A 56,348-nucleotide genomic window follows, 5' to 3' on the forward strand; every position below is an offset into this window, starting at 1 on the left:
GACAATCGCTGGACAATCGCTGGACAATCGGAAGTCGTGATTTTACGTGTCGTATCTTCAATAAAAACAGGAATATGCTCTTGTAGCATTTCATCCACATGCTCGGAATGTTCTTCCCAGACTAAACCGTATTTTTTATTTAACAGGGCATTTTCAATCTCATTGAGCGCAATAATCGAAGCATCATCAGAATGAGTTTGCTTGAGTGATTGCAAAAAAGAGAGCATTTCCCCCCTTTTTTTCTGTGAAATATTTGCCATTTATGCATCCTTAGGTAAAAAAATTAGTTTATAAGATATTTGGTATCATATCGTAAAATATATGGCTTTTCGACTATGCTTGATTAAAAACTTGGCTTAAGACAATACTCTTAACAAAACAGGCTGAAATTCCGTTTGTTGACCGAGTTTTCTGGTGTAACGTTTAACCATGACAAAGGAAAGTGCGGTCAAAATAAAGATTAAAATCGCACGAATGAGTTCATTTTCACTGATATAGTTGGAAAGCAATGTTGCAATCAATAGAGTGAAAAGCGGCACGATATACATTAATAATGCAGAAAATAACATGGATTTTTCTTCTAGGCCGATTTCCACCATTTGGCCTGTACGCAGTGGCGTAATGGTTTCGAGCGTGAATATATGCTCGCCTCGTTTTCCATTGAGTTCAGACAGGGAAGCTGTTCCACAGGCTTCTCTAGCCGAACAAGCTCCACAGGCGCTTTGTGACTGACATTTCACTTTAGCAAGACCGGTTTCTGCATCATAGCTCATCACAATGGCACTTTCTTTTAGCATCGTGCTTCTCCCATATAAATATCAAAGCGGTGATTTTTGGTTTCACGACTAACATGGGGCGCTTTTTGCGCTAAGAATTCCGCATAATCAGGACGTTTTACCACCACGCGTTTACGGGCTAATTGTAGCGCTGGTGTCAAGAGCTCATCGGCATCCAAATCTGCACCAACCAAATGTTGGAATACGCGCATTTCTTTTTTGACTAGGGCAGATTTTTGTTTGTGCGGATACATTGGATCTAAATACACCACATCGGCACTCTCGGTTTGTGGATTGAGTTCGGTAATATGATGAACGTCCAATAATTGCATATTTTGCTGCATCATTTCGCCTATTTCTGCATCCTGATAGGCACGATTGAGGCCATCCTGCAATAGTAAATATACCACTGGATGACGCTCCACTAAACGCACTTGGCAACCGATAGAAGCTAAAACAAACGCATCTCGACCAAGTCCTGCTGTGGCATCAATCACGCTCGGCAATTCTGCACCCTTAATACCTACAGCTTTGGCAATAGCTTCGCCACGTCCACCACCAAATTTACGACGATGCGCCATCGCACCAGCTACGAAATCTACAAACACATCGCCCAACTTGGGTTCATCCAGTTTGCGTAGGGCTAGGTGAGTTTCAGTTTGCACCAATGCAAGTGGGCTTTCAGTACAATGCTCGATACCAAGAGGGGCGCAAAGTGCGGTCAATTCTGACAATGTTCCCGCTTCGGCAAGCAGTTGAATTTTTATTTTCTCACCAGCCATACGCTGCTTTCCATATGATCTGTGTAAGGGAATTGATCAAACAGCGCCGCTTTTTCAATGCGGTGGGTTTGGCTTAGGGTTTGCAAATTCTCACAAAGGGTATGTGGATTGCAGGAAATATACAAAATACGATCGTAATTCTGTACCAGTTTTACCGTGTCAGGGTCAAGCCCTGCTCGTGGTGGGTCAACAAAAATCGTATTGCATTGATAGGCTTTTAAATCAATGCCTTTTAAGCGATTAAACTCACGTACACCATTCATTGCTTGGGTAAACTCTTCTGCCGACATACGGATAATTTGCAGATTATCTATGCCATTTTCCGCAATGTTAAATTGTGCAGCCGCAACGGATGGCTTGGCAATTTCAGTAGCAAGTACTTTGCGGAAGTTTTGTGCAAGGGCGATAGAAAAATTGCCGTTACCGCAGTACAGCTCTAATAAATCGCCTTGAGAACCTTGAGTGCAATCAATCGCCCATTCCAACATCTTGCAATTTATGACTGCATTTGGCTGAGTGAAGCTGTTTTCTACTTGGCGATAAATATAATTACGCCCTTTCACCGGTAACACTTCATCGACAAAATCCTGCTCTAAACAGATTTTTTGTTTACTCGCACGACCAATTAGCTGCACATCAAAGCCAAGTTGTTGTAATTCACATTTTAGGTTTGCTGCAGCGCTTTGCCATTCTTCCGTGAGTTGCTTGTGGTAAAGCAGGCTTACAATAATTTTATTGCTGAGCGTGCTCAAATAATCAATTTGAAACAGTTTTTTATGTAGCACTTCCTGCATTTTTAACAATGGCAGTAAAGCTTTCATCATGCGATTAATTAGTTCACTGGCAATTGGGAATTCATCCACTCGATAACGCTGCAAGGTGCTTTGATCAAACATGATGTGATAAAAATCGCCTTTATCATGCCAAATACGAAATTCTGCACGCATCCGATAATGGCTAGTCGGCGAATCAAACACGGCTATTTCTGGGGCGTTAAAAGGCTGCAAAAGTGCGGTCAGTTTTTCAGTCTTTTTTTGCAGGAGTTCGGTATATTGGGAAACGGGTAGTTGCATTGATGTTTACGTTTGAATGATAAATATCCCACAGCCCTTGGCAAGCGTGGGATTGAGTAAAAAGCAAAAGGCAAGCTTCTGCCTGCCTTTTAAAATGTATTATTCGCCAGAATAATCTTCGCCGCCAGAAGCCGCTTCGCTCACATCACCTGATAAGGTGTAAACACGTTTTGTTGTGTTAATGCGAGTACGATATTTATTCCAGGTTTTTTCGAAGAAAGTTTCCGGTGCACGTTCACCACGGCAAAAAGCAACAAATTCTTTTTCTTCTTTTGTCGCTGGCTTGCGTTCGCCTGAATCTAATGCTTTAAACGCTTGACCATATTGCTCTAATACTTGGGATTCTTTGATTGTATAATCACCGTGACGGGAAAATCCGCGTGGGTAGTTTTTGTCGTCAAAAAAACGACGAGTAACACTGAAACTAGCAGCCATAATCATCTCTCTTCTTTATATTTAAAAACGGCAAGCATTAAACCAATTTTTTTTTATTTTTGCAATAAACCTTTCACGGTTTCTACATAATCTTTGACGAAATCATCGTAATTTAAGCCTTCAGGGTTTACACGATATTTGCCATTCACATAGAAATCAGGTACGCCATGTACTTTAAACTGCTCAGCCGCATTCACTTGTTTATTCACTAAACCGTTTACAGCAAAGCTATTGATATTGTTATCAAATTGTTCAGCAGTCACGCCGTTATCAATGAAGATTTTACGGATATCGTCCATTGAGGTTAATTTATCTTGTTGTGCGGCTTCAAATAAAGGCGCTTTCACTTTGCTTTCTGCACCAAGCGCCATCGCTAATGCCCATGCACGAGTGAGGTTTTCAGATTGACGACCTAAGAAGTTAACGTGATATTGTTTAAATTCAGTGCCTTTTGGTAAGCTTTCTGCAACTTGTTTTGGAATATGGTATTCCATTTCAAAGGCATAGCAATGCGGGCAGTAGAAAGAGAAAAATTCAATCACTTCAGGCTGTGCAGAAGCGGTTTGGCTCACTTGAATGTATTGTTTGCCTTCTTCTAAATTAGCTGCGAATGCGTTAAATGAAAATAAAGCACCGAGTAAAAATAAAACTTTTTTCATTTGTTTTCCTTATTTAATAATTCCGCGCGCTTTTAACAATGCGGTTTTAAAATCTTCTTCATAATCTTTTTTGATACCTGGAATCGGCTCAAGTTTATCTGTACCGTGCATTTTTAAATGATAAATAATCACTTCATCAGATAATTCTGCTACGGGCTTATCGAAACCTGCTTCATCAGCAATTTTTTGCAAAATTTGTAGCAAGCTAAGATCTGGGTCTTTAGACCAGTAAGGTTGTAAAAGTTCCAAAACTTCATTTAAACGCTTACATTTCATTGCTATTTCCTTTTAAATGGAGAAAAATAAGACTAGATCATACTTCAAATAAGGCAATAAGAAAATATGGAATATACAATAAGTGCGGTTATTTTGGCTGGTGGAAAAGCACGGAGAATGAATGGAGCGGATAAAGGCTTACAGCTTTTAAAAAATAAACCGTTAATTAGCCATGTGATTGAGCGCTTACAACCTCAAGTGATTGATATTTCGATTAATGCTAATCGTCACCATGAGGAATATGCACAATGGGGTTTCCCTGTATTTTCAGATGAATTGCCTGATTTTCAGGGACCGTTGAGTGGTATGCTAACATCACTCGAACAAGCTAAAACAGATTTTGTACTTTTTGTGCCTTGTGATAGCCCATATTTTCCACAAAACTTATTAGAAAAACTAAAAAGTGCGGTTAAAAATGACCGCACTTTAATAGCTTATGCAAAAGATAAAGCGCGTGAACACCCGACATTTTGTTTGATGTCCGTTCAGCTTAAAGAGAAGTTACGCGCTTATTTAAACGAAGGCGAACGTCGTTTATTACAATTTATGAACAAAAATGGCGCGGTTGCTGTCCAATTTGACGAACAAGAAGGCCGATTTGTAAATTTTAATACCTTAGAAGATTTACAATAAATTATTTGTTTAACCTTGAATTTTGTAAAAAATTCTCCATTATTGCAGTGTTTACTTTCTATTTTATTGAGGAACTTTATTATGATGCGAATCCTTTTATTTTTAGCTACTAACTTTGCTGTGATGCTTGTGTTAGGGATTATTTTAAATGTGACCGGTATTGCAGGAAATAGCACAGGTGGCATTTTAATTATGGCGATGCTTTTCGGTTTTGCCGGATCATTGATTTCGTTATTTTTATCAAAAACCATGGCATTGCGTTCTGTGGGTGCGGAAGTAATTACCGAACCACGTAATCAGGCAGAACGCTGGTTGGTAGAAACGGTACGTCGTCAAGCACAACAAGCAGGCATCCCAATGCCAGATGTGGCGATTTACCATTCTAATGATGCGAATGCTTTTGCTACGGGGGCAACTAAAAACAATTCTTTAGTAGCGATTAGTACCGGTTTATTGAACTCCATGACGGAAGAAGAGGCTGAGGCGGTATTGGCTCATGAGGTCTCACACATCGCGAATGGCGATATGGTGACCATGACCTTATTACAAGGCGTATTGAATACCTTTGTGATTTTCTTATCTCGTGTAATTGCTAATGTGGTAGCAAGTTCTCGTAATGGTGATGAAGAAAGCCGTAGTTCAGGCATTTATTTCTTGGTTTCAATGGTGTTAGAAATTGTATTTGGTATTTTAGCGAGTATTATCGCAATGTGGTTCTCACGATATCGCGAATACCGCGCAGATGCCGGTTCTGCGCACCTTGTCGGTAAAGAAAAAATGATTGCGGCATTGCAACGTTTACAACAAATTCATGAGCCACAAGAGATGGAAGGTTCACTTAATGCCTTTATGATTAATGGCAAACGTAGCGAACTCTTTATGAGTCACCCTCCACTTGAAAAACGTATCGAAGCATTACGTAGTTTATAAAAGATAAAAAAAACAAAGGGCTAAATGTAATATTTAGCCCTTTTTATTCATAGATTATTTAATATCCGCTAAGACATTAGTGAGTAATTCCCAGTATGTTTGTACTGTTGAAATTTGGACTTTTTCATCTGGCGAATGCGCATTGCGAATAGTTGGCCCCACAGAAATCATATCAATATTTGGATAATGTTCTTTCAATAAGCCACATTCAAGCCCCGCGTGAATCACTTTAATCTCAGGCTCTTTGTCAAGCACTTCTGCATAATGTTTTTTCATTAATGTCAAAATTGCGGTGTCATTTACTGGTTTCCAACCTGGGTAAGAACCTGAAAATTCAACTGTCGCGCCCGTGAGTTTTGCGAGTGAAGTTAAGGTTTCTTCTACATACTCTTTACCGCTTTCAATCAATGAGCGAATAAGAATAGTACCTTCGATTTTATCTTCAAGGGTTTTTAACACACCAATACTTAACGAGCTTTCCACGACATTTTTAATCACATCGCTATTGCGGATGACACCGTTTGGTAACACATTCAGCAAATTAATCACTTTTTGGGTGCTTTCAAGCGTGAAGGTTTGTTGTGGATTTTCAACTTGCTCAGCGGTTAAGGTTAAGTTCGGCTCAGCGATAGCGAGCTCTTCTTCCAATAAAACTTCAAAATTTTTAACCGCACTTTTTACGCTTTCTACATCATGATTGAAGCAAATGGTTGCAGCCGCTTCACGTGGAATCGCATTACGAATTGAGCCACCACGAATTTCTGCAAGGGCAAAGTGCGGTTGATTTTGTGAGAGTTTTGCTAATAAGCGTGCTAATACTTTAATTGCATTCGCACGTGTGGTGTGAATATCACAACCAGAGTGACCGCCTCGTAAACCTTTTAAGTTAATTTGCAAACTATGGCTGAATGAATTGCTTTCACGGTGAACAGGTAGTTCAACATTAGCATTCACCCCACCAGCACAACCAATATAGATTTCACCGATTTCTTCGGTATCGGTATTAATTAAGATTTCCGATTTTAACCAGTTACGACTAAGGTGTACGGCACCATCCATGCCGGTTTCTTCAGTCATGGTGAGTAACACTTCAAGTGGTGGGTGTGCAATATCGGTACTTTCCAATACCGCTAAGGTAGAGGCTAAACCAATACCGTTATCCGCGCCAAGTGTCGTACCTTGCGCTTTTACCCAATCACCGTCGATATAAGGGCGAATTGGGTCTTGAGCGAAGTTATGTGGATTGCCTTCATTCGCTTGCGGCACCATATCTAAATGTGCTTGTAAGACAACAGGTTGGCTGTTTTCCATCCCGGCTGTAGCCGGTTTACGAATTAATACATTGCCGGCCTCATCACGTTCTGCAAAGAATTGTTTTTCTTTCGCCCAGTTGACAATAAAAGTGGCGAGTGCATCTTCATGATGTGAAGGATGCGGAATCGCACAAATTTGATCAAACCATTTCCAAAGTAATTGCGGTTGTAATGTGGTAATTTCTGACATAATGAACTCCTTTTTTCATTAAAATTTTTGCGGAAATCATAGCATAAAACGCCATTTCAGGTTAAAATTCCGCAATTTTTTTATTTAGCGACAAAGTTTAAGGGATTTGTTATGAGCGAAAAATATGTTGTGACTTGGGATATGTTCCAAATGCATGCCCGCAAATTAGCGGAACGTTTACTTCCTGCCACTCAGTGGAAGGGTATCATCGCAGTAAGCCGTGGTGGTTTATTCCCAGCAGCGGTACTTGCTCGCGAATTAAATATTCGTTTCGTGGAAACCGTGTGTATTGCCAGTTATGATCACGATGAACAAGGTGCATTAAAAGTATTACACCGTGCAAGTGGTGATGGTGAGGGAATGATCGTGGTAGACGATTTAGTGGATACCGGCAACACTGCTCGTGCAATTCGTGAAATGTATCCGAAAGCAAAATTTGTCACAGTATTCGCAAAACCAGCAGGTGCTGAGTTAGTGGATGATTACGTGATTGATATTCCACAAAATACTTGGATTGAACAACCTTGGGATTTAGGTTTAACTTTCGTGCCACCATTGGCAAGAAAATAATCATAAATGTAAGTTGGAAATGCGGGGTTTGGCCTCGCATTTTGTTTTATTGAGCCAATTGCAAAATCCCGTTAGAATTAACCGCACTTTTACTTAACAAGGAATTTGAATGTCAGCCAAACTACGTTTTGTGCATCTTCGTACGCACACTGATTTTTCTATGATTGATGGAATCGCGAAAGTGAAACCATTAGTCAAGGCGTGTGCAGCAGATAACATGGTCGCGTTGGCATTAACAGATTTTACGAATTTTTGCGGTGTGGTGCGTTTTTATGGTGAAACCCTTTCTTCAGGGATTAAACCGATTATTGGTGCAGATGTTCATGTTAAAAGCGATCTATGCGGTGAGGAATTATTTACCCTCACTTTACTTGCTAAGAACAATGAAGGCTATAAAAACATCACTTTACTGCTTTCAAAAGCCTATCAGCGCGGCTATGTGGATCTTCCTTATATTGACCGAGAATGGTTGATTGAACACCGTGAAGGTGTGATTATTTTATCGGGTGGCACACAAGGTGATATTGCTAAAAAACTCCTTAAAGAAAATAGCTCTGAAGCTGAAAGTGCGGTCAGTTTTTATCAAGAATTTTTCTCTGACCATTTTTACCTTTCGCTTTCCAGAACCGGCCGACCAGATGAAGAACGTTATATTCAAGCTGCATTAAAATTAGCTGAGGAACATGATTTACCGCTTGTCGCAACCAATGATGTTGTCTTTCTTGCGCCTGATGATTTTGAGGCACACGAAATTCGAGTTGCTATTCATGATGGCTATACTCTTGACGATCCAAAACGTCCAAAACGTTATACAGAGCAACAATATTTCCGTTCAGAAGAAGAAATGTGCGACTTATTTGCGGACATTCCTTCTGCACTTGAAAATACGGTATTAATTGCGCAACGCTGTAATGTGACTTTACGTTTGGGGCAATATTTCCTCCCTCAATTTCCAACTGGCGAGCTGAGCACGGAAGATTATTTGGTGATGAAAGCCAAAGAAGGCTTGGAAGAGCGTTTGGCGTTTTTATTCCCTGATGAAAAAGTGCGGGCAGAAAGACGACCAGAGTATGATGAGCGTCTTCAAGTCGAACTGGATGTGATCAACCAAATGGGTTTCCCGGGTTACTTCTTAATCGTCATGGAGTTTATCCAGTGGTCAAAAGACAATGATATTCCAGTAGGGCCGGGACGTGGTTCGGGTGCGGGTTCATTGGTGGCTTATGCACTAAAAATCACCGATTTGGATCCCCTTGAATTCGATCTTCTTTTTGAGCGTTTCCTCAACCCAGAACGTGTTTCCATGCCTGATTTCGACGTGGATTTCTGTATGGATGGACGCGATCGCGTTATCGATCATGTGGCAGACACCTATGGTCGTGGTGCGGTATCACAAATTATTACTTTCGGTACCATGGCAGCGAAAGCAGTAATTCGAGATGTAGGTCGCGTATTAGGGCATCCTTATGGCTTTGTGGATCGTATTTCGAAAATGATTCCACCTGATCCCGGCATGACTTTAGACAAGGCTTTTGAGGCTGAACCACAGTTACAAGTGGCATATGATTCAGATGAAGAAGTCAAAGCCCTAATTGATATGGCACGTAAGCTAGAAGGGGTCACGAGAAATGCGGGTAAACACGCAGGTGGCGTGGTGATTTCCCCTTCTTTGATTACAGATTTTGCACCACTTTATTGTGACAATGAGGGGCTTCATCCTGTTACTCACTTTGACAAAAATGACGTGGAATATGCAGGTTTAGTGAAGTTTGACTTCTTAGGTTTGCGTACACTCACCATTATCAAATGGGCGTTGGATATGATTAACGCTCGCCTTGCTCGTGAAGGCAAACCGCCAGTCGATATTGCTGCTATTCCATTGGATGATCCCGAATCCTTTGAGTTGCTGAAACGGTCTGAAACGACCGCCGTATTCCAGTTGGAATCGCGCGGGATGAAAGATTTGATTAAACGCTTACAGCCAGACTGTTTTGAAGATATTATCGCGTTGGTGGCATTATTCCGACCAGGCCCATTACAATCGGGCATGGTGGATAACTTTATTGACCGTAAACATGGTCGAGAAGAAGTTTCTTATCCCGATGCAAATTACCAACATGAAAGCCTTAAACCGATTTTAGAGCCAACTTACGGTATTATTTTGTACCAAGAGCAAGTTATGCAGATTGCTCAGGTGCTAGCGGGTTATACTCTTGGTGGTGCAGACTTATTACGTCGTGCGATGGGTAAGAAAAAGCCGGAAGAAATGGCGAAACAGCGCTCAGTGTTTAAAGAAGGCGCTGAAAAAAATGGCATTGATGGTGAGCTTTCCATGAAGATTTTCGACTTGGTGGAAAAATTTGCCGGCTATGGTTTTAATAAATCGCACTCCGCTGCTTATGCATTGGTATCTTACCAAACCCTTTGGCTGAAAACCCATTTCCCAGCTGAGTTTATGGCAGCGGTAATGACCTCGGAAATGGATAATACCGATAAAATTGTTGGCTTGTACGATGAATGTTTACGTATGGGCTTAAAAGTCACGCCACCTGATATCAATGTAGGGAAACATCATTTCAGCGTGAATGAAAATGGTGAAATTGTTTACGGTATCGGCGCCATTAAAGGTGTGGGTGAAGGTCCGATTGATGCACTGATTACCGCTCGTAATGAAGGTGGGATTTTCAGAGATTTATTTGATTTATGCGCTCGTGTTGATTTGAAAAAAATTAACCGTCGTACCTTTGAAAGTCTGATTATGTCAGGCGCATTTGATAAGCTAGGACCACACCGTGCAGCGTTATCTAAGAATCTAGAAGATGCACTCAAAGCCTCAGATCAGCATGCCAAAGATGAGGCCATGGGGCAAGCCGATATGTTCGGAGTGCTGACAGAAACACACGAAGAAGTGGAAAATGCTTACGCGCACACGCCGCCTTACACAGAAAAACAAATTTTAGATGGTGAGCGTGAAACCCTTGGTTTGTATTTAAGCAGCCATCCAGTAACTCGTTATTTAAAAGAGCTTTCTCATTACAGTTCTACGAGATTAAAAGATCTCACGCCAAATCGCCGTGGGCAAATTAGCACAGCAGCCGGTTTGTTGGTCGCAACACGTTTCGCGACGACGAAAAAAGGCAATCGAATCGGTATCGCAACCATTGATGACCGTTCTGGACGTTTGGATTTAACCCTATTTGGAGAAAGCTTAGACCAATTTGGTGAGAAACTGCAAAAAGATACGGTTGTAGTGGTATCTGGTCAAGTGAGTTTTGACGATTTTTCAGGTGGATTAAAAATGTCGGTGCGGGATTTGATGACTTTAGATGAGGCGCGTTCCCGTTATGCGAAATCTTTGGCAATCAGTTTGTCAGAGGAGCAGATTAGCCCAAGTTTTATTAAGAAACTGAAAGAAATGTTAGAGCCTGTTAGTGGAGGCACTTTACCAATTAACGTATATTATCAAAGTGCAAAAGGTCGTGCGTTATTGCGTTTAGGGATCCAATGGTCGATTACACCAACGGATGAGATTCTAACAGAATTGGTGAATTTGCTCGGCGAAAATGCGGTAGAGCTAGAATTCGGTTAATATTCCAGTAAAAGTGCGGTCAAAAAATCCGTGTTTTTTAACTGCACTTTAAGCGGTATAAATAAAGCGAGAGATAAAATGGAAAAAATCATTATTGATGCAGACAGATTTTTACGTACAATTTCACGTATTTCCCATGAAATTATTGAAAAGCACCAAGATTTCAATAATGTGATTTTAGTTGGGGTGAAACGTCGTGGTGCCGAAATTGCTGAATTGATTCAACGTCGCATTGAAGAGTTGAATGGTGTAAGTCTTCCAATGATGGAATTGGATATCACGTTTTACCGTGATGACTTAGAGTATGTTGAACCTGAAAATCCAACTCCTGTGTATAGCGGTGCCTCCAGTTATATGAATATTCAGGGTAAAGAAGTCATTTTGATTGATGATGTATTATTCACTGGAAGAACCATTCGTGCTGCGATGGATGCGTTAACAGATTTTGGACGAGCAGCTAAAATTGAATTGGTCATCTTTGTAGATCGTGGACATCGTGAATTACCAATTCGGGCAGACTATGTAGGTAAAAATGTGCCGACTTCCCGTGATGAACAAGTTCAGGTGCGTACATTAAAATATGATGGTTGTTATGAAGTGGCATTATTGCCTAAATAACGATCAGCCTATTGTGAACCTTTGATAAAATTGATAATCTAACGAGCATTATCCTATTATTTTTTAAGATAACTAAAATGAAAAAATCAATGTTAAAATCTTTTTTATTTGCCATGATCGGTCTGTTTACTTTTTCTCAAGTACAAGCAGAAGAGCGTGTAGTGGCGACTGTAAATGGTACGCCAATTTTACAAAGCCAAGTGAATGCTGTGATGGGCAAAAAAGGTAGCCAACGTGCTGCGCTAGATAAAATTATTGACGACATGCTAACAGAGAAGGCCATCAAAGAATCGGGTGTAAAAGTCAACCAAGCAGAAGTAAACCGTATCGTAGAAGATATTGCAGCGAAAAATGGTTTAACTTATGGTCAATTCTTAGATGCGTTGGATTATCAAGGTATTTCCTTAAATGCATTTAAACAACAAATTTCTCGCCAAATGTTAATGGCGGGCGTGCGTAATCATGCCATTCAAAACAGCGTAGATGTCACTCGTGAGCAAGTGGAGGCATTGGGTAAACAAATGCTTGATGAAGCGAAAGCAAAAGGTACGGCGCAAAAAGTGATGGGTAAAGAGTATGAAGTTCGTCATATTTTATTAAAATTAAATCCACTATTGGACGATGCACAAGCAAAAGCAGAATTAGAGCGTATTCGTAGCGAGATTATTTCGGGCAAAATGACATTTGCTGATGCGGCATTAAAATACTCTAAAGATTATTTATCAGGTGCGAATGGTGGAAGTTTAGGCTATGCTTTCCCTGAAGCTTATGTAGGTCCATTTGCAAAAATGGTTGAAACAACCCCACAAGGTACTATTTCTGCTCCATTTAAATCTGAATTTGGTTGGCATATTCTCGAAGTAACCGGTAGTCGTGATGGCGATAAAACAGAAGATGCCTATCGTCAAAAAGCTTACGAACAAATCGTGAATAGCCAATTACAAGATGCAACCAAAGACTGGGTAAAAGCATTACGTAAAAATGCTGATATTCAATATTTCGATAAATAACAGAAACCGTTAGAATAAGGGGGCATTTTGCCCCTTTTGTCGTTTTTATAAATTGAGTGATACATGAAAAAATTTTTTATCTTTTTACTGATTCTTCTGCTAATTCTTGGCGGCGTTGGTTTTTGGGGTTATCAAAAACTAACAAGTTTTGTTCATACGCCAGTGAATGTCACACAAGATCAATTGCTTACGATTGAGCGAGGAACCACTGGCAGTAAACTTGCAGCTTTATTAGAGCAAGAAAATATTCTTGAGCATGCAGATTTATTGCCTTGGTTATTGAAATTACAACCCCAGCTAAACAAAGTGAAAGCGGGGACTTATTCTTTAACGGGCGTGAAAACGTTGCAAGATTTATTGGATATGATTAATTCCGGCAAGGAAGCACAATTTAGTGTGAAGTTTATTGAAGGTAAAACGTTCAAGGAATGGCGTAAAAACCTTGAAAACGCACCGCACTTAAAACAAACCTTGCAAGGTAAAACGGATAAAGAGATCATGGCGTTATTGGATATTCCAGCCGTTGCAAAAGCCGTTTACGAATGGAATAACATGGAGGGGTGGTTGTATCCAGATACCTACAATTACACCCCAAATTCAACAGATCTTGAATTATTAAAACGTTCAACTAGTCGTCTACAAAAAGCCTTAGATAAAGCTTGGAGTGAACGAGATGAAAATCTCCCATTAACGGATCCTTATCAAATGCTCATTTTGGCTTCTATTGTAGAGAAAGAAACGGGGATTGCGGCGGAGCGTCCACAAGTGGCCTCAGTATTTATTAATCGTTTAAAAGCCAATATGAAACTACAAACTGACCCAACTGTGATTTATGGAATGGGTGAGAGTTATACCGGTAATATTCGTAAGAAGGATTTGGAAACGATAACTCCATACAATACCTATATGATTGATGGTTTACCACCTACACCGATTGCGATGGTAAGTGAGGGTGCTTTACAGGCTGTGGCGCATCCAGCAAAAACAGATTTTTATTATTTTGTTGCAGATGGAAGTGGCGGTCATAAATTTACCCGCAATCTGAATGAGCACAATAAAGCGGTACAAGAATATTTACGTTGGTATCGTAGCCAACAAAAAGGAGCCAACTAATGCAAGGCAAATTTATCGTCATTGAAGGGCTGGAAGGTGCAGGTAAAAGTACTGCCATACAAACGGTGGTGGATACATTAAAATCCCTTGGTGTAAACGATATTGTGTTTACTCGTGAGCCAGGTGGTACGCCGTTAGCAGAAAAATTGCGGCATTTAATCAAACATGAAACGGAAGAACCCGTTACCAATAAAGCTGAATTATTGATGCTTTATGCGGCACGAGTTCAATTGGTAGAAAATGTGATTAAGCCAGCATTAGCGGCAGGCAAGACTGTGCTTGGCGATCGTCATGATATGTCTTCACAGGCCTATCAAGGCGGTGGGCGTCAGTTTGACCAAACGCTTATGGCGAATTTAAAAAATATGGTGTTAGGTGATTTTGAGCCTGATTTTGTACTGTATTTAGATATTGATCCTGCAGAAGGACTTGCTCGTGCGAGAGGTCGTGGTGAATTAGACCGTATTGAACAGCAAGGGCTTGATTTTTTCCATCGTACCCGCCAACGTTATTTGGAGTTGGTACAGAATAATCCGAAAGCCGCGATTATTAATGCGGGTCAGCCTTTGGAACAAGTACAAGAGGACATTCAAAGTGCGGTCAAAAATTGGTGGGTTTCACAAGCAAAATGAGCGAACTTTATCCTTGGTTAGTGCCCACTTATAACAAGATTAGCCAAACTTTTAGCGAAGGTTTGGGGCATCATGCTTTGTTAATTAAAGTCGATCAAGGGCTAGGGGTAGAAAGTTTATTTGATGCTTTGACAAAACGCATTATGTGTCAAACGCCAGATAATGCACCTTGTGGCAATTGCCATGCTTGCCACTTAATGATTGCACAAAGCCATCCTGATTTTCATGTTTTAGCTTCTCAAGAAGGTAAAGACATTGGTGTTGATCAGGTGCGGGCGATTAATGAAGTTGTCAGCCAACACGCACAACAAAATGGCAATAAATTAGTGTATATCCAGGATGCGGAACGTCTTACGGAAGCGGCGGCTAATGCTTTGCTCAAAACTTTGGAGGAGCCGCGTCCGAACACGTATTTCTTATTGCAAACAGAGCCATCCTCTTCGTTGTTAGCGACTATTTACAGCCGTTGCCAAGTGTGGAATGTGCCTTTGCCAACGGAAGCGGAAGCCTTAACTTGGCTTTCTTCTCAATTTCAGGCAGAAACATCCGAATTATTGACCGCACTTGCGATGAATTTGGGGCGTCCACTGTTAGCATTAGAGACACTCCAGCAAGGATTAATTGAACAACGAAAGAATTTTCTACGCCAATTTTGGCTGTTTTATCGTCGTCGTTCGCCTTTGGAAATTTTGCCTTTCTTTGAAAAAGAACACACCATACAGCAAGTGGATTGGATTTTAGCGTTTTTAAGCGATGCCATTAAATACAAACTTGAGATCCAAACTGGCTGGCAAACACTTGATCTTAAAACAGGTGTAACTCAATTTGCAGACGAACAAACAGCGCTTGGGTTATTAACCGCAAATAAAATTATGCAAAAAGTACGCTCGGATTTACTTACCATTAATGGCGTTAATACGGAATTAATGCTACTAGATGGTTTGACAAAGTTAATTACCGACGTATTTAAGGACTAAATAAATTATGTTTATCGTAGATTCCCATTGCCATTTAGATGCATTGGATTATGAAAATTTACACAAAGATATTGCTGATGTGGTGGCCAAAGCCAACGCACGAGATGTGAAGCATTTATTGGCGATTGGCGTGACATTAAGTCGTTTTGAAAAAGCTTACCCTGAGTTAGCCAAATTTCCGAATGTGTCTTTAGCTTGCGGCGTGCATCCCTTAGATCTTGAAGAAGAACCTTACGATGCAGCGCGTTTATTACATTTATCACAAGATAAAAAAGTGATCGCAATTGGCGAAATCGGTTTGGATTATTATTACAGCGCCGATAATAAAGCGTTGCAGCAAACGGTTTTTGCGGATCAAATTAGAATTGCGAATGAAGTAGATAAGCCCGTGATTATTCATACGCGTTCAGCGCCAGAAGATACCATCGCCATGTTGCGTGAGCATCATGCTGAAAAGTGCGGTGGATTAATTCATTGCTTTACGGAAACCTTAGACTTTGCGAAAAAGGCACTTGATTTAGGTTTTTATATTTCTTGTTCCGGTATTATTACCTTTAAAAATGCGGAAAGTATCCGCGAAGCTATTCGTTATGTGCCGGCAGATCGCCTGTTAGTTGAAACCGATTCGCCTTACTTAGCCCCAGTGCCTTATCGTGGTAAAGAGAACCAACCTGCCTATACACGTGAAGTGTGTGAGTATGTGGCGGCGTTAAAAGGGCTATCAGTAGAAGAATTTGCGCAAATTAGTACACAAAACTTCGAGCGTTTATTTAAAATTAATGTACAATAAATCATCGATTTAAATGAGAGAGTTTTATGCGTAAGTTTTTTAAGTACTTTTTATTTTTAGTAGTCTTTGTTTTCCACAGCTTTATGTTCGCTGTGGTGGACTACGTTTTCCCACACTATGATGTGACACGAGTAACGGGTGTGGAAGTGAAACGTGTGGATAAAGATGGCCCGATTACAAAATCGAATCCGGCTGATGGTCCAACGCGCGATGTGTATTTTATCAATACACAAAATGATGATGGTAAAATCATGGTGTATCGTAATGAAGATACCCGTTGGAGTTTTCCATTTTATTTCAAATTTGGTTCAGCTAATTTACAGGCTCAAGCTCAGGCTTTCGGCAATGAAAATAAATTAGTACAAATCAAATATTATGGTTGGCGAATGACGATGTTTGATGAATATCGTAATGCCGTTTCGGTGAAAGAAATTAGCGGTGATATTACACCAAGCCATCCAATTTTATCTTGGGTATTCTATGCGTTCCTATTAGTTACCCTCTTCCTTTCAGTGCAATTTGTGCGCGGCTGGTTCGACAGCGAAAATTAGCGTTTCTCAAATGGGCGTCATAGAACGCCCTAACAGATTAATAATAACATTTCTAAGCTAAATATTAGCGGTAAATTGACCGCACTTTAAAACCAATAAAGAGAACATTATGAGTTTATCTGCAGCGATTTTTATTTTAATCGTATTAATTATTGTTAGTGCAATCTTATCATCGGCTGAGATTTCTCTCGCGGGTGCGAGACGCATTAAATTACAAACGTTGGCTAATGAAGGTAATATCCAAGCGGAGAAGGTCTTAAAGTTACAGGAGCAGCCAGGACGTTTTATTACTGTGGTCCAAATTGGACTCAATATGGTCGCCGTACTTGGAGGGGTGATTGGTGAGGCAACAATTAGTCTTCACTTACAGAGTTTTTTACATGAATACACTAAGGCAGAATGGGTTGAGCCAGCCTCCTCTTGGATTGCTTTTTTCATGGTAACAACAACATTTGTTTTATTAGCCGATTTAATTCCGAAACGTCTCGCATTGATTAATCCTGAAGGTGTGGCTTTACGGACTATTGGCATTATGCAAGTCTTCATTTTCTTCTTAAAACCTATTGTATGGTTTTTTGATGGTCTTTCTAATATCTTCTTCCATTTAATGGGGATATCCACTAAGCGTGAAGATAATATGACACCAGAGGATATCGTGGCAATCGTGGAAGCTGGGGCTGAAGCGGGGGTGTTAAAAACACAAGAGCATTATTTAATTGAGAATATCTTTGATATGCAAGAGCGGACAGTCTCTTCCACGATGACAACCCGTGAAAATATCGTGTTTTTAGACCGCACTTTCTCCCGTCAGGAAGTGTTGAATACCTTATCAGCAGACTCTCATTCTAAATTAGTGATTTGTGATAATGGTTTGGATAAGATCTTAGGTTATGTGGAATCTCATACTTTATTAACACTCTATCTTCAACAGGAAGTAGTGGATTTAACCGATAGCCGTTTATTGCGTAAAGCGTTATTTATTCCAGACACGCTTTCGTTATACGAGGTATTGGAGTTATTTAAATCTACGGGTGAAGATTTTGCCATTATCGTCAATGAATATGCACTTGTGATGGGTTTAATTACCTTGAACGATGTGATGAGTATTGTGATGGGTGAATTGGTTTCCAACGAAGAAGAGCAAATCGTCAGCCGCGATGAAAACTCTTGGTTGATTGATGGTGCAACGCCGCTCGAAGATGTTATGCGTGCTTTAGATATTGAATCTTTCCCTGATTCAGAAAATTACGAAACTATCAGTGGCTTTATGATGTATATGTTACGCAAAATCCCGAAAAAAACCGATTTTGTGTTATACGATAAATATAAATTTGAAGTTATTGATACTGAAAACTTCAAAATTGATCAAATTTTAGTTTCTATTGTCAAAGACAGCAGTGTAACCAAAGAGTCGGCGTAGTACTAGGCGTCGCCTTGCTTAATCCCTCATTCTAAGTATAATTAACAGCAGTTTTAACTGCCTATAATAAGGAAAATTTAATGTTTAAAAAAATCTCGGTATTCTTTGTAGCAGTGATGCTTGCAGGTTGTTCTTCAATTTCAGATATAACCTCTTACATTCCGTTTATGGGTAAAGACAAAAAGGTCATTGATTTAGATAAAGATAAAATCGACCAAAAATCTTATGCAGCTGCTTATGAAGCCACTGTGGCAACCTATAAAGATCGTGTAACAAAAAATTTCTTTGTGGATAATTTTGCAAGTGGTGCAAATGACTGGTATCTCGGTCGTATTGTTGTGCCAATCAAACAAATTCAAGATAAACTCTACACAGGTGGTCATGACTCTGATGTGTATGCTTATTACAGTGGTGTGTTACATGCAGAAGCATTACAAACCAACTTCAGTCGCTTAAGCGCGAATTGTTGGCAAAAAGTGGATTCACCAAGTGTGACACAAGGGATCTACGATGCAATGCGTGATTTGCAAAAAGGCAAAGAGCGCGGTGAAAATGACGCTTACATTTCCCAAGGTAGCGAAATGCTACTCAAAGCCTGTACCGGCCAATAATCAATTTGAGCTGTTGATGAGCGATCTCATCAGCAGCTTTTCTTTTTTAAATCATCAATGTGAAGGAGCAAGAATGTTAGAACTTTCGGAAAGCAACATTCATTTAAATGCTAAAGCAACAAATAAGCTGCAAGCTATTGAAATGGCTGCAAGTGCGTTAGAGCAAGCTGGCAAGGTTGAACAAGGTTATTTGCAAGGCATGCTTGGACGTGAACAACAAACCTCCACTTTTTTAGGCAATGGGATTGCGATTCCACACGGTACATTAGAAACCCGTTCAATGGTGAAAAAAACTGGTGTACAAGTTTTCCAATTTCCACAAGGTATTGAGTGGGGAGAAGGCAATATTGCTTATGTTGTGATTGGTATTGCTGCCCGTTCTGATGAGCATCTTGCTTTACTTCGTCAATTAACGCATGTTTTAGGTGATGAAGACACCGCAGCACAGTTGGCGACATTAACCGATGTTGAAAAATTCCGAGCGATTTTATTAGGTGAAAGCGATGCTTTTAGCATGACTGAAGAAACATTAAGTTTAGATATTGAAACGCAAAGTTTGCTCACCCTTACCGCTATCAATGCAGGCAAATTACAACAGCAAAGTGCGGTTGAAAATAGCTTTGTTTCTGAAGTAGTCTCCAATTCTGCTCTGCCACTTGGCAAAGGGTTATGGGTAACAGATGCCGTATCTGGTAACGTGAAAAATGCGTTGGCATTCAGTCGTGCGAAAACCATTTTTAATCATAATGGCAAAGCGGTGAAAGGTGTATTGACGATTTCGGCTGTCAGTGACCAAATCAATGAGACGTTAGCACGTTTATTGGATGATGAAGTCCAAAATATTTTATTAAGTGGTAATACGCAGCAAATTTTGACCGCACTTAATGGCGGTAAAGTGCCGGCTTCGCCAGCTACTCAATCTGAAGACCAAATCGCGACAGGTACAGTGATTGGTACCTTTACGATTCGTAATGAACATGGCTTGCATGCTCGCCCAAGTGCCGTACTTGTTAATGAAGTGAAAAAATTCGCCTCCAAGATTACCGTACAAAATCTTACTCGAGAAACCGCTCTGGTTAGTGCAAAAAGTTTAATGAAAATCGTGGCATTGGGTGTGACTCAAGGTCATCGCTTACGTTTTGTGGCAGAAGGTGATGATGCAAAACAAGCCATTGAAGCCTTAGGTAAGATTATTGCGAGTGGGCTTGGCGAAGCGGTCTCTACCGTGCCACCAGCTGAACCGGATACCATTGAAGTAAGCAGTGAGCACGCACCACAAATTCACGAAGAAAAAACAGGTTTACCAGCCGATGCCATTGAAGCCGTATTTATGATTCGTAATGAACATGGTTTACATGCTCGTCCAAGTGCGGTACTGGTTAATGAAGTGAAAAAATACAATGCGTCTGTTGCGGTACAAAACTTAGATCGTGATAGCCAATTAGTCAGCGCAAAAAGTCTGATGAAAATTGTGGCGCTCGGTGTCGTGAAAGGTCATCGCTTACGTTTTGTGGCGAGCGGTGAAGAAGCTCAACAAGCGATTGACGGTATCGGCGCAGTCATTGAAAGCGGTTTAGGTGAAGGTAAGGAGTAAGTGATGGCAAAAGTAGCAACAATTACCTTAAATGCCGCTTACGATTTAGTCGGGCGTTTGTCGCGTATTGAAATCGGCGAAGTGAATACTGTTGAAACACTTGGTCTTTTCCCTGCCGGAAAAGGCATTAATGTTGCCAAGGTGTTGAAAGACTTGGGCGTAGATGTCGCGGTTGGTGGCTTCTTAGGTGAAGACAACGTGGGTGATTTCGAAACCCTATTTAAAAAACAAGGCTTAGAAGATAAATTTCATCGCGTAGCAGGTAAAACTCGCATTAACGTAAAAATTACGGAAACCGAAGCCGATGTGACAGACCTAAATTTCTTAGGTTATCAAATCACCCCAGAAGCTTGGCAGCAATTTACAGTAGATTCATTAGCGTATTGCCAAAACTTTGACATCGTTGCGGTTTGCGGCAGTTTACCGCGTGGTGTCAGTCCTGAATTATTTGCAGATTGGCTTAATCAGTTACATCAAGCTGGTGTGAAAGTCGTATTAGATAGCAGTAATGCTGCACTCACAGCAGGTTTGAAAGCCCATCCTTGGTTGGTGAAACCAAATCATCGTGAATTGGAAGCGTGGATTGGTCACCCACTAAATTCTCTTGATGAAATTATTGCTGCAGCTAAAAAACTTAAAGCAGAAGGCATTGCTAACGTCATTATTTCGATGGGCGCGAATGGTTCTTTATGGCTGAATGATCAAGCTGTTATTCAAGCTCAACCACCTAAATGTGAAAACGTGGTAAGCACCGTAGGAGCGGGTGATTCTATGGTGGCAGGTCTAATTTACGGTATTGAAAAAGGCTTGTCTCAAGCGGACACCTTAGCATTTGCAAGTGCAGTTTCTGCCTTTGCGGTTTCGCAAAGTAACGTGGGCGTGAGCGATACCGCCTTGCTTGAGCCAATTCTGGCGAATGTCAAAATTTCTGTGATTGAAGGATAATGTAATGAATTTGTTTTTAACTCAATCTCCGCAAATTGGTGCGGCAAAAGCCTATTTACTTCGCCAAGCATTGAGCATGGCAGCGAAAAAAGCCAATCATACTGTGGTTGAGCAAGCCAAAGAGGCGGATTTAGTGATTGTTTTCGGATCTACTTTGCCAAACTCTGCTGAACTTGTGGGCAAAAAAGTCTTTTTAGCCAATGAAGATGCGGCAATTGCATCACCTGAAGTCACGCTGACGAATGCGCTTAATCAAGCAGTGGACTATGTTCAACCGGCTCAAAGTGCGGTTGAATTTGGCGGCGTTTCTGGCGTCAAAAATATTGTCGCGGTGACAGCTTGTCCGACGGGGGTCGCGCATACCTTTATGTCTGCTGAAGCCATTGAAACTTATGCGAAAAAACAAGGTTGGCAGGTAAAAGTCGAAACGCGTGGCCAAGTGGGCGCAGGTAATGAGATTACTCCAGAGGAAGTTGCTGCAGCAGATTTAGTCTTTGTTGCTGCTGATATTGATGTACCGTTAGATAAATTCCAAGGTAAACCGATGTATCGTACGTCGACCGGTTTGGCGTTAAAGAAAACGGCACAGGAATTCGATAAGGCATTTAAAGAAGCGAAAATTTATGAAGGCGGTGCAGCAAAATCTTCTGAGAAATCAGAAGAAAGCGGTGAGAAAAAAGGCGTCTATAAACATTTGATGACCGGTGTGTCGCACATGTTGCCGTTGGTGGTTGCCGGTGGTTTGCTAATCGCGATTTCCTTTATGTTTGGTATCGAAGCCTTCAAAGATGAAACGATTTTCCATGGCATTCCAAAAGCCTTAATGGATATCGGTGGCGGTGCCGCATTCCATTTGATGATTGCAGTATTTGCCGGCTATGTGGCTTTTTCTATCGCAGACCGTCCAGGGCTTGCGGTAGGTCTCATTGGCGGTATGTTAGCCACCACAGCGGGTGCTGGGATTTTAGGTGGTATTATTGCCGGTTTCTTATCGGGTTATGTGGTGAAAGGGTTAAATGCAACCATTAAATTGCCGGCAAGTTTAACTTCCTTAAAACCGATTTTAATTCTACCGCTCTTTGGTACTTTGATTGTCGGCCTCGCCATGATTTATGTGATTAACCCACCGGTTTCACAAATTATGACCACCTTAAGTGATTGGTTGAAATCCATGGGTGAAGTTAATGCGATGGTGTTGGGTGCGATTATCGGTGCGATGATGTGTATTGATATGGGGGGGCCAGTAAACAAAGCAGCTTATACGTTCTCCGTGGGAATGTTGGCCTCTCAAGTTCACACCCCAATGGCCGCCGCTATGGCAGCAGGTATGGTGCCGCCAATTGGTATGGCGATTGCAACTTGGATTGCACGCAGTAAATTTACCAGCAATCAACGTGATGCAGGTAAAGCTTCTTTTGTCTTAGGCTTATGCTTTATCTCTGAAGGCGCATTGCCGTTTGTGGCTGCCGATCCATTACGTGTGATTATTAGCTCGGTTATCGGTGGTGCAACTGCTGGCGCAATTTCAATGGCATTAAATATTTCTCTGCAAGCACCACACGGTGGTTTATTTGTGATTCCTTTTGTTTCTGAACCATTACTCTACTTAGGTGCAATTGCAATAGGTGCATTATTAACTGGCGTGATTTATGCGGTGATTAAGCCAAAGTGACAGAATAATCGATTTTTTCGATTAAAAAGTGCGGTAATTTTTAACCGCACTTTTAATTTATCAGGTATAATTACAATGATTTAGGGAGGAATTATGGATAAGTATAATAAACTCCGCATTGAATGGGATTGTCGTCGAGGCATGCTTGAGTTGGATAAAATTATCATGCCTTTTTATAAAGCGCATTTTGACCAACTGACTGATAATAAAAAAGATATTTTTATTCGTTTACTTGCCAGTACGGATTTACAGCTTTTTTCGTGGTTTTTTAATGGCAGTCAATCAGAAGATGCTGAAGTGCAAGCGATGGTTGAATATATCCAGGATGTGCAGAAAACGAACGTTCGTTAATTTTTTGAAATTTTTTATACATAAGGAACTTTTCAATTTTAACTCTGTCTGATAAAGCAACAATAGCTTGCTGTCTTGAATATATGAAGGCGTGTTAGACGTAGCATAGGAGATATATGGCTGAACAGCTAACAGATCAGGCTTTGGTAGAAAGAGTGCAGCAAGGCGATAAAAAAGCCTTTAATTTATTGGTTTCTCGTTATCAAAATAAAGTAGCCGGACTTTTAACCCGCTACATTTCTCATAACGACATTCCAGATGTTGTACAAGAATCCTTTATTAAGGCTTATCGTTCCATTGAATCTTTTCGGGGCGATAGTGCATTCTACACTTGGCTATATCGAATTGCCGTAAATACGGCGAAAAACTACTTAACGGCACAGGGGCGCCGTCCACCGAGCGAAGATATTCTGGCTGAAGATGCCGAAGGCTACGATGTGGGAACCCATTTACGTGATGTAGATACCCCTGAAAATGAAATGTTATCTAGCGAACTTGAAAAAGTGGTATTTGATACTATTCACAGTTTGCCGGAAGATTTAAGAACCGCGATTACTTTGCGTGAGCTTGAAGGTTTAAGTTACGAAGAAATCGCAGAAATAATGGATTGCCCAGTAGGCACTGTACGTTCTCGCATTTTCCGTGCTCGGGAAGTGATTGAGAACAAAATACAACCGCTTATGCAACGTTAAAATAAAGTCGGAGTTTATAAAATGCAAAAAGAGTTACTTTCAGCCTATATGGATGGAGAAGAAGTCAGTGCCGAGTTGACGGAACAACTTTGTCAGGATAAAGATTCACAAGAATCTTGGGCGGCATATCACACCGTAAGAGCAGTAATGCGTAAAGAGTCACCAGTGTTGCTAGGTGCTGATTTTACGGCGAAAATGGCTGATTTAATTGAATTAGAAGAAGTAAAACATGTTGAGATTACTGTTTCTCAACCAACACCGGAGGAAGCCGATAGCTTACCATTCGTGCAAAAATTAAAAGCATTCTTTGCACCAATGACACAAATTGCTGTGGCTGCAGGTGTGTGTTTAGTAGCAGTAGTAGGTGTACAATCATTTAATGCGAAAAACACCTCGGTTACACCTGAAAACCCAGTTTTACAAACCTTGCCATTTAACAGTTCTGTTCAAGAAGTAAGTTACAACGCTCCGACCAAAGATGTAGCCACTTCGGAACAGGTTGAGCAGAAAAATCGCCGTATTGGTACGATGTTGCAAAACTATGAATTACAGCGTCGTATGCATGCAGATAGCTTAAATGTGGGTAGCAACCAAGCGAAATAATTACAGCAATTAATCGATAATTCACCACCTAGGCGTGGTGAATTTTTTTATGGATCAATTGATTTATTTATGAAAAAAACGTTTCTCAAATTAACCGCACTTTTAGGATTATTCTTATTGCCTTTTACGGCATTTGCAGAAGAGCCAATCCAGTCATTAAATAAAATGTCGCAAGCAATGCGGGATTTAAATTATGAGATTGCTTTTGTGCAAACTACGCCAACGAATATGGACTCGTTCCGTTATCGTCATATTAAGCAAGGGCAAAAAGTGTATGCACAATTGGTGACATTAGATGGTGAACAACAAGAAATCATCCAACGCGGTAATTTAGTCAGCTATTTCCAGCCAGGTTCAAGTGCTTTCACAATTAACAGTGGTGAAATTGTGGATGCACTACCTGCAGTAATTCGTACTGATTTTAGTAAGCTTAGTCAGAATTATGATTTTATTAAGCTTGGAAAAGACCGAATTGCAGGACGATTTGTCGATACCATTCGCATTGTGCCAAAAGACGATTTTCGCTATCAATATCTCATTTTCTTAGATGAAGAAAATAGTTTGTTATTGCGTGGTGATATGCTTGATCGCGAAGGTAAGTTGCTTGATCAATTCCGTGTGGTCACGTTATATATCGATAATCGTCTACGAGGTTTAACAGATTACCTTAATAAGGTGTCAGTGCCACCACTTTTAAGTGAAGGGAAACAAGAGTCATCGCTTTCAATCAATTGGAAAACTGATTGGTTACCACAAGGTTTTGATTTAGTTCGACAAAATCAAGATGTGATAGATGGTGAAGTGATTGAAAATGCGTTATTTAGTGATGGTCTTTTCACTTTCACCCTTTATGTCAATAAAGCCGACAGCACCGCTGCAAAAGAAAATACGTGGAAACAAGGGGCTTATACGATTTACAGTGAAGTAATGGGCGATAAAGAAATTACCTTTATCGGACAGCTTCCAATTGCCGCTGCTAAGCGAATTGTGCAAGGTGTAACATTCCTAAAATAATTCACTAGAAGTGAGAAAGTTGCTATTTTGTGTCCCCTTGCTATACTTTCTTCACCTAATGGATTTTGATAGCTAAACCCCGTCCTGCGGGGTTTTGTTTTATCAAGTGCGGTCATTTTTCTTAAGGTTTTTACAATGAATAATCCCTTTCCTCTTCTTGGCATCACTGGTTACAGCGGTAGTGGCAAAACCACATTATTGGAAAAATTACTTCCTCAATTAATCAAAAAAGGTCTACGTGTTTCAGTCATTAAACACAGCCATCACAACGCTCACGTGGATAAAGAGGGCAAAGACAGTTGGCGAATGAAAGAGGCGGGGTCTGCTCAAGTTATTATGGCTTGTGATACTCGTTGGGCATTAATGACAGAAACCCCTCAAGCGCCGGTTTCTTTAGCTTATTTAAGCCAACAATTTGATCGTCATTTAACGGATTTAGTTTTGGTAGAAGGATTTAAACAAGAACCCATTCCAAAGATTCTATTGCATCGACAAGAGATGACAAAACCTTTGCCGGAATTAGATGAAAACGTGTTGGCTTTAGCAACAGATTATTCGCTTGAAACTGACCGCACTTTATTAGATATTAATCACATTGAACAGATCGCTGAGTTTATTTATCAATGGTGGAAAAAGACACAGTAATAGAATGTCAGCATTATAAAGGGCTGGCTTGGGTAGCTTCCATGGCTTTGTTTATGCAAAGCTTGGATGCGACTATTTTAAATACTGCCTTACCCACCATTGCAACAGATCTGCAAACCCCTGTCTTTGAAATGCAAATGGCGATTATCGCCTATTCTCTTGCCGTAGCCTTATTTATTCCTTTAACTGCTTGGGCGGCAGCTAAATTTGGTACGCTTACTGTTTTCCGCTCAGCAGTTTTTACCTTTGTATTCGGTTCAGTCGCTTGTGCGATGGCCACTTCTCTCGAGACCCTTGTGCTTGCACGGATTCTTCAAGGTATTGGCGGTGCGTTTATGATGCCGGTTGCTCGCCTTGCGATTATTCAAACCGTACCGAAAAATCAATTAATTAATGCCTGGAATTTAATGGCGACAGCGGGATTGATTGGCCCGATTCTTGGTCCGATTTTAGGTGGTTGGCTTGTGGTACATACATCATGGCATTGGATTTTCTTAATCAATATTCCGATTGGCATGTTAGGCTTTTGGGCTGCGGCTAAAGTGATGGGCAATCATAAGGGTAATGCGAATAAGTTAGACTGGACGGGCTTTTTGCTCTTTGCGTTTGGTTTAGTTGGGCTCACTCTTGGGCTTGATTTACTCGGAGAAAGTCACCGTGACAATATGACCACATACAGTGCATTGTCGGTTGGTATTGCATTATTGGTCGCCTACTATTTTTATGCGAAAGGTAATGAACGTGCCATTTTGCCGTTATCTCTTTTCAATACAAGAACATTCCGATTAGGCATTGCAGCCAATATCTTTATTCGTCTTTCTGGCTCAGCTGTGCCGTTCTTATTGCCATTAATGTTCCAACTTTCCTTTGGCTATTCAGCTGAAGAGTCAGGCTGGTTGCTTGCACCTATTGCGCTAATGTCCGTCGTATTTAAACGCTTTATTGGGCATATTTTAAATATGCTAGGTTATAAAACCACACTAATTTTATCGTCACTTTTAATGGCAGGCTCGACGGTTTCAATGTCATGGCTTGATACCTCATCATCAACGACATGGATTATATGTAATCTGATGTGGTACGGTGCCTGCATGTCGATGATTTTTACCTCAATTAACACTCTTACCGTTGGCGACCTATCACAGGCACAAAGCGGTGTAGGCTCAACGGTGCTGAGTATTGTGCAACAAGTAGGAATCGGATTTGGTATCGCTGTGGCATCTATTATTTTGACGTTATATCGTCAATTCATGGGTAACGACGATGCATTACAACATGCTTTCAGTTACACGTTTCTGACCACTTCTGTTTTTGCTATTGCATTAGTTTGGATATTGAGTTATTTACGCAAAACAGACGGGGATCATTTGCGAAAAAAACGCTAATATTAAATGCCTTAGTCTAATTTGTTATAAGAAAGATCTTTTTCTTATTTCTTAAAAGTTTGATTTGCTTATATCTTAAGTAAAATTTTATATTCATGTTTGGGTGTTTTGCCCGATTAAAGAAGGAAAACTTATGAAATTAAAAGCGACCTTAACTCTTATTGCAGCTAGTTTGTTTTTAGCAGCTTGTGATCAATCTGGTTCTGCGACAAAAGAAAATGCAAAAGCAGAAACAGCAAAACCTTCAGGTAATAATACATTTGTGTACTGTACAGCGAAGGCACCACTTGGCTTTAGCCCAGCATTAGTAATGGAAGGTACATCTTACAACGCAAGTTCACAACAAGTGTATAACCGTTTGGTTGAATTCAAAAAAGGCTCTACTGATCTTGAGCCAGCCTTGGCTGAAAGCTGGGAGATCAGTGACGATGGTTTAACTTACACATTCCATTTGCGTAAAGGGGTGAAATTCCATACCACAAAAGAATTTACGCCAACACGTGATTTTAATGCGGATGATGTGCTCTTTTCTTTCCAACGTCAGTTAGATCCTAACCACCCTTATCACAATGTATCGAAAGGGACTTATCCGTATTTCAAAGCGATGAAATTCCCAGATTTATTAAAATCAGTTGAGAAAGTGGATGACAACACCGTTCGTATTACCTTGAATAAAAAAGATGCGACTTTCTTAGCAAGCTTGGGTATGGACTTTATCTCTATTTACTCAGCTGAATATGCAGATGCGATGTTGAAAGCAGGCAAACCAGAAACGATTGATAATAAACCTGTGGGCACAGGTCCGTTTATTTTTGTGGATTACAAAACTGACCAAGCAGCACAATATGTGGCGAATGAAACCTATTGGAAAGGTCGCACACCGCTTGATCGTTTAGTGATCAGTATCGTGCCAGATGCCACTACGCGTTATGCGAAGTTACAAGCGGGTTCTTGTGATTTAATTCTCTTCCCAAATGTGGCGGATTTAGCCAAAATGAAAACCGATCCGAAAGTACAGCTTTTGGAACAAAAAGGTTTGAACGTAGCATATATCGCATTCAATACAGAGAAAGCTCCGTTTGATAACGCGAAAGTACGCCAAGCATTGAACTATGCGGTGGACAAAAAAGCGATTATTGAAGCGGTTTATCAAGGTGCAGGTACTGCAGCGAAAAACCCATTGCCGCCAACAATTTGGAGTTATAACGACGAAATCCAAGATTATCCGTATGATCCAGAGAAAGCGAAACAGCTTTTAGCAGAAGCAGGTTATCCAAACGGTTTTGAAACGGACTTCTGGATTCAACCAGTGGTACGTGCGTCTAACCCAAATCCAAAACGTATGGCTGAACTCGTCATGGCAGACTGGGCGAAAGTTGGCGTAAAAGCAAATCCAGTCACATTTGAATGGGCTGATTATCAAAAACGCGCCAAAGCAGGTGAATTAACAGCAGGTATCTTCGGTTGGTCAGGCGATAACGGTGATCCGGATAACTTCCTTTCTCCGTTACTTGCAAGTGCGAATGCGGGAAACTCAAACTTTGCTCGTTTTAAAAATGCAGAATTTGATGCTTTATTAGATAAAGCGATTGGCTTAACCAATAAAGATGAGCGTGCGGCACTTTATAAACAAGCACAAGTGATTTTCCATGAGCAAGCTCCATGGGTTCCGGTTGCACACTCTGTTGGTTTCGCACCACTTAGTCCTCGCGTAAAAGGCTATGTACAAAGCCCATTTGGCTATGATGCGTTTTATGGCGTGAGTGTTGATGGTAAATAATTAACGGACTATACTAGCCCTTGCAGTTGCAAGGGCTTTTTGTTTTCAAGCAAAAGGAGAAAGAAAATGGACTTACATGATATTCGTGAGGATTATTGCAAACAGGCGCTTTCTCAGCATGATTGCGATCCCAATCCAATAAAACAATTTGAAAAATGGCTCAACGAAGCGATTACGGCTAAAGTCAATGAGCCAACAGGTGTGAATGTTGCGACAGTCAATGAAGACGGTCGACCAACAAGTCGAATGGTACTGTTGAAAGAAGTGAACGAACAAGGCTTTGTCTTTTTCACAAATTATCACAGCCGAAAAGGTCGTGCTATAGAACATAATCCGTTTGTCGCCCTGACATTCTTTTGGCCTGAATTAGAACGCTCTGTGCGTATTGAAGGTAAAGCCGAAAAAATCTCGCCTGAACAATCAGATGAATATTTTGCAACTCGCCCTTACACCAGCCGAATTGGCGCTTGGGCCAGCGAGCAAAGTGCGGTCATTTCTAGCCACAAATCTTTATTAGCGAAAGCGGCACTGATTGCAGCAAAACACCCATTAAACGTACCTCGTCCACCACATTGGGGTGGCTATCTTGTGATTCCTGATCGTATCGAATTCTGGCAAGGTCGCCCAAGTCGTTTACATGACCGAATTTGTTATTTATACAATGATGGGAAATGGGAAAGAGAGCGGTTATCGCCATAAACTCCTTAAAAATATGCTAAAAAAACAACCGCACTTTTTGTAAGTGCGGTTGTTTCTATTATAGAAAGACTTAGTTATTTTTCTTTAATGGCTTTTTTTTCCATCTACATGCAAGCCACTCAAATTCTTGATAAAAAGTTTTATTATTTTTTTGTCTTCGGATCTCATGTACAAGAGGACAAAGTCTATCCCACATCTCAGTTATACTAGTGTACTGCATTTGTTTATAAATTTTTTCCTCAAATGCTTTATTTCTAATACTTTGAGCTATGAATTCATAACGGTTAAGCAACATAGTAATATTTTTATAGCATTCAGACTGCTTCTCTTTTTCTTTAAAATAAATGTTTACAAACTCATTCCTTGGGTCATTTGCCATATTGAACACTTCAAATTTGGCATTTCTTAAAGTTTCATCTTGGTTTTCCTGCAATAATACATCAATAGTTGTTCTTTTTCTCGACATCTTACCATTATGGAGAATCGCTAAAACTGCCATAGCGGCAGATAAAACAACGGCTCCTGTTTGAACCCAGAAGCCGTAACTTTCACCTAGAAACTTTATTGTTTCATTCATTAAAAACCATCCCAGCCTTCATGCATATTTAATTTTTTCATTGTTTCCTCCTGTCTACTTAGACTAAAATCGGCTTACCAAAGTTCTATTGATAAGCTTAAATTACTTATGTAATTTCTGTTAAGAACAATGATTACTGTCACTAATCAACCCTTCTCATTTCAACTTGGAAGGTGGTTACATTATAAAATTCATATAAGATAGCTGTCAATTAAAAATTCATAATCAGGTTAAGTTAAATATAGGTTATAAATTTTCACCAGTTATATATAAATTTTTGTAGAAATTTCATTCCAAGAAGTAGATATAAATCTAAAACAACCGCACTTTGATTCCTCAACCAAAGTGCGGTTTATTTTTACGTTATTTTTATTTACCGATGATTTCTGCTAAATCAACTTTGCGGTTTTCGTAACGAGAACGGGTGCATGCATCGGCTGTGGCGATGGCGGCACGAGCGGCTTCACCGGTGAGTAATTTTACAAATTCCTCAGTTGGTTCCATACCATGGAGAATGTCATTTAAATAACGCATTTCTTTTTTCATGATAGAACTCAACCAGAGCGGTGTACGTTTACCTGGTTTACCGTATTGAATCGCACCGTCCATTTCTGTGCTGTTGTAAATACGGGTACGGTCATCATCTTCTTCTTGGGTTTCGTGAATGAGGAAATAGGTGTCTTTTCCATCTACACGAAGGGTACCTTTGGTATTGTACATATCAAGCTTGATCGCGCCTTTTTCCCCTTGAATTAATACATAATGTTCACCCCAACGGAACGCCGAACCCCATTCTAGAACTGCGAAGCGATTATCATCATATTCCATGGTGACAAAAATCATATCGTCTTCATCACCAAAGTTTTCGCCTTTGTGTGCAACATTGGCGGCTGCCATGGTAACAGTTTTTGGCATGCCCCCCATAATGAATTGTACGCAGTCTAATTCGTGAATATGGTGATATAAGTGGCCGCCAGATTTTTCACGGATTTTTTTCCATGAGATAGTCGGTTGTTGTTCTTCCCAGCCGTTACGTGCAGTGTGACAATAAAGCACTTTACCGATCACGCCTTTATTGATTAATTCTTTGGCATGGTGAACACCGTTAAAGAAGTTCATCACATGGCCAGCCATAAAGGTGACGCCATTTTCTTCGCAAGCACGCACCATGTCGTCACAGTCTTGATAACTTAAGGCGATTGGTTTTTCACAGAAAACATGTTTTTTGTTTTTTGCTGCAAGGATGACCGGTTCTTTGTGTAAGTAGTTTGGGGTGGCAACAATCACACAATCCACATCAGGGGAAGTGACTAATTCTTCAAGAGATTTTGCCGCTACGCATTGTAATTCTTGAGCAATAGTTTCACCATTTTCAGGATCATATACTACAGTAATTTGTGCATCATCAAATTCATTCATGAAGCGAGCTAAATCTGCACCAAAATAGCCAACGCCAACAACACCATATCGCATCATAATAAACTCCTTATTTTTTCACTGAGATTTGTTTTTCCGTTACCATGGATTGCTTCGCTGCTTCTGCAACTTCGATGGCTTCAGTTAAACATAGACTTAATGGGCTGGTTTTTCCTTGCGTTAAGTGCTCCACCACACTTTGTACTTCGATTTCAGCCGCTCGGCTTAACCAAAGTTGGCAGGGTGCGTGGGTGACATTATATTGCTGAGTGCCTTTTGCACTTTCGCGTAAAGATAAATCAGCCTCAAATTCATCAAATAAATCAACGTGTTCTATTTTTCCATCTAGATAATTAAATGTGACACTTGAGGTAAAGAAATTGACTTCAATCACACCATTTTCACCATGAATTTGAATGCCCCATTGGTGTAATCGATAAGCAGTGCCCATTTCGAGCGAACCTAACACGCCATTTTCAAAGCGTAGTAACAGTTGCAACACATCACGACTGTCTGGCGTATCGTGATGCGCTTGATTAGCGGCTTGAGCAAAGACCGCCTCAATATCGCCTAATAACCAACAGAGTAAATCCAGTTCGTGAATGAGGTGGAAAAGCTCTCCACCGGTGAGATTCGCATCCAGTTTCCACCATTCTTTATTCGGCAAATTTTCAATCCAACGCTGACGCATGGCTCGTGCGACCGTAATTCTGCCTAATTTTCCTTGTTCTAAAGCCGCTTTGACTTTCAACATGCCTGGTAACGTACGTTCTAAATGGCCTACAAAAATGAATTTGCCTTTTTCTTCGGCAAGACGGCGTAAATGTTGGCCTTGAGAAGAGCTTAATGTAAAAGGCGTTTCAATAAAGACATGACAGCCAGCGTTTAACGCCAAAATAGCCGGAGAATAATGGGCGTAGTTTGGTGTGGCGATGACCACTAAATCAGGTTTGGTTTCAGCCAACATTTCTTCCACACTAAAAAAGGCTTGGCTACCGTATTGCTCTGCAAGTTTTTGTGCAAGAGAAGGGTTGATATCGGTCACCGCAATTAAGTTTGCTTGGGCTTTATCAAATGCGGAAGCCAACTGAACGCCAAAAAAGCCGCAGCCGATTAAGGCAATGTTTAATCCATTAGTTTGCATCATGCCCTCCTTGTTGTAAGCGTTGGCGAATACTTTGGAAATATTGCAAGATCGCGCGTTGCATGCGTACTAAATCATGCGCTTCTACCGCATCAATTAATTCGCGATGCTGCATGGCTGATTTCTCAGGAGAAAGTGTTGGTGGCGGTAAGCCTTTTTCTACTTGCTGATAAATTTGCCAAAACGCATCTAAATATTGAATCAGTAACGGGTTATTTAATGGTTCATACAGTTTTAAATGAATGTGGTATTCATCTTTAGGGGAAAATTTTTGCTCACGGGCATTTTTTTCCATGTTTGCCACTGATTTTTGCAAAAGTGCGGTCTGTTCTTGGCTAATTTTTCCTAAAACCATCGGAGCGAAACCGTATTCCAAAATTTCCCGAATATCCAAAATATTAATCAGCTGATTATGATCATTATGTAAATTCAGCTGGGTGTGAAAGCTTAATCCACGGATCATTGGTACAAGAGAGGATTCACTCACAAAGGTGCCGACGCCATGGCGAATGTCTAAAATGTGTAGCGCCTCTAAAGATTTAATGGCCTCACGCAAACTGGAACGGCTCACGCCAAGCTGTTCAATCAGCTCATTTTCTGTTGGCATCAAATCGCCGGATTTAAGATTTTGTTTGATGATGAGTGATTTGATTTTATCCTGCAAAACGAGACTTGCTTCTTTTTTACTTGTTTTTTTCATTTCTTTTCTCATTTTCTAATCTATTTTCTGAATTTGTGATCCAGCTCTCATTCTCTCTAATTGACATAAGACATCATACGTCTTATCTTTGGTTATGCAAGCAGAAATTAGCAGTGATTTTAAATTCTGTGATCTAAACCACAAAATTCTCAAATACAAGGAAAGGAGGTTGTTATGACAACATCACTACCATGGTATAAAGAAGTCAGTCCTACGCAAAAAAAAGCGTTATTTGCGGCTTGGTTAGGTTATGTTTTTGATGGCTTCGATTATATGCTTATCACTTATGTGCTTTTAGATATTCAAAAAGAATTCGCTATGAGCACCACGGAAACATCTACATTATTACTTGCAGCGTTCGTCGCACGTCCATTAGGTGGGGCGATTTTTGGTAGTTTTGCCGATAAATATGGTCGTCGTTTGGCGATGATTGTTTCCATTATCACGTATTCCGTTGGCACATTCTTGTGCGGTTTATCCACCAGTTATATTTGGCTTTTCATCTTCCGTATGATTATTGGTATGGGGATGGCGGGTGAATATGCTTGTTCTTCCTCTTATGCCATTGAAAGTTGGCCACAACATTTACGTACAAAAGCCAGTGCATTTTTAGTAAGTGGCTTCTCTATTGGTAATATTCTTGCTTCTCAAGTGATCCCTTGGGTGTCTCAAACTTATGGTTGGCGTATGGCTTTCTTCATCGGTTTAGCACCAGTCGCCTTAGTGCTTTACGTTCGTCGCCATGCACCTGAAAGTGAAGAATGGGCACAAGCAAAAGCGGCGGGTAAAGTGAATAAAGTTCCACTTACTGACCTATTCACTAAAAAACAATTACCAATTACCTTAATTATTTTCTTAGTTTGTTATTCAATTTTCTCCGTAAACTGGCCGGTAGTAGGCTTACTTCCACTTTACCTCAAAGAAAACGGCTATGCTGAAAATGTGAAATCACTGATGTTCTGGGCGGGCTTTGGTATCCTTATCGGTACTTTAATTGCTGGCTTTATCGGTGATAAATTGGGTGAGAAGAAAACCTTTGTATATAGCTTATTGTTATCACTTTTCTTCCTCTTCCCAGTATTCTATTTGCCAGAAAATAATGTATTAGCGCTTGGTGCGTTGCTCTTCTTCTTACTTGCAACTAACTTAGGGATTGCCGGTTTAGTACCAAAATATATGGCGACTTTCTTCCCGGCTGAAATGCGAAGTACAGGTATTGGTTTCATCTACAACTTCGCCGCGATTGGCGGTGGTGTGTCTCCTGTGATTGCCGCCGCACTCAGCGAAAGAGTCGGACTTGGTTCAGCCCTTGTGTATGTGACCTTATTCTGGACCATTGTCCTTGTTGCTCTCGTTGGATTAAGATTGCCAGAACGTATTCAAGCTCGCATGCAACAATAAAAAACGAAAGCAAAACAGACCGCACTTTTAGGTGCGGTTTGTTGTTTATACAAAAATAGTTTGAAGCGTGTCACAAATTTGTTAAAAATATGTTTCAATTTTTTCGGTTAAATGCTAATTAATGATCTCCCCTATCGTTTTATAGGAGATTGTATATGCAAACTCAACAAACCTTTCTCTCTAAATATAAAAGTCTTCTTATTCTTTCCTTAGACTTTGTCTTCATGTTGGTATTAATCAAAATACTGCCGTTTTCTTCCCAAGAGAACCGCGGGTTAGCCCTGCTGATTTTTATTGGTATTTTATGGTTAACGGAAGCCTTTAATATTACCGTGACATCCCTTATGGTGCCTGTTGTGGCCATTGGATTAGGCTTGATTAATACACAAAAAGCGCTTGCACCATTCTCTACCCCAATTATTTATATGTTCTTTGGTGGATTTGTAGTGGCTGCGGTGTTACAAATTCAGAATCTAGACAAGATTATTGCGAATTACATTATTCGTTTGGCGAAAGGAAACTTAAAACTTTCTATCACCTATCTGTTTACTGCAACCACATTCCTTTCTATGTGGATTAACAACACCGCCGTAGCAGCGATGATGTTGCCACTCACCATGGGGATGTTAAAAGGTATCAATGCTGAAAAAAATCATCGGTTGTACGCCTTCGTGTTATTAGGCATGGCATTTAGTGCCAGTATTGGTGGTATTGGTACCTTAGTGGGAAGTGCGCCGAATGCGATTTTGGCATCTCAAATTCCAGTGACTTTCACGGAATGGCTAGGTTATGGTTTCCCAGTGATGGTATTGCTTGTACCTTCAATGATTTTTTCTTTATGGGTGATTTTACGTCCAGACTTTTCTGTGGAATTTAATCCATCGCTTGAGAAAGTTAGTTTTAACCGAAAAAATATCATTACCTTACTGATCTTTATCGGCATGGCGATTATGCTGCTTTTCAGTTCTCTTCTAAATCCATGGATTAGCTCTCTTCTTGAATTGCCGAAAAAAATCGAAAACTTTGATACGGTGATTGCGCTATGTGTGGTGATCTTTATTTGTATCTCAGGTGTGGCAAGCTGGAAAGAAATCCAAGAACGTGTTGAATGGGGCGTGCTCGTTTTATTCGGTGGTGGTTTAACACTCAGTATCGTGATGAAAGATTCGGGGGCCAGTAAGATTATGGCGGATAGTATCGTTCAATTTGTACAAACCAAACCACTTTGGGTGCTTTGTTTTGTGATAACCGCATTTATTATTTTCTTAACGGAATTTACATCGAATACCGCTAGTGCTGCATTGATTATGCCAATTGTGATTTCAGTGGCACAATCCATGAATTTACCGCCTATCGCTTTAGCCGCAATTATCGCTTGTGGGGCAAGTTGTGCATTTATGCTACCAATCGCCACACCGCCAAATGCTATTGTATTTGCAACAGGCAATGTGAAACAACTTGATATGGCGAAAGTCGGTTTGATTTTAAATCTATTCTGTATCGCCATTATCGGCAGCATGACTTATTTTGTTTGGTTGTAAATGTGGTTAAAACTGACCGCACTTTATTAGCTTATAAAAGTAAACCGCACGTTAAAGTGCGGTTTGTTGTTTAATAATGCGGAGGCGGCGTTTCTTCTGCTTGGCTGGCAATATTAGAAGGTTGCATATCTTTTAATTTGCCGGCGAGATAGCGGAGTTGAAGTTGAATTTTATCCATATCAAACTGTTGTTGAACTAATGCTTGGTTTAGCTCGTCTAAAAGTTGTTCTTGAAATGCAATTTTCATTTCAAGTTCAGCAATGCGATCTTCTAAAATTTGTTGATTTTGCATAAAATTTCTCTAATTTTTAAAAAAATGTTGTGAATTTGGTCAATCCGATTTAACCTATTCGCTATTCCGTTTCTATTATAAAGGATCAAGCAAAATGTTGAAAATTCAAAAGCTTTCTCTTGCTGCACTTATGGTAAGTGCGGTTGTTTCAGGTTCTGTTTTTGCAGAAGATAAAGCAGCGCCAAGCGCAAGTGATGCGTCTTATGCTGTAGGTGCATTAATGGGTAACCAAGTAAAAGATTTAGTGGATGCTCAAAAAGAAGTCATTCAATACGACAATGCGCGTATTTTAGATGGCTTAAAAGATGCATTAGAAGGTAAAGTTGATGTTCGTAAAGACGAAAAAATTCAAAAAACCTTAGATGGCATTCAAGAGCAATTAGTGTCTGCGGCGAAAGCAAAAGTAGAACAACAAGCGAAAGCTGCAAAAGAAGAAGGCGATAAATACCGCGCTGAATTTGCGAAAAAAGATGGTGTGAAAAGCACCAAAGATGGCTTACTTTACAAAATCACTGAAGCGGGTAAAGGCGAGGCGATTAAAGCAACAGATATCGTAAAAGTACATTACACTGGTAAATTACCGGATGGTAAAGTATTTGATAGCTCTGTTGAACGTGGTCAACCGGTTGAGTTTAAATTAAACCAAGTGATTAAAGGTTGGACTGAAGGTCTTCAGTTAGTGAAGAAAGGCGGTAAAATTGAATTAGTGATTCCACCTGAATTAGCTTATGGCAAACAAGGTGCAGGCGATGCAATTCCACCTGATGCAACACTTTACTTCGATGTTGAAGTATTAGACGTTAATCCTAAAAAATAATCCTTAATTCGACCGCGCTTTGTCCAAAGTGCGGTCATTTTCCCTACCAGATTTGAAAAATGATACTAACCGATAGACAACCTTTCACTGATGAAGATCGTGCTATTTTGATTTCCTATAAAGCGGTAGTTGATGGCGTGAGTGCGTTGATTGGCAAACATTGTGAAATCGTCTTACACTCTTTGGAAGATATTGAACATTCCGCCATTTGTATCGCCAATGGGCATAATACTAATCGCCAAGTGGGTTCCCCGATTACGGATTTAGCCCTGAAATCCTTGCGTAATATGCAAAGTGAAAGTGTGTCTAAGCCTTATTTTACGCGTGCGAAAGGCAATGTGTTGATGAAGTCTGTCACCATTGCGATTCGAAATGGCAAACAACGTATTATTGGTTTACTTTGTATCAATATTAATTTGGATGTGCCGGTTTCTCAATTTATGCAGGCCTTTATGCCAACGCAGGAACAAAATGAAACCTCTTCCGTCAATTTTGCAAGTTCAGTGGAAGAATTGGTGGCCCAAACGGTAGAGAAAACCATTGAAGAAGTGAATGCAGATCGCTCGGTTTCAAACAATAATAAGAACCGTCAGATTGTGATTTCACTTTACGAAAAAGGCATTTTTGATATTAAAGATGCGATCAATTTAGTGGCCGATCGCCTCGCGATTTCTCGCCACACCGTGTATTTATATATTCGTCAAATCAAACAAGAGCAAGAGTAATGAACTATGTTCTCGCTGTGAAAAGTCCCATTTATGGAAAACAAGGGGCTTTTCTTGCCTATCAATTTGCCCAAGCTTTACTCGAAAAAGGGCATGTCATTAGCCAAATTTTCTTTTTCCAAGACGGTGTGAGTAATGGCAATGGCTTGGTTTATCCTGCCAATGATGAATTTAATCTCACACAAGCTTGGCAAGCCTTTTCAGCGCAGCATCATATTCCTTTGCATTTATGTGTAGCTGCTTCACAACGTCGTGGCGTAGTGGATGCGCTTACTGCAAAAGATACGGATCATACGAATCTGGCAGAAGGTTTTGAGATTACAGGCTTAGGCGAGTTTATGGCGATGGCATTAAAAGCAGATCGGGTGGTGACATTATGAAGCTTGCATTCTTATTTCGTACCGCACCGCATGGAAACGCGATTTCTCGTGAAGGTTTAGATGCTTTGCTCGCGGCAACAGCATTTTGTGATGAAGAGGAAATCGGTGTCTTTTTTATTGATGATGGCGTATTAAATTTACTCGATGGGCAAAATCCTGAGTTATTGTTACAAAAAGATTTTATTCGTACCTTTAAATTATTAGATTTATACGATATTGAACAGCGCTTTGTCTGTGCCACTTCACTCGACCAATACAATTTGCAAACAGAACAACTCATTATTTCTGCTGAAAAAATTGACCGCACTTCGCTGATCAATAAACTTAGCCAAGCCGAAAAAGTGTTTACGTTTTAAGGAATATTATGCTTTATACCTTTTCTCAAGCTCATTATTCTGAGACAGACCTTCAACGTTATTTGACTGAAATCACAGAAAATGATGCGGTGGTTTTATGGCAAGATGGTGTGTTGCTAGCGGTAAAGTACGGAGAAATGTTTACTCAATGCAAAGGACAATGTTTTGTGCTGGAACAAGATGTTTTAGCCCGAAATTTAACCGCACTTTTGCCAGAAAACAATAGAGTGCGGTCAATTTTATTAACAGATTTGGTGGATTTAACTGCTCAATATTCGCCTCAAATCGCCTTATAGCGGGCGTTCTTTCGGTAACAAGAGCGGTAATACCATAACAGAATAAAGCGCCAAACCTGCGGCCATTAAGCAGGTAATTTCTAATCCTCCAGCACGTAACCATTCGCCAAATCCCATATCATTTACTAGCGTTGCATAAAAGATCCCCGCTACGACGGTATAACAAAATCCAATTAATACCGAAATTAATGCGATGGCTTTTACGTGATAACTCGCATAACGGTGAAATGCTGCCCAAAGTGTAATGAGAAAAGTCGGTACTGCAGCCACGATAAAGACGGTAACCGCTGAAGGCTGAAATCCATCGGCATCATTGTTTGCGAACATTAGGCCAATAGTGCCGATAATTTGAATAATCAACGGTAAAAGAATAAATGCTTTAAGATATTTTTTCATGAGATGTCCAGTTAATAGAAAAACGGAAGCATTGTATCAATCAAATGAAAGACAACCAATCTTTTCCCTATTCGGTTTTTATTACATCCACTAATGTGGGTTGAACGATTGAGGCGTAATCTTGTGTGTTAAGAATAATGGAGCGTTCTAATATACCTGCATTAAATGCCAATTCATCATAACGAGAAAGTAAGCTAGGATCAGCAATTAATAACAAATCAGGATGAAAGCTAAAAGGCGGAATTGCACCAAATACACAGTCAGTTAGGGTGTCTACTTCTGCTGGACTAGCAAGTGATGCTTTCGTGCCACCCAAATAGGCCGCTACTTTGCTTAAATCAGATTGTTGATCAGCTGGTAATATAACTAATACTGCTTGTTTTACGCCATTCCCTTTTACTTTGCATACCAAGGCTTTTGCCCCTTGCCCTAATTCTGTACCCCGGATTTTAGCTACTTCTTCTGATTTTCCTGCTGTGGGATGTTCAACCACACGATAGCGTGCTTGATGCTTATCTAAAAGCGCGGTCAATTTTTCAAATGTTTTTACAGACATGAGTGATTCCTTCAATAGCAATGTTTAATCAGTTTAGCAAGGATTGATGTATGTGAAAATCACAGAAAAATAATTAATCTTTTGAGTCGTATTTATTATGAGATAGACAAATACCTTTATGCCCCGTACTATGTTTCTTTTTCTTTGGTATCGATTATGACTCGAATTAATCTTGTTCCGCCTGAGGAGCTTTGTGATCAACATCTTTTAGCTGAGCATCGTGAATTAACCCGTATTCCTAACGCCGTGGCGAAAGGTAAATTTCATTTGAAAGGACAGCCTGCAGAATATAAGTTAGGTGAAGGGCATGTGCGCTTTTTCTTTAATAAATTGGCGTTTTTAAAGAAACGGTATGATGCATTGCATGCGGAATGTAAAGCCCGAGGCTTTAACGTGCAGTATATTTGGAATGAAACATTACCCGATGACCCAAGTTTATGGTTGGACTATGAGGCCACAGAGGCTGCATTGCAGATTAATCGGGAACGTATTCAGGAACGAATGCCATTAAAGGCGAGATTTACACCACATCTTTCAAAGAGCGGTCAAAAATAAAGGAGTTTTCACTTATGAAAGGCAGTGAGAATATAAAAAAGGTGAGCATCGCTCACCTTATGAATTGTTTAATCTTTCAATTTAATAAAAAACGTACCACTAGGTATGATAGGCAAATAGTTTTTATGGAAATCCATAAAGGTTTTTTGTGGGTCTATGTCTTCAAAAAGTTTTGGGTAAAGTGCTTTTGCCATAAATTGAGCGGCTGCTAGATCACTTAGTGAGCGAGAAGCCGTATGATAAATACCGTAAACACGGTGGTTTTTAACTGCAGGTAAATCTTGCCACCCTGCACGGGTTAAGAAACCTTTTAGGCGTTTTTGTGCATCCTGTTCATTGATGTTTATTCCCATCGCCATCATTTCATCGTTAGTTTCATGCCCCATTTCTGTGCCAGAAATCATAATCACTTCAGGTTGTGCGGCAAGAAGTTGTTCTGGATTAATTGGTCCCCAATTTTCGACAAAAGGCGCGCTTACGTTATCCCCGCCAACAGTTTCAGCAATAGCACCCCACATATTTTTACCAAAGGTAAAGCTATATTCACTAGGACCTTTATTGCCAAATTCTACATAGATTTTAGGTTTAGGTAGGTTAGCCTCTTTTACACGTTTTTGAATATCAGTAATGCCTTGAGCATATTCATCTGCAATTTTATTTGCTCGTTCTTCGGTACCTGCAAGTTGCCCAAAAATCTTTGCGCTTTGGGTGTGTCGTTCTACACTTTGAGCATTAAAATCGACAACAATAATTGGAACGCCAGCTTGTTCTAACTTTGGTAGTTCGGAACCAATAGTTTGATATTGCCATTCTGCAAGAATCAATACATCAGGTTTTAATGCCAAGGTTTTTTCGGTTGAGAAAGTTCCTGTATTTACATTACCAATATCAGCAATATTTTTGAGTTTAGGCATTTTTTCAGAAAACAATGCCCAACTTCCTGGATTAAATTTTTCCCAAAATTCACGTGAGATACCTTTAACATATTTAAAATTTTCAACACCCGTAACAGCAATGTAATCAGGATAGTAAAAGCCTAACACGGCATTTTTTACGGGCACATCAACGTTAACTTCTCGTCCTAATACATCTTTGATTGTTTTTATTTCTGCTTGAGTAGTGATACCAAAAGTCAGTAATAGAACGGCCAAAATTAAACGAATTGTTGATTTTTTTTGCATATAAACTCCTGTCTGAATAAAAAATCAGAATATTGCCATAAATAAGAATCATTATCAAATTTAGATGTTATAAAGTGATAATACAAGAAATGCTGTTGAAGGGTAAAATAGGCATATATCTAGAAAAAACATATTTCGCATTTAAAATTGGAAGTGCGGTCAAAACTTAGTAAGTTTTCACTTCTCCTTGAGTTGGACTAAAGGAGAAGTGAATGGGGTTAAATTATTTATATTCAACCACGATATCGCTTTCGCTGACGGTATCACCATAAACTGGCAATAAGGTTTTTTCATAAGCTTGTTTTAAACGCCCATCTTTGCCTAAGGTTTGGATTTCGTTATTTAACCAATTTAACAATTCAGGTGCATCTTTGCGAACAGCTGGTGCAATAACATCTTGATCGCCAAAGTTTTTTACGCCCACGGTATAACCTGGATTTTGTTTTGCCCAAGCGAATAAGAAGGTATTGTCATTAGATAATGCATCACCACGGCCATCACGTAAGGCTTCAAAGGTTTCGGTATTTTGTTCGAATTTCAATAACTTCACATCTGGATAGTTTTTGGTGAAGAAAATATCAGCAGTAGTGCCTTTATCCACGATCAAGGTTTTGCCTTTTAATTGTTCAAGATCAGTAATGACTGAGCCATCTTTTGATACGACACCGAGTGCCACTTTCATATATGGATTCGCAAAATCTACCACTTCTTTACGAGCTGGTGTTACAGTGAAGTTGGCGAGAATGATATCAACTTTCTTAGAAAGTAAGTATTCAGCACGGTTTGCGGCATCCACTAAAACAAATTCCACTTTGTTTTCGTCACCTAATAAATCTTTACCGATCGCTTTACCAATTTCGACATCAAAGCCTTGGCTTTTACCTTGCGCATCTACATAACCAAATGGTGGTTTATCGCTAAATACACCAATGCGCACTTTGCCATCTTTTTGTATTTGCTCAAGGCTTGAAACCGTTTTTGCTCCGTCTTTAGCCGGTTCTTTATCATTACACGCGGTTAAGCCAAATGCTAATGTAGCTGTGGCGAAAAGTGCGGTCAATGTTTTAAATGTTTTCTTCATAGTTTGTCCCTCTCGGTTCATAATTTAAGATATTTAAGAATGTTTTCGCACGATCCGTGGTTGGATTCGTGAAGAAATCTTCTGGTTTTGCCTGTTCAATGATTTGCCCTTTATCCATAAACACGATGCGATTAGCCACTTGACGGGCAAAGTTCATTTCATGGGTAACGATGAGCATCGTCATGCCATCTTTGGCAAGACCTAAAATTACATCAAGTACTTCACGTACCATTTCAGGGTCAAGGGCTGCAGTGACTTCATCGAACAGAATAATTTCAGGGTTCATGCAAAGTGAACGAACAATGGCAATTCGCTGTTTTTGTCCACCGGATAATTCACGTGGATAGGCATTTTTTCGGTCATATAAACCTACGCGTTTAAGTAACTCATCGGCTTGTTTTTCAGCTTCAGCGCGATCGCGTTTTTGTACTTTTAAAGGGCCAAGTAAAATATTGTCAATCACTGATAAATGAGCGAATAGTTCATAACTTTGGAATACCATCCCAATGCGTTGGCGCGCTTTGACCCAAGGAATGTCTTTGCCTAATTCGCCTGCATTTTGTAGCAAAATCTGACCGCGCTTTATTTCCTCTAGCCCATTTAGGCAGCGTAAAAAAGTACTTTTACCACAACCCGATGGACCTAAAATAACGACAACTTCTCCTTTCTCTATAGAAAGATTGATGCCTTTGAGTGCTTCTACATCACCGTAATTTTTGACGAGGTTTTTAATTTCTAATAACGCCATGTGTTTTCCTAATAAAAATTAACTTTCCCAACGGGTTTCTAAATAACGGGAAAATAAGGATAGCGGGTAACAAATCACAAAATATAAACCGAAAATGACACCGTAAATCCAAAGCGCCGCCGATTGATTACTAAATAATGAATGCTCGATAATTTGTTGACCGACTTTAATCACTTCGACTACACCAATTAACATCGCCAAAGAGCTGGTTTTTACCATGCGAGTAAAGAGGTTAATAGCACTTGGTGTCACACGTTTTAAACTTTGCGGAAGTAAAATATACACAAAGGTTTGAAACGGCGTTAAACCTAAAGCGTAGGCGGATTCCACTTGATGTTTTTCAATGGAAGTTAATGCACCACGCACTAAATCGCCCATTTCTGCTGTTCCCCAGAAAATAAACACCAAAATACATACAGAAATGCCATCTAAGTGAATATCAAACCATTTTGCTAAACCGAAATAAGCGAGAAAAAGTAACGCTAATAATGGAATGATGCGTACAAATTCTAAATAAAAGCGACAAATGGCTTTGATAATGGGATTTCTGCTTGTCATGATTACGCCAAAAATCACACCTAAAATACAGGCGAAGAAGACAGAAACGAATGCAATTTCAGCCGTTACCCATAAACCGTTGAGCAAGCGTTCAATGTTGCTGCCTTGGAATAATAACTCAAGCCCCATATTTTGCTCTCCGAGTACGGCGTTCTAAGTAACTGATGAAAAGAGACATCGGTAATAGAATGATCAAATAAAACACCACTAATAAAAATAAGGCTTCATTGGTTTTGTAATCGAGCCCGATGACTTCTTTTGCGACAAACATGAGTTCAGCAACAGCAACGGCACTGATCACTGAGGTTTCTTTCATTAAGAATAAGCAATTTGCGCCAATTGCAGGTGTCGCAATCGCAAAGGCTTGTGGGAAAATGACATAGCGAAAAGCTTGATAAGGAGTTAGGCCGATACTTAAGGCTGATTCAATTTGTCCTTTTGATACCGCTTCCAAACCACCACGAAAGGCTTCTGCCATATAGCTTCCACCTAAAAATGCCAGGCCGATAATGCCGCAAGTAAAACCATCTAATTTCAGGCCAATTTTAGACAGCCCAAAATAGAGAAAAAATACTTGAATTAATAAAGGCGTATTACGAGAAAGCTCAATATAGCCTTTTACTAGCCAAGTTAATGATTTGACTTTGTAGGTGGTAATCACCGCACAAATCACACCAATCACCAGCGACAATAAAATGCCCCAAAAGGCGAGATGAAGCGTCATCAGCGTGGCATGAATAAAACGTGGTGTGACACTTAAAATATAATCCCAATTCATTTTTCATGATTTAATCGTTTGCGTGGCGATATAGTAAAAAATTTTTAATCGGTGAGAAAAGAATGGAAATTTATTACTTATAAAGAAATGTAATAAGAAGTGGGTTTTAAATAAAATAAGTGGCGGTGGGGAATGAAAAAACGGGGCTTTATTCAGCCCCGTCGTTGTTTATTTTAATCACGTTTTGCGATAAGTGCGGTTGGTTCTTCATCTGTTTTTGGTTCAGTCTGCTGTTCAGCTGGTTTGTCTTGAATAGACATGGCTGATTTTAAACTGTCCTGACGAATTTTTTCTGCAGCTTCTTTGTCACCAGCTTGTTCGAATACATAAGACGCCATCATGACATCATTTGGTTGGAGCTGGGTTGGGCAAGCAGTAACTTCTTTAAATGCTTCTGCTGCTTTAGCGAAGTCATTATTACGCACATAAAGATAGCCTAATGCACGATTGAGACAACAACGTTGGCTTTCATCCGCACGTTTTGCACGTTTTTCCACTAGTTTGAGCAGTTTGCTGTTATCTTCTGCTTGTAAACGAGTGATTTGCGTGCAAAGTTCAGGACTAATTGGGGTGTTATCACCCAATTTTTTCATGATTTCAAGCGTGAATTCATAAGCTGACTCATGATCGTTACAATCAATTAAACGCTGAATTAAAGCTGTTTTTAACTCTAAGTCATTGCGACGACGGCGTGGTTGAGCTTCCCACCATGCAAGCAGACCTTCAACGCCTTCTTCATTCATTTTTTCATCTAACAAGCCATTTTCTGTTTCTTGTTGAAGCGCTTTAAATTCTTCTGCTGAGAATAAGCCTGAACCTTCGATTAAATCTAAGATTTCATCTAAAGCTTGATAAGCTTTGGAGCGGCTATAAATTTCAGCAGCAAGTTTTAATACTTCTTTGTTGCGATCTGACATTTCAAGCAAACTGTCAACGGAACTGCGCGCAGCCGGTAATTTATTTTGTTGTAATAAAATACGGGTGCGAGCAATTTCGACAACTAGGTTATCTGAACCTGCAAGTTCAGTCGCCTCAATTAAATAACGGTTTGCGCTGAATTCATCACCGCGTTGCTGTGCAGCTTCAGCCGCTTTAATCAGATTTAATACTGGCTCTGCAGAATGTTTCGCATTTTTACCAATCAGTTTTTCTGCTTTGGCATAATCGCCTTCATTCATCTTCATCAAGCCTTCAAGGGTTTGACGCTGTGCTTTCACACGTTTACGGCGAGAGAACCAGTTATAGGTATTGCTACTTAAACGGAAGAAACGGGTCACCAACCACTCTAACGAATAAATCACTGCAAGCGTGACCACAAAGAGAATCACTAATGTGGTGAGTGACATTTCATATACGGTGTTTGCCGTTTCAACTCTGACATAACCTTGCTGACCGGAGAGGTAAGGCCCTGCAATCAATCCGGCAAGTAAGGCGATCATTAAAAAGAGAACTCTAAACATTATCTATCCTTATTGTTGGGGTTCAGTTGCCGGTTGTGCAGCTGGTGCTTCAGCGGGTTTTTCTTCAGCTTTTGGCTCTTCCGCTTTCGCTTCAGGTGCTGGTTTTACTTCTTCTTTTCTTGGTGAATTATCAACCGCTTTTTCTGCTTCAATTTCCACTTTCTGCACATCTAAAGGTGTACGATTTAAGTACTTATCAAGCATACTTAAGCTTTGTAATTGGCTTGGCACATCCACATAGATGGATACTTCAGATAATTCATCCACTGATTTTAAGAAACTTTGAGTCACTTCAGCATTGGTATCAAAATAGCTACGAATCCAAGATGCAACGGCTTCTAAAGATTGTTTATAAAGCTCATTTTGCTGACGAGGCACTGCCATAATCGCTAATTGTAAGCGTAAACGAATGTTTTCACGTAAATAGATATCTTGGTTTGGCGCTAATAATTCTTTGCGATCCGCACCATGTTTCGGTGAAATACGGATAAAGTGATTCAAGAATGAGGTCGCACTTTTTTCTGCATTTTCCGCCCAGTCAGACAGGGAATCTGATAATTTTGTTGCATTTTGGTCATCACCGAAATTCACATCTAACACAGGTAGTTCATCAACCGTATTAGCTAATTGAGATAATTTTTGCATGACCGCATTTTGATCCACGCCAGCTACGGAGAGAAGTTGTTTCAGATCTTGATTGATTGCGCTACGGATAGCCGCAGATTGTGAGTTATTCACTTTAGCAAGAGTTTCATCAGCGAGTTTTAAGAGTGAAACCGCTGTATCCACATCGTTATCTAACACTAATTTATGCAATGCATTATTGAGTAAGAAATCGGATTCAGAGAATAACCAATCTGTAGGTTGCTGAGCATTAGCTTGAGCGCTCACTTTATTAATTTGTGATTGTAAGCCAACTAACTCATGTGATTTGGCATTGATTAGCTCTTCTACTTGCGCAATTTTGTTTTGCATTGCTTTATTCGCAGACTCTAATTGAGCAAGCTGTGTAGTATCAAATTTTACTTCTTGAGCAGGTGCTGAAACCACCGTTTTATTATTGATTTGAGCTTCAAGTGCGGTCAATTTTTGTTGGAATTCATCCACTTTTTGTTGGCCAAAATAATAACCTGCACCACCCACGCCAAGTGCAATGAGAATAGCCAATAAACTTAATCCAGTACCACTTTTCTTCACAACAGTTTGTGTACGTGGCGCAACAGGCTCGCGATCTTCAGTTTGAATTTCCACTGCATCTGTTGCTTGGATTTCATCTGTCGTTTCAGGGGTTAATTTCTCTTTCGCCATATCTTTTCCTTAGTGAGAAAGGGGAGTTACTTCATTAAGTAAGGTATTAAGTAAACTTTGATTGTCCGCACCGGCGGAAACCACCACATTATGCCAACCTTGTTGTATTGCAACATCCGCAATGCGTTGACTTACCGTGACTAAACAGCAATTTTTTAGCCAATTTTGTTCATTTTCAGGTACAAATTCGATTAACGCCTGCAAAATTTCAAGGCTTGTTACCACAAGGGTTTGCACGCCAGAACGAATACAAATACTGGTTTGCTCTTCGTTATTATAACTAATCGGCGTGCGTTGGTAACATTCGACTGTCTCAACAGTTGCGCCGCGTAGTGTGGTCTGTTCGCGTAATAATTCTCGTCCACCGTTGCCACGTAAAATTAACAAGTTTTTATCTGTTAATTCTGCCATTTGCGGTAAATTTAATACACCTTCAGTATTTTCCGACGTTATTGGATAACGAACAGTACATTCAGTTTGACAGGAAAAATGCTGTGCCGTTCTATGTCCAACTGTAAAGTATTGTAAATCTTGACGCCAGCTAAAGCCAATATCTTTCAGGGTTTTATCCGCAAAATCGACCGCACTTTTTGAAACCAAAAATACATAATCACCACTTTTTAGCTGATTAAGTTTTGTCGGTAATTGTGCCAATTCAGTACCTGCTTCAATAGAAAGCAAAGGCAAATGCAAGGCAACCACACCGGCTTGATTCAGCTGGTCAACTAGGGCTTTTCCTCGTTCATCCGGGCGAGTGACTAGTACGGCCATGGTGATTTCCTATGCTGAGTAAATCTTCGCCAGAATCTTATCTGCGCCCTGTGCTAGAAGTTGTTCAGCAATGTTCACGCCTAATGCTTCGGCATTTTCAACCGCACTTTTACCTTCCGCACGAATAATCGCTGAGCCATCAGTTTCGCCGACGAGTGCACGCAAGAAAATTTCGCCATTTTGCTCAATGGCATAGCCACCGATTGGCACTTGGCAGCCACCTTGTAAGCGAGTATTCATTGCACGCTCAGCCAAAACACAAGTCGTCGTGGTCGCATCTGCAAGTGGAGCAAGTAACGCTTTCACTTCTTCGTCATCAACGCGGCATTCAATGCCAACTGCACCTTGTCCGGCAGCCGGTAAAGATTGTTCTACTTCAATAAATGAGGCGATGCGTTCTGCTAGTCCTAAACGAATTAAGCCGGCTGAGGCTAAAATAATGGCATCGTATTCGCCATTGTCTAATTTACTTAATCGGGTGCCCACATTGCCACGTAAAGAGCGAATATCAAGATCAGGGCGTAATTGTTTCAATTGGCATTGACGACGTAAGCTTGAGGTTCCAACAATAGCACCTTGTGGTAATTCATCTAATGAACAGTATGTATTGGAGACGAAAGCATCGCGCGGATCTTCACGTTTACAGATCACACTTAACCCTAAACCTTCCGGAAATTCCATCGGTACGTCTTTCATTGAATGGACGGCAATATCGGCACGTTTTTCGAGTAAAGCATTTTCTAACTCTTTAACAAATAAGCCTTTTCCGCCAATTTTAGCTAAAGGAGAATCTAGGATGACATCGCCTTTTGTTACCATCGGAACTAATTCAACAGAAAGCGTTGGATGAAATTTCTCTAATTGATCTTTTACAAAATTCGCTTGCCAAAGGGCTAAAGGGCTTTGACGAGTCGCTATTTTTAAGGTTTTAAGTACTGCCATAAATACCGCTGATTTTAAATAGAATTATGCCCTATGCTACCATTTTTAGGGCAAAAAGTCAGATCATTTAAATTTTTGATTTCTGATGAGCTAAGTGGTACAGTAATATCAGTTATATGGTCATAGGTAGGAAGCCTTGAAATACGATCTCACTCAAGCCCGAAAATGTATCGAAACTCTAGATAAACGTCGTTTTGATCGTGCATTATTGGGCTCTGGTGATGCATTCCGACACATTGTCTCTTTGGTGCCGCTGTTGTTGCATCTTAATCATCCAGCTCTGCCGGGTTATGTGGAAGATGCCCCTGCAGGCATTGCCGATTTTATCCTTTCCAATTATCAGCAAAATTTTCTCTCAAAAGAACATCCCGAACTTGTCGAATATGTGCAAAGTGCGGTCAATTCTGATGCTGTTTTCACACCGATCTTAGGTATTTATGTGATGGGCAGTTTTGGATCTATTAGCCAAACCTCAGCTTCGGATTTGGATATTTGGATCTGCCATCAAGATGATTTATCTGAACAAGATCAGCAGCGCTTAGCGGAAAAAACGAAGAAAATCACTCAATGGGCATCCACATTTCATGTGGAAATGCATTTTTATTTGATGACGCAAAAACGTTTCCGTAATGAGCGTTATTCCGATCCATTAACTAAAGAAAACAGCGGTTCTGCTCAATATATGTTGTTATTGGAAGAATTTTATCGTTCTGCTGTACGCCTTTCGGGTAAACCATTATTGTGGCTCCACTTGTGGGTGGAAGATGAAAAACAATATGAAGCTGAAGTTGCGCGTCTAGTGGCAGAAGGTGAGCTTAATCCAAATGATTGGGTGGATTTTGGTGGATTGGGGCAATTCTCTGCCAGTGAATATTTCGGTGCGAGTTTATGGCAACTTTATAAAGGTATTGATTCACCGTATAAATCAGTGATGAAAATCTTATTGTTGGAAACCTATGCCCAAGAATACCCAAATGCCCATTTAATTGCTCGTCAATTTAAAGAAGATTTACTGTCCGGTCGCAGTACCGCTGCACACCATTTTGACCCTTATATCGCGATTCTAGAGAGAATTAGTCAATATTTGACCGCACATTCAGAATTTAAGCGCCTTGATTTTGTGCGTTCTTGTTTTTATGTGAAAGCCACAGAAGACTTTGCGTTATATCACGCCTCAAACTGGCGTATTTCTTATATGAAAATGATGGCTCAAGAATGGGGCTGGTCAAAAGAGCGCATTGAAGAATTGGATCAACGTCCAAATTGGAAAATTAAACGGGTGAAAGAAAGTCACAATAATTTAGTGAATTTCTTGATGATGAGTTATCGAAATCTGGTGGATTTTGCACGCAAACACAAAATTAATTCTAGCGTGATTCCGCAAGATATTACGGTATTGTCTCGCAAACTTTATACTGCTTTTGAAGAATTACCCGGTAAAATCACACTACTGAATCCACAGATTTCGCATAATTTAGCGGAAGATCACCTCACATTCATCGAAGTTCACGGCAATAAGAATTTTAAGGATGGATGGTATATGGTGAATCAGCCACCACATCATATGATGTTCTCGAAAGAACGCGTGATTGAATACGGTGAAAGTTTAAATAAAGTGGTCGCATGGGCTTATTTTAATCGCTTGCTGACGGCTGAAACTCGTTTGCATCTAATTAGTCAAAATATCGACCAACTCACTTTGCGTAATTTTGTCGCTGATTTACGCTTGTTTTTCCCACATACCAATGGCCAAGCTCCAACAAATGAGGCGCTTTCTTCCCAATGTGAAATCCGCGATCTATTTATCGCTGTGAACTTAGTGAATGACCCAACAGCACAAGTCGAAGAACTTAAATCAAATATCTCGCCGAGTGATTTGTTCAGTTTCGGTCAATTAGAACAGAGCTTGGTCGGTAGCATTGATTTCACTTACCGTAATGTGTGGAATGAAATTCGAACCTTACATTTTGAAGGGCAGAATGCGATTTTGCTTGCCTTAAAAGTGCTTTCTAATAAAATTGATCAAGGGGTGAATCAGCCTCGTTCTGTGCAGGTTTTCTGTTACAGTAAACACTACAACCGCACATTACGAAACTTGGTGAGCGTACTGGTAAACCGTTGTATCAGTATTCAATTAGGCGATAGCCGCCCAACCACGCACTCCCGTTTACGTGTGGCAGGGAAAAACTGGCAATTCTTCTTTGAAGAAAAAGGGATCAGTTTGCAACCTATTGACGGTGGAAAAGAAAGTGCGGTCAATTTTGAGGACGTTTTACCAACTCAGTTGGAAGAAAAAGAAATTATTCCGGAAGCTCGTCGATATCCGCCTGAAATTGATTTGTTTGCCAGTGAAGGTTTTTTACAATTCTTCTTTGAAGATAATGCCGATAATAGCTTTAACGTCTATTTGTTAGATGAAAAGAATCGTCTCGAAATTTATCGTCAATGTGAAGGTTCGAAAGATGACAAAGTACGCGAAATAAATCGTATTTATCAATCACTCGGCTCAAATGATTGTGAAAATCCGTATAAAATGGTGCAACGGAATTTTAATTACCCGCAATTTTATCAATTGCACTCGACAGAAAGCGGCATGCGTATTATGCCGTTCAAATTTAAAAGCAAAAGGACTTGCGAATAGCGACATCAAAACAAGCATTGTTTGAGATAAATCAAGTTTATCTGCAAATATGCATTGGAAGATGGGCAAAATCCCGATAGAATCCCTCGGTCTAAAATCTATTGAGAAGTAATCTAAGGCAGTGGATGTTTTGCCTTCAGGCAGTAGAATAGTGTTCGCTTATCTCTTGGAGAATATTATGCAAGAAAAGTTAAAAGTATTAATTATCGACGACCATCCATTAATGCGTCGTGGTATCAAACAATTAGTTGAATTAGAAGAGAATTTTGAAGTTGTCGCTGATGTAGGAAGCGGTACAGAAGGCATTTCCGTTGCGATTCACGAATCACCCGATTTAATCATTTTAGATCTTAATATGAAAGGTCTTTCTGGTTTGGATACCCTTAAAGGTCTGCGTGCAGAAGGTGTGGATGCACGAATTTTGATCTTAACTGTGTCTGATGCAAAAAATGATATTTTTACTCTCATCGATGCGGGGGCAGATGGCTATCTATTGAAAGATACTGAGCCAGATGTGTTACTTGAGCAAATTAAACGTATTGCACAAGGTGAAGTGATTTTAAGTGATTCGATCAAGAATTTACTGTTAGAACGTAAACATACTGTTGATCCAATGGATTCACTCACCGATCGTGAAATGGATGTGTTACGTTTAATCGCGACAGGTTTATCCAACAAACAAATTGCAGGTCAGCTTTTCATTTCTGAAGAAACAGTTAAAGTGCATATTCGTAATTTACTGCGTAAACTTAACGTGCATTCACGTGTTGCGGCGACAGTCTTATTCTTTGAACGAAATGGTCGATAGGCAAGTTTCAAAACGTAAAAAAGTGCGGTCAATTTTGACCGCACTTTTTATTTATCTCGGTACGCCCCGTAATAAAGGGATTGGCTCAAATGGCGCAACTGAGGTTGGCGCAGGAATATCATTAAAAATTAAGATAAATGGTTTAGGTGGCAAGATTTTTTCATTTCGCCACAAGCTTCCCATGCCGACTAATTGAATATCATCGGGTAAATTCTTTATTCCCGCTTTTAATACAGCCACAGTATTTGGGCGAGGGTGTCCAATAGCAATGGCTGTGCCTTGTTTACGCGCATATTGAATTGCACTTTGAAATTGGCGTTGAACATCTGCCAAATTATCACTGTCATCTAAAAACACATGGCGATCTAATACACGTATGCCTTGTTCTTTTGCTATTTTTCCCGCAACTGATTTCCCGATAGTACGGCTATCTAAAAAGAATAAATGCTGCTCACGAAGTGCGGTCATTAAATAGGTCATTAATGTGGCATCGGCTGTGGCTGCACTCCCCATATGATTATTCATTCCGATAGCATTGGGCACAATAGCTTTAGCTTTTTTCACTCGCTCATTCACTTGCGCTTCAGACAAGCCTAAAGTCAAACCACCTTCTTCAATTTTAATATTGCTGACCGGTTGCATCGGCATATGAATGAGAATATCGTGATTTTGTGCTTTCGCTTCTTGATTGCGTATTTTTGCATAGGGTGCTGCAGGAATGATCGCAACAGAGACTTCTTTTGGCATGGCTAAAACTTCGGCATCTTCTTTCGGATGATAGCCAATGTCATCAATTACAATAGCTAACTTGCCTTGTGCAAAAGTAAACGCAGAGAAAAGTGCGGTTGAAAAAATGATCGTATTTCTGACCGCACTTTGAAAGAATGCCGCCATTATTTAATCCACCCAGCTGGATTTACAGGCACCCCTTTACGGCTAATTCCAAAGTAAAGTGCCGATTTAGAGAGCTCACCCGTATTACCTACTTGCGCAATGGTTTGTCCCGCAGACACCAGCTGACCTTGTTTCACAAATACCGCTTGGTTGAAACCATATAAGCTCAAGTCGCTGTCGCCGTGTTTCACAATCACCATATAACCATAGCCATTAAGATGACCCGCTAGAATGACACGACCACTTGCAATAGCTTTTACCGCGGTACCCGTTGGTGCACCGATAACCATGCCTTTCCAACGTACTTCGCCCGCTTGGATTGAACCAAAGGAATATAACGTCGGGCCAGAAACTGGACGATTGTATTGACGTGCAGCCGTACCTAAACCACTGGTGCTGTTAATCAACTTACGTTCTTGATCAGTTGGTTGATAAGGTTTTGAGGTCCGTTTTTCTTCCTCTTGTTTTTTCTGAGCAAGGGCTTCACGCTCACGTTGTTCTTGTTGGCGAGCGGCTTGTTCAGCACGTTGAATTTCTTGGCGAAGGGCATTTTCATTCGCTTTCAACGTTTCCAACTTATTCTGATCTTTCGTTAAGTTTTTGTTGAGTTCATTTAACGTAGATTGACGTTCTTGTTGTGCTTTTTGTAATTCTTGCTGCTGTTTCTTTTGCGTAGAAAGCTGATCGCGATGATTTTTTTGTTGCCCTGAAATCGCCTCACGCTGTTTCGCTAAATTCTCTTGTGTCGCTTTCAGATTGTTAATCATATCAATGCGAACTTGGTTTAAGTGCTGATAATACACTTTCATGCGTTCCGCTTTTTTGGCATCCTCCGAAAGCATTCTTTCTAAGGTAGAAGGATTGACACCTGAACGATAAATAGCATCGACTTGTTGAGCGAGCTTCGCTTTTTGCACGCGTTCTTGTTTTTCTAATTGCTTGATTTGCTTTTCGGTTTCCGCCATTTGCTTGCGGATTTCTTTTAAGCTTAATTCTGTTTCACGTAATTCACCGACAACGCTATTAATTTTGCTTTCTTGGTCTTTAAGACTGGCTTGGAGTTTAGCTTGTGCACGTTTTTGCTCGGCGATCTTCGATTCTTGTTGTTTAATTTGTTTTTGAATTTGATTGAGATCGTTGCCTTGCGCGAAAGATGAAAAGCCAAGCAGACCGCAAGCTAAAAGTGCGGTCAGTTTTGCTAAGATTTTTTTTCTACGATTGCTTTGCTGCATACATCTAAACTTGAGAGAAATTAAAGGACGAATAAAGTTTAAATACTAGCATTATTTTTGAGTGGCTAAAAGTTTACAGGTGATTTTTTGCGAAAGATCAGTAAATGCCGCCTTTTTACTTTTAAACATACCGATTTTTTGCTATAACAGAGCCATCATTTTTTTATTAATACTTAGGAGATCCTTATGGAATTAGTATTCATTCGTCACGGTTTCAGTGAGTGGAACGCAAAAAATTTATTCACAGGTTGGCGTGATGTGAATTTAACCGAGCGCGGTGTAGAAGAAGCAAAAGCTGCGGGTAAAAAATTGTTTGAGAAAGGCTATGAGTTCGATATCGCTTTCACTTCTGTTTTAACTCGTGCAATCAAAACCTGTAACATCGTGTTAGAAGAATCTCACCAATTATGGATTCCTCAAGTGAAAAACTGGCGTTTAAATGAGCGTCACTACGGTGCATTACAAG

61 protein-coding genes (1 of these 61 running past the window's edge) are annotated in these 56,348 nt (G+C 40.1%); 35 read left to right on the forward strand and 26 right to left on the reverse strand.

The window, feature by feature from the left end; translation table 11 throughout:
* From HMPREF3263_RS10830 to HMPREF3263_RS01255, 7 genes are all read right to left on the reverse strand, one after another.
* Positions 1–260, reverse strand: a 260-nt coding sequence (locus HMPREF3263_RS10830; protein ID WP_070852883.1) for a methyltransferase, incomplete at its 3' end; no start/stop codon positions are given.
* Positions 261–356: 96 nt separating this feature from the next.
* Complete coding sequence (locus HMPREF3263_RS01230) at positions 357–797, reverse strand: SoxR reducing system RseC family protein (RefSeq protein WP_005699123.1); 441 nt, start codon at positions 795–797, stop codon at positions 357–359.
* Positions 791–1,558: a class I SAM-dependent methyltransferase gene (locus tag HMPREF3263_RS01235; protein ID WP_005699107.1), complete on the reverse strand. Its 768-nt coding sequence runs from the start codon at positions 1,556–1,558 to the stop codon at positions 791–793. The genes HMPREF3263_RS01230 and HMPREF3263_RS01235 overlap by 7 nt, the downstream gene beginning before the upstream one ends.
* Positions 1,540–2,631 carry a tRNA (uridine(54)-C5)-methyltransferase TrmA gene (trmA, locus tag HMPREF3263_RS01240; protein ID WP_065242599.1) on the reverse strand — a complete coding sequence of 364 codons (1,092 nt, stop codon included), beginning with the start codon at positions 2,629–2,631 and terminating at the stop codon, positions 1,540–1,542. Before trmA ends, HMPREF3263_RS01235 begins: the two co-directional genes overlap by 19 nt.
* Positions 2,632–2,730: 99 nt before the next feature.
* The gene (locus tag HMPREF3263_RS01245) at positions 2,731–3,066 is read right to left on the reverse strand and encodes a MaoP family protein (protein WP_032804166.1); all 336 of its coding nucleotides are present in this window, start codon (positions 3,064–3,066) and stop codon (positions 2,731–2,733) included.
* Between the two features lie 53 nt (positions 3,067–3,119).
* Entirely contained in the window at positions 3,120–3,725 is a 606-nt protein-coding gene (locus HMPREF3263_RS01250; RefSeq protein ID WP_065242598.1) for a thiol:disulfide interchange protein DsbA, read from the reverse strand.
* A 9-nt stretch (positions 3,726–3,734) separates the two neighbouring features.
* Positions 3,735–4,001 (reverse strand): YihD family protein, encoded by a 267-nt coding sequence (locus HMPREF3263_RS01255; RefSeq protein WP_005694923.1) that lies wholly within the window; start codon positions 3,999–4,001, stop codon positions 3,735–3,737.
* Between the two features lie 66 nt (positions 4,002–4,067).
* On the opposite strand from HMPREF3263_RS01255, the gene mobA reads away from it, so the two are divergent.
* Together mobA and htpX are read left to right on the forward strand one after the other, a co-directional pair.
* Complete coding sequence (gene mobA, locus HMPREF3263_RS01260; RefSeq protein ID WP_065242597.1) at positions 4,068–4,634, forward strand: molybdenum cofactor guanylyltransferase MobA; 567 nt, start codon at positions 4,068–4,070, stop codon at positions 4,632–4,634.
* 78 nt (positions 4,635–4,712) lie between these two features.
* Positions 4,713–5,564: a protease HtpX gene (htpX, locus tag HMPREF3263_RS01265; RefSeq protein WP_198429573.1), complete on the forward strand. Its 852-nt coding sequence runs from the start codon at positions 4,713–4,715 to the stop codon at positions 5,562–5,564.
* Between the two features lie 54 nt (positions 5,565–5,618).
* On the opposite strand, the gene HMPREF3263_RS01270 is transcribed toward htpX, so the two are convergent.
* Complete coding sequence (locus HMPREF3263_RS01270) at positions 5,619–7,067, reverse strand: aminoacyl-histidine dipeptidase (protein WP_070852838.1); 1,449 nt, start codon at positions 7,065–7,067, stop codon at positions 5,619–5,621.
* Between the two features lie 111 nt (positions 7,068–7,178).
* Between HMPREF3263_RS01270 and gpt the strand changes: the two genes are divergently transcribed.
* The 22 genes from gpt to pdxH all read left to right on the forward strand — a co-directional run bounded on the left by gpt (position 7,179) and on the right by pdxH (position 30,328).
* Positions 7,179–7,637, forward strand: coding sequence for a xanthine phosphoribosyltransferase (gpt, locus tag HMPREF3263_RS01275; RefSeq protein WP_005699092.1), 459 nt, complete (start codon positions 7,179–7,181; stop codon positions 7,635–7,637).
* Between the two features lie 109 nt (positions 7,638–7,746).
* A complete protein-coding gene (gene dnaE, locus HMPREF3263_RS01280) occupies positions 7,747–11,226 on the forward strand; it encodes a DNA polymerase III subunit alpha (protein ID WP_005699176.1) in 3,480 nt (1,159 codons plus the stop codon).
* A gap of 78 nt (positions 11,227–11,304) precedes the next feature.
* Positions 11,305–11,844, forward strand: coding sequence for a bifunctional pyr operon transcriptional regulator/uracil phosphoribosyltransferase PyrR (gene pyrR / locus HMPREF3263_RS01285; RefSeq protein ID WP_005699159.1), 540 nt, complete (start codon positions 11,305–11,307; stop codon positions 11,842–11,844).
* Positions 11,845–11,921: 77 nt separating this feature from the next.
* Positions 11,922–12,854, forward strand: coding sequence for a peptidylprolyl isomerase (locus HMPREF3263_RS01290; RefSeq protein ID WP_032804162.1), 933 nt, complete (start codon positions 11,922–11,924; stop codon positions 12,852–12,854).
* A gap of 63 nt (positions 12,855–12,917) precedes the next feature.
* Positions 12,918–13,967: an endolytic transglycosylase MltG gene (mltG, locus tag HMPREF3263_RS01295; protein WP_005699140.1), complete on the forward strand. Its 1,050-nt coding sequence runs from the start codon at positions 12,918–12,920 to the stop codon at positions 13,965–13,967.
* Positions 13,967–14,599 (forward strand): dTMP kinase, encoded by a 633-nt coding sequence (tmk, locus tag HMPREF3263_RS01300; protein ID WP_005699134.1) that lies wholly within the window; start codon positions 13,967–13,969, stop codon positions 14,597–14,599. Before mltG ends, tmk begins: the two co-directional genes overlap by 1 nt.
* Positions 14,596–15,576, forward strand: a complete 981-nt coding sequence (locus HMPREF3263_RS01305; RefSeq protein ID WP_005699095.1) for a DNA polymerase III subunit delta' — start codon at positions 14,596–14,598, stop codon at positions 15,574–15,576. The genes tmk and HMPREF3263_RS01305 overlap by 4 nt, the downstream gene beginning before the upstream one ends.
* A 7-nt stretch (positions 15,577–15,583) precedes the next feature.
* Positions 15,584–16,366, forward strand: coding sequence for a YchF/TatD family DNA exonuclease (locus tag HMPREF3263_RS01310; RefSeq protein WP_005699088.1), 783 nt, complete (start codon positions 15,584–15,586; stop codon positions 16,364–16,366).
* A gap of 26 nt (positions 16,367–16,392) precedes the next feature.
* The gene (locus HMPREF3263_RS01315) at positions 16,393–16,917 is read left to right on the forward strand and encodes a DUF1523 family protein (RefSeq protein ID WP_005699103.1); all 525 of its coding nucleotides are present in this window, start codon (positions 16,393–16,395) and stop codon (positions 16,915–16,917) included.
* 109 nt (positions 16,918–17,026) lie between these two features.
* On the forward strand, positions 17,027–18,337 hold the full coding sequence (locus HMPREF3263_RS01320) for a polyamine export protein PaeA (RefSeq protein ID WP_005699177.1): 1,311 nt from the start codon (positions 17,027–17,029) through the stop codon (positions 18,335–18,337).
* 80 nt (positions 18,338–18,417) lie between these two features.
* Positions 18,418–18,948 carry a hypothetical protein gene (locus HMPREF3263_RS01325; RefSeq protein WP_005699145.1) on the forward strand — a complete coding sequence of 177 codons (531 nt, stop codon included), beginning with the start codon at positions 18,418–18,420 and terminating at the stop codon, positions 18,946–18,948.
* Positions 18,949–19,021: 73 nt separating this feature from the next.
* On the forward strand, positions 19,022–20,542 hold the full coding sequence (gene fruB, locus HMPREF3263_RS01330) for a fused PTS fructose transporter subunit IIA/HPr protein (RefSeq protein WP_070852839.1): 1,521 nt from the start codon (positions 19,022–19,024) through the stop codon (positions 20,540–20,542).
* 3 nt (positions 20,543–20,545) lie between these two features.
* Entirely contained in the window at positions 20,546–21,487 is a 942-nt protein-coding gene (gene fruK, locus HMPREF3263_RS01335; protein ID WP_049375878.1) for a 1-phosphofructokinase, read from the forward strand.
* Between the two features lie 4 nt (positions 21,488–21,491).
* Positions 21,492–23,159, forward strand: coding sequence for a fructose-specific PTS transporter subunit EIIC (locus HMPREF3263_RS01340; RefSeq protein WP_070852841.1), 1,668 nt, complete (start codon positions 21,492–21,494; stop codon positions 23,157–23,159).
* Between the two features lie 93 nt (positions 23,160–23,252).
* Complete coding sequence (locus HMPREF3263_RS01345; RefSeq protein ID WP_005694903.1) at positions 23,253–23,510, forward strand: FAD assembly factor SdhE; 258 nt, start codon at positions 23,253–23,255, stop codon at positions 23,508–23,510.
* Positions 23,511–23,626: 116 nt separating this feature from the next.
* Complete coding sequence (gene rpoE, locus HMPREF3263_RS01350; protein WP_005694902.1) at positions 23,627–24,202, forward strand: RNA polymerase sigma factor RpoE; 576 nt, start codon at positions 23,627–23,629, stop codon at positions 24,200–24,202.
* A gap of 21 nt (positions 24,203–24,223) precedes the next feature.
* On the forward strand, positions 24,224–24,805 hold the full coding sequence (locus HMPREF3263_RS01355; protein ID WP_005694899.1) for a sigma-E factor negative regulatory protein: 582 nt from the start codon (positions 24,224–24,226) through the stop codon (positions 24,803–24,805).
* A 69-nt stretch (positions 24,806–24,874) separates the two neighbouring features.
* Positions 24,875–25,819 (forward strand): sigma-E factor regulatory protein RseB, encoded by a 945-nt coding sequence (gene rseB, locus HMPREF3263_RS01360; protein ID WP_005694898.1) that lies wholly within the window; start codon positions 24,875–24,877, stop codon positions 25,817–25,819.
* 135 nt (positions 25,820–25,954) lie between these two features.
* Positions 25,955–26,464, forward strand: a complete 510-nt coding sequence (mobB, locus tag HMPREF3263_RS01365) for a molybdopterin-guanine dinucleotide biosynthesis protein MobB (RefSeq protein ID WP_005694897.1) — start codon at positions 25,955–25,957, stop codon at positions 26,462–26,464.
* Positions 26,443–27,849: an MDR family MFS transporter gene (locus HMPREF3263_RS01370; protein WP_049380512.1), complete on the forward strand. Its 1,407-nt coding sequence runs from the start codon at positions 26,443–26,445 to the stop codon at positions 27,847–27,849. The genes mobB and HMPREF3263_RS01370 overlap by 22 nt, the downstream gene beginning before the upstream one ends.
* 133 nt (positions 27,850–27,982) lie before the next feature.
* Positions 27,983–29,629, forward strand: coding sequence for an ABC transporter substrate-binding protein (locus HMPREF3263_RS01375; protein WP_070852842.1), 1,647 nt, complete (start codon positions 27,983–27,985; stop codon positions 29,627–29,629).
* Between the two features lie 66 nt (positions 29,630–29,695).
* Positions 29,696–30,328, forward strand: a complete 633-nt coding sequence (pdxH, locus tag HMPREF3263_RS01380; protein WP_005699188.1) for a pyridoxamine 5'-phosphate oxidase — start codon at positions 29,696–29,698, stop codon at positions 30,326–30,328.
* 70 nt (positions 30,329–30,398) lie between these two features.
* On the opposite strand, the gene HMPREF3263_RS01385 is transcribed toward pdxH, so the two are convergent.
* From HMPREF3263_RS01385 to HMPREF3263_RS01400, 4 genes are all read right to left on the reverse strand, one after another.
* Complete coding sequence (locus HMPREF3263_RS01385) at positions 30,399–30,905, reverse strand: DUF4760 domain-containing protein (RefSeq protein ID WP_070852844.1); 507 nt, start codon at positions 30,903–30,905, stop codon at positions 30,399–30,401.
* A 369-nt stretch (positions 30,906–31,274) separates the two neighbouring features.
* A complete protein-coding gene (locus HMPREF3263_RS01390) occupies positions 31,275–32,381 on the reverse strand; it encodes a Gfo/Idh/MocA family protein (protein WP_070852846.1) in 1,107 nt (368 codons plus the stop codon).
* Between the two features lie 10 nt (positions 32,382–32,391).
* Positions 32,392–33,465 carry a Gfo/Idh/MocA family protein gene (locus HMPREF3263_RS01395; protein ID WP_070852848.1) on the reverse strand — a complete coding sequence of 358 codons (1,074 nt, stop codon included), beginning with the start codon at positions 33,463–33,465 and terminating at the stop codon, positions 32,392–32,394.
* Positions 33,455–34,165, reverse strand: a complete 711-nt coding sequence (locus tag HMPREF3263_RS01400; RefSeq protein ID WP_005699120.1) for a FadR/GntR family transcriptional regulator — start codon at positions 34,163–34,165, stop codon at positions 33,455–33,457. Before HMPREF3263_RS01400 ends, HMPREF3263_RS01395 begins: the two co-directional genes overlap by 11 nt.
* Positions 34,166–34,339: 174 nt before the next feature.
* Between HMPREF3263_RS01400 and HMPREF3263_RS01405 the strand changes: the two genes are divergently transcribed.
* A complete protein-coding gene (locus tag HMPREF3263_RS01405; RefSeq protein ID WP_005699192.1) occupies positions 34,340–35,566 on the forward strand; it encodes an MFS transporter in 1,227 nt (408 codons plus the stop codon).
* Positions 35,567–35,721: 155 nt separating this feature from the next.
* Positions 35,722–37,107, forward strand: a complete 1,386-nt coding sequence (locus HMPREF3263_RS01410; protein WP_005694884.1) for an SLC13 family permease — start codon at positions 35,722–35,724, stop codon at positions 37,105–37,107.
* 70 nt (positions 37,108–37,177) lie between these two features.
* Here the strand turns inward: HMPREF3263_RS01410 and HMPREF3263_RS01415 are convergent, their stop codons facing one another.
* Positions 37,178–37,399 (reverse strand): SlyX family protein, encoded by a 222-nt coding sequence (locus tag HMPREF3263_RS01415; RefSeq protein ID WP_005699194.1) that lies wholly within the window; start codon positions 37,397–37,399, stop codon positions 37,178–37,180.
* 94 nt (positions 37,400–37,493) lie between these two features.
* On the opposite strand from HMPREF3263_RS01415, the gene fkpA reads away from it, so the two are divergent.
* Genes fkpA through HMPREF3263_RS01440 form a run of 5 tightly spaced genes read left to right on the forward strand, consistent with a single transcriptional unit; the run spans position 37,494 to position 39,973 of the window.
* Positions 37,494–38,216, forward strand: coding sequence for an FKBP-type peptidyl-prolyl cis-trans isomerase (fkpA, locus tag HMPREF3263_RS01420; RefSeq protein WP_070852849.1), 723 nt, complete (start codon positions 37,494–37,496; stop codon positions 38,214–38,216).
* A gap of 59 nt (positions 38,217–38,275) precedes the next feature.
* The gene (locus HMPREF3263_RS01425; RefSeq protein ID WP_083304559.1) at positions 38,276–38,941 is read left to right on the forward strand and encodes a helix-turn-helix transcriptional regulator; all 666 of its coding nucleotides are present in this window, start codon (positions 38,276–38,278) and stop codon (positions 38,939–38,941) included.
* Positions 38,941–39,321 carry a sulfurtransferase complex subunit TusD gene (gene tusD / locus HMPREF3263_RS01430; protein WP_070852851.1) on the forward strand — a complete coding sequence of 127 codons (381 nt, stop codon included), beginning with the start codon at positions 38,941–38,943 and terminating at the stop codon, positions 39,319–39,321. Before HMPREF3263_RS01425 ends, tusD begins: the two co-directional genes overlap by 1 nt.
* A complete protein-coding gene (gene tusC, locus HMPREF3263_RS01435) occupies positions 39,318–39,677 on the forward strand; it encodes a sulfurtransferase complex subunit TusC (protein WP_070852852.1) in 360 nt (119 codons plus the stop codon). Before tusD ends, tusC begins: the two co-directional genes overlap by 4 nt.
* A gap of 8 nt (positions 39,678–39,685) precedes the next feature.
* On the forward strand, positions 39,686–39,973 hold the full coding sequence (locus HMPREF3263_RS01440) for a DsrH/TusB family sulfur relay protein (RefSeq protein WP_070852854.1): 288 nt from the start codon (positions 39,686–39,688) through the stop codon (positions 39,971–39,973).
* Here HMPREF3263_RS01440 and HMPREF3263_RS01445 read toward each other — a convergent pair.
* Together HMPREF3263_RS01445 and HMPREF3263_RS01450 are read right to left on the reverse strand one after the other, a co-directional pair.
* Entirely contained in the window at positions 39,968–40,369 is a 402-nt protein-coding gene (locus HMPREF3263_RS01445; protein WP_049366655.1) for a hypothetical protein, read from the reverse strand. The genes HMPREF3263_RS01440 and HMPREF3263_RS01445 overlap by 6 nt on opposite strands.
* 67 nt (positions 40,370–40,436) lie before the next feature.
* Entirely contained in the window at positions 40,437–40,925 is a 489-nt protein-coding gene (locus tag HMPREF3263_RS01450; protein WP_049366654.1) for a YbaK/prolyl-tRNA synthetase associated domain-containing protein, read from the reverse strand.
* Between the two features lie 156 nt (positions 40,926–41,081).
* Between HMPREF3263_RS01450 and HMPREF3263_RS01455 the strand changes: the two genes are divergently transcribed.
* Entirely contained in the window at positions 41,082–41,480 is a 399-nt protein-coding gene (locus HMPREF3263_RS01455; RefSeq protein ID WP_070852855.1) for a pyrimidine dimer DNA glycosylase/endonuclease V, read from the forward strand.
* 68 nt (positions 41,481–41,548) lie between these two features.
* On the opposite strand, the gene HMPREF3263_RS01460 is transcribed toward HMPREF3263_RS01455, so the two are convergent.
* From HMPREF3263_RS01460 to hemC, 9 genes are all read right to left on the reverse strand, one after another.
* Positions 41,549–42,661 (reverse strand): ABC transporter substrate-binding protein, encoded by a 1,113-nt coding sequence (locus HMPREF3263_RS01460; protein ID WP_070852856.1) that lies wholly within the window; start codon positions 42,659–42,661, stop codon positions 41,549–41,551.
* Between the two features lie 223 nt (positions 42,662–42,884).
* Positions 42,885–43,742 carry a cysteine ABC transporter substrate-binding protein gene (locus HMPREF3263_RS01465; protein ID WP_014064400.1) on the reverse strand — a complete coding sequence of 286 codons (858 nt, stop codon included), beginning with the start codon at positions 43,740–43,742 and terminating at the stop codon, positions 42,885–42,887.
* A complete protein-coding gene (locus HMPREF3263_RS01470) occupies positions 43,726–44,490 on the reverse strand; it encodes an amino acid ABC transporter ATP-binding protein (protein WP_049356852.1) in 765 nt (254 codons plus the stop codon). The genes HMPREF3263_RS01465 and HMPREF3263_RS01470 overlap by 17 nt, the downstream gene beginning before the upstream one ends.
* A gap of 18 nt (positions 44,491–44,508) precedes the next feature.
* Complete coding sequence (locus HMPREF3263_RS01475) at positions 44,509–45,177, reverse strand: amino acid ABC transporter permease (protein ID WP_005699119.1); 669 nt, start codon at positions 45,175–45,177, stop codon at positions 44,509–44,511.
* The gene (locus tag HMPREF3263_RS01480; protein WP_049373711.1) at positions 45,167–45,826 is read right to left on the reverse strand and encodes an amino acid ABC transporter permease; all 660 of its coding nucleotides are present in this window, start codon (positions 45,824–45,826) and stop codon (positions 45,167–45,169) included. The genes HMPREF3263_RS01475 and HMPREF3263_RS01480 overlap by 11 nt, the downstream gene beginning before the upstream one ends.
* Before the next feature lie 173 nt (positions 45,827–45,999).
* A complete protein-coding gene (locus HMPREF3263_RS01485) occupies positions 46,000–47,286 on the reverse strand; it encodes a heme biosynthesis protein HemY (RefSeq protein WP_049373709.1) in 1,287 nt (428 codons plus the stop codon).
* A 9-nt stretch (positions 47,287–47,295) separates the two neighbouring features.
* Complete coding sequence (locus tag HMPREF3263_RS01490; protein WP_070852857.1) at positions 47,296–48,594, reverse strand: uroporphyrinogen-III C-methyltransferase; 1,299 nt, start codon at positions 48,592–48,594, stop codon at positions 47,296–47,298.
* Between the two features lie 9 nt (positions 48,595–48,603).
* Positions 48,604–49,365: a uroporphyrinogen-III synthase gene (locus HMPREF3263_RS01495; protein WP_070852859.1), complete on the reverse strand. Its 762-nt coding sequence runs from the start codon at positions 49,363–49,365 to the stop codon at positions 48,604–48,606.
* A gap of 9 nt (positions 49,366–49,374) precedes the next feature.
* Complete coding sequence (gene hemC, locus HMPREF3263_RS01500; RefSeq protein ID WP_070852861.1) at positions 49,375–50,307, reverse strand: hydroxymethylbilane synthase; 933 nt, start codon at positions 50,305–50,307, stop codon at positions 49,375–49,377.
* 136 nt (positions 50,308–50,443) lie between these two features.
* On the opposite strand from hemC, the gene HMPREF3263_RS01505 reads away from it, so the two are divergent.
* Both HMPREF3263_RS01505 and HMPREF3263_RS01510 read left to right on the forward strand, forming a co-directional pair.
* Positions 50,444–52,948, forward strand: coding sequence for a class I adenylate cyclase (locus tag HMPREF3263_RS01505; RefSeq protein ID WP_070852863.1), 2,505 nt, complete (start codon positions 50,444–50,446; stop codon positions 52,946–52,948).
* A 178-nt stretch (positions 52,949–53,126) separates the two neighbouring features.
* Positions 53,127–53,756, forward strand: a complete 630-nt coding sequence (locus HMPREF3263_RS01510) for a response regulator (RefSeq protein WP_049384674.1) — start codon at positions 53,127–53,129, stop codon at positions 53,754–53,756.
* A 51-nt stretch (positions 53,757–53,807) separates the two neighbouring features.
* On the opposite strand, the gene HMPREF3263_RS01515 is transcribed toward HMPREF3263_RS01510, so the two are convergent.
* Positions 53,808–54,650, reverse strand: a complete 843-nt coding sequence (locus HMPREF3263_RS01515) for a divergent polysaccharide deacetylase family protein (RefSeq protein ID WP_070852864.1) — start codon at positions 54,648–54,650, stop codon at positions 53,808–53,810.
* Positions 54,650–55,882 carry a murein hydrolase activator EnvC gene (gene envC, locus HMPREF3263_RS01520; RefSeq protein WP_070852866.1) on the reverse strand — a complete coding sequence of 411 codons (1,233 nt, stop codon included), beginning with the start codon at positions 55,880–55,882 and terminating at the stop codon, positions 54,650–54,652. Before envC ends, HMPREF3263_RS01515 begins: the two co-directional genes overlap by 1 nt.
* 186 nt (positions 55,883–56,068) lie before the next feature.
* On the opposite strand from envC, the gene HMPREF3263_RS01525 reads away from it, so the two are divergent.
* A protein-coding gene (locus HMPREF3263_RS01525) for a 2,3-diphosphoglycerate-dependent phosphoglycerate mutase (protein WP_070852867.1) crosses the window boundary here: on the forward strand, positions 56,069–56,348 show its start. 404 nt of this gene lie beyond the right edge of the window; 280 of the gene's 684 nt are visible here — the first part of the coding sequence; it begins with the start codon at positions 56,069–56,071; the stop codon falls past the right edge of the window.

This window comes from Haemophilus sp. HMSC61B11, assembly GCF_001838615.1.
In the GTDB taxonomy this organism is placed as follows: Bacteria; Pseudomonadota; Gammaproteobacteria; order Enterobacterales; family Pasteurellaceae; genus Haemophilus_D; species Haemophilus_D parainfluenzae_AD.

Coding starts and splice junctions, on each gene's coding strand:
- tmk (WP_005699134.1), top strand. CDS start 13,967: ATGCAAGGCAAATTTATCGTCATTGAAGGGCTGGAAGGTGCAGGTAAA.
- HMPREF3263_RS01320 (WP_005699177.1), top strand. CDS start 17,027: ATGAGTTTATCTGCAGCGATTTTTATTTTAATCGTATTAATTATTGTT.
- HMPREF3263_RS01485 (WP_049373709.1), bottom strand. CDS start 47,286: ATGTTTAGAGTTCTCTTTTTAATGATCGCCTTACTTGCCGGATTGATT.
- HMPREF3263_RS01460 (WP_070852856.1), bottom strand. CDS start 42,661: ATGCAAAAAAAATCAACAATTCGTTTAATTTTGGCCGTTCTATTACTG.
- HMPREF3263_RS01255 (WP_005694923.1), bottom strand. CDS start 4,001: ATGAAATGTAAGCGTTTAAATGAAGTTTTGGAACTTTTACAACCTTAC.
- HMPREF3263_RS01415 (WP_005699194.1), bottom strand. CDS start 37,399: ATGCAAAATCAACAAATTTTAGAAGATCGCATTGCTGAACTTGAAATG.
- HMPREF3263_RS01510 (WP_049384674.1), top strand. CDS start 53,127: ATGCAAGAAAAGTTAAAAGTATTAATTATCGACGACCATCCATTAATG.
- fruB (WP_070852839.1), top strand. CDS start 19,022: ATGTTAGAACTTTCGGAAAGCAACATTCATTTAAATGCTAAAGCAACA.
- pdxH (WP_005699188.1), top strand. CDS start 29,696: ATGGACTTACATGATATTCGTGAGGATTATTGCAAACAGGCGCTTTCT.
- HMPREF3263_RS01515 (WP_070852864.1), bottom strand. CDS start 54,650: ATGGCGGCATTCTTTCAAAGTGCGGTCAGAAATACGATCATTTTTTCA.
- HMPREF3263_RS01400 (WP_005699120.1), bottom strand. CDS start 34,165: ATGAAAAAAACAAGTAAAAAAGAAGCAAGTCTCGTTTTGCAGGATAAA.
- HMPREF3263_RS01375 (WP_070852842.1), top strand. CDS start 27,983: ATGAAATTAAAAGCGACCTTAACTCTTATTGCAGCTAGTTTGTTTTTA.
- envC (WP_070852866.1), bottom strand. CDS start 55,882: ATGCAGCAAAGCAATCGTAGAAAAAAAATCTTAGCAAAACTGACCGCA.
- HMPREF3263_RS01315 (WP_005699103.1), top strand. CDS start 16,393: ATGCGTAAGTTTTTTAAGTACTTTTTATTTTTAGTAGTCTTTGTTTTC.
- gpt (WP_005699092.1), top strand. CDS start 7,179: ATGAGCGAAAAATATGTTGTGACTTGGGATATGTTCCAAATGCATGCC.
- tusC (WP_070852852.1), top strand. CDS start 39,318: ATGAAGCTTGCATTCTTATTTCGTACCGCACCGCATGGAAACGCGATT.
- trmA (WP_065242599.1), bottom strand. CDS start 2,631: ATGCAACTACCCGTTTCCCAATATACCGAACTCCTGCAAAAAAAGACT.
- hemC (WP_070852861.1), bottom strand. CDS start 50,307: ATGGCAGTACTTAAAACCTTAAAAATAGCGACTCGTCAAAGCCCTTTA.
- HMPREF3263_RS01425 (WP_083304559.1), top strand. CDS start 38,276: ATGATACTAACCGATAGACAACCTTTCACTGATGAAGATCGTGCTATT.
- mobA (WP_065242597.1), top strand. CDS start 4,068: ATGGAATATACAATAAGTGCGGTTATTTTGGCTGGTGGAAAAGCACGG.
- HMPREF3263_RS01325 (WP_005699145.1), top strand. CDS start 18,418: ATGTTTAAAAAAATCTCGGTATTCTTTGTAGCAGTGATGCTTGCAGGT.
- HMPREF3263_RS01290 (WP_032804162.1), top strand. CDS start 11,922: ATGAAAAAATCAATGTTAAAATCTTTTTTATTTGCCATGATCGGTCTG.
- HMPREF3263_RS01495 (WP_070852859.1), bottom strand. CDS start 49,365: ATGGCCGTACTAGTCACTCGCCCGGATGAACGAGGAAAAGCCCTAGTT.
- HMPREF3263_RS01370 (WP_049380512.1), top strand. CDS start 26,443: ATGGTGGAAAAAGACACAGTAATAGAATGTCAGCATTATAAAGGGCTG.
- HMPREF3263_RS01490 (WP_070852857.1), bottom strand. CDS start 48,594: ATGGCGAAAGAGAAATTAACCCCTGAAACGACAGATGAAATCCAAGCA.
- HMPREF3263_RS01230 (WP_005699123.1), bottom strand. CDS start 797: ATGCTAAAAGAAAGTGCCATTGTGATGAGCTATGATGCAGAAACCGGT.
- fruK (WP_049375878.1), top strand. CDS start 20,546: ATGGCAAAAGTAGCAACAATTACCTTAAATGCCGCTTACGATTTAGTC.
- HMPREF3263_RS01440 (WP_070852854.1), top strand. CDS start 39,686: ATGCTTTATACCTTTTCTCAAGCTCATTATTCTGAGACAGACCTTCAA.
- HMPREF3263_RS01270 (WP_070852838.1), bottom strand. CDS start 7,067: ATGTCAGAAATTACCACATTACAACCGCAATTACTTTGGAAATGGTTT.
- rseB (WP_005694898.1), top strand. CDS start 24,875: ATGAAAAAAACGTTTCTCAAATTAACCGCACTTTTAGGATTATTCTTA.
- mobB (WP_005694897.1), top strand. CDS start 25,955: ATGAATAATCCCTTTCCTCTTCTTGGCATCACTGGTTACAGCGGTAGT.
- HMPREF3263_RS01385 (WP_070852844.1), bottom strand. CDS start 30,905: ATGAATGAAACAATAAAGTTTCTAGGTGAAAGTTACGGCTTCTGGGTT.
- HMPREF3263_RS01345 (WP_005694903.1), top strand. CDS start 23,253: ATGGATAAGTATAATAAACTCCGCATTGAATGGGATTGTCGTCGAGGC.
- fkpA (WP_070852849.1), top strand. CDS start 37,494: ATGTTGAAAATTCAAAAGCTTTCTCTTGCTGCACTTATGGTAAGTGCG.
- dnaE (WP_005699176.1), top strand. CDS start 7,747: ATGTCAGCCAAACTACGTTTTGTGCATCTTCGTACGCACACTGATTTT.
- HMPREF3263_RS01450 (WP_049366654.1), bottom strand. CDS start 40,925: ATGTCTGTAAAAACATTTGAAAAATTGACCGCGCTTTTAGATAAGCAT.
- HMPREF3263_RS01465 (WP_014064400.1), bottom strand. CDS start 43,742: ATGAAGAAAACATTTAAAACATTGACCGCACTTTTCGCCACAGCTACA.
- mltG (WP_005699140.1), top strand. CDS start 12,918: ATGAAAAAATTTTTTATCTTTTTACTGATTCTTCTGCTAATTCTTGGC.
- HMPREF3263_RS01455 (WP_070852855.1), top strand. CDS start 41,082: ATGACTCGAATTAATCTTGTTCCGCCTGAGGAGCTTTGTGATCAACAT.
- HMPREF3263_RS01310 (WP_005699088.1), top strand. CDS start 15,584: ATGTTTATCGTAGATTCCCATTGCCATTTAGATGCATTGGATTATGAA.
- HMPREF3263_RS01445 (WP_049366655.1), bottom strand. CDS start 40,369: ATGAAAAAATATCTTAAAGCATTTATTCTTTTACCGTTGATTATTCAA.
- HMPREF3263_RS01470 (WP_049356852.1), bottom strand. CDS start 44,490: ATGGCGTTATTAGAAATTAAAAACCTCGTCAAAAATTACGGTGATGTA.
- rpoE (WP_005694902.1), top strand. CDS start 23,627: ATGGCTGAACAGCTAACAGATCAGGCTTTGGTAGAAAGAGTGCAGCAA.
- HMPREF3263_RS01235 (WP_005699107.1), bottom strand. CDS start 1,558: ATGGCTGGTGAGAAAATAAAAATTCAACTGCTTGCCGAAGCGGGAACA.
- HMPREF3263_RS01390 (WP_070852846.1), bottom strand. CDS start 32,381: ATGATGCGATATGGTGTTGTTGGCGTTGGCTATTTTGGTGCAGATTTA.
- HMPREF3263_RS01405 (WP_005699192.1), top strand. CDS start 34,340: ATGACAACATCACTACCATGGTATAAAGAAGTCAGTCCTACGCAAAAA.
- pyrR (WP_005699159.1), top strand. CDS start 11,305: ATGGAAAAAATCATTATTGATGCAGACAGATTTTTACGTACAATTTCA.
- HMPREF3263_RS01410 (WP_005694884.1), top strand. CDS start 35,722: ATGCAAACTCAACAAACCTTTCTCTCTAAATATAAAAGTCTTCTTATT.
- HMPREF3263_RS01480 (WP_049373711.1), bottom strand. CDS start 45,826: ATGAATTGGGATTATATTTTAAGTGTCACACCACGTTTTATTCATGCC.
- HMPREF3263_RS01475 (WP_005699119.1), bottom strand. CDS start 45,177: ATGGGGCTTGAGTTATTATTCCAAGGCAGCAACATTGAACGCTTGCTC.
- HMPREF3263_RS01355 (WP_005694899.1), top strand. CDS start 24,224: ATGCAAAAAGAGTTACTTTCAGCCTATATGGATGGAGAAGAAGTCAGT.
- HMPREF3263_RS01250 (WP_065242598.1), bottom strand. CDS start 3,725: ATGAAAAAAGTTTTATTTTTACTCGGTGCTTTATTTTCATTTAACGCA.
- HMPREF3263_RS01245 (WP_032804166.1), bottom strand. CDS start 3,066: ATGGCTGCTAGTTTCAGTGTTACTCGTCGTTTTTTTGACGACAAAAAC.
- HMPREF3263_RS01305 (WP_005699095.1), top strand. CDS start 14,596: ATGAGCGAACTTTATCCTTGGTTAGTGCCCACTTATAACAAGATTAGC.
- tusD (WP_070852851.1), top strand. CDS start 38,941: ATGAACTATGTTCTCGCTGTGAAAAGTCCCATTTATGGAAAACAAGGG.
- HMPREF3263_RS01340 (WP_070852841.1), top strand. CDS start 21,492: ATGAATTTGTTTTTAACTCAATCTCCGCAAATTGGTGCGGCAAAAGCC.
- HMPREF3263_RS01395 (WP_070852848.1), bottom strand. CDS start 33,465: ATGCAAACTAATGGATTAAACATTGCCTTAATCGGCTGCGGCTTTTTT.